Consider the following 57,671-nt stretch of genomic DNA (forward strand, 5'->3'; position numbering starts at 1 on the left):
GCCGGTGTTGCCGCCCGGGAAGCACACCATCCTGCGGGTGACAGTCCGGGTCACCGGCGCGGCACATCGGACAGTGACGTTCGCGCTTGCCGAACTGGACCCCTCGTTCGGCAATCATCCGGCGGTGTTCCGCGACGGACGACGCGGAGTCGACCTGACCGTGCCGGGCGATCGCGACGGATCACGGACGGTTCGCGACGTCCGCGCGGTCTCCGTCGCGGTTTCCGCCGCGCGACCGGCCGCACAGCCGGTCCAGGTCACCACGCACGGCCGATCAGTGACGTTGCCGCCCGCGTTGCTGGCGAAACTGCCGCGGCGAACGGTGACCGCGCGATTCGCCTCCGACGCCGGAACGCAGACGCATCAGGAATCCGGACCGCCCCTCGCGCTCGTGCTCGCGCTGGCCGGAGTGCTGCCGAAACCGGACACCTCGGTGGTCGCGGTGGGGGCGGACGGCTACGGCGCGGCGGTGACGCTCGCCGAAGCGTGGACGGGCGGGCGGCCCCTGCTGCTGTCCGTCATGGAGGATGGCAAGCCCCTCGCGGAGCCGCGGCTGGTGCCGCTGGGCGACGTGAAGGGCGGACGATACGTCTCCGGAGTCACCGCGCTGGCGGTCGGCTGACCGGGAAATCAAATGTGGTGCACGGATTCCACGGTGTACAGGTGCGGGTCGCACTCGGCCAGGGCCAGGGCGGCGGACATGTGCTCGCGGCATTCCGGGTCGGCCGTCATGGCGTGGAAAGCGTCGGCGCTCGCCCACTGGGAGTAGTTCACCACGCGCGTGCCGTCGGTGCTCGCATGGATGTTCGCGGACACATAGCCCGCCTGGTGGCTCATGGCTTCCTCGGTGGCCGTGGTCAGGACTTTGATCAGGGCCTGCTGTTTCTCCGGGGCGACGGTGAAGACGTTCACCAGGGTGACTACGTCGGCGTCGGTGCTGATGGTCGTCATGGCTTCTCCTCGGGAATGCTCGTGACCGGCAACCGCCATTATGTGTAAGGTTCCTGTCATGGGTCAAGAGACCACGCGACGGCCGGGGCATCTCGTGAAACGGGTACAGCAGGCGTTCCGGCAGGCCTCCGACGAGCTCTTGCGGCCGATCGGGCTGTCGATGGCGCAGTACGCGGTGCTGGCGGCACTGGCGGAGAACCCGGGGGCGTCCTCGGCCGAGCTGGCGCGGCGTTGTTTCGTGACGCGGCAGTCGTTGCGGGACGTCCTGACCGGACTGAAGACGGCCGGGTTGGTCGCGGTTGCCGAGGAAGCGTCGGCCGGGCGGGCGCGGCCGGTGCGGCTCACGACGTCCGGCGAGGCCCGGCTGAAGGAGGCGCATCGGGTGGTCGACGAGGTCGAGGAGCGGATGCTCGCCGGGATGCCGGAGGACGAGCGGCACCGGCTGGCCGAGCTGCTGAGCATCTGCTCGGACAACCTCACGGACCGATGAGTTTTCGGCACCCTGCCGGTCTGCCTCGTATCGGAGCACACGAGGAGGATCCATGGGCAAGGTGCTGTGGCACGTCGCGATGTCGCTGGACGGGTTCGTCGCCGCGGACGGGCATGCGATGGATTGGATGTCGGGCGCGCGCGTCACGCCGGGGGCGCACGAGGAATCCATCGCGCGGGTCGGGGCGATTCTGGGTGGACGGCGCGGCTTTGACGCGCTAGCCGCCCGGGTGCCCGGGGAGGTCGCCAAGCAGCCGTACGGCGGAGCGTGGAGCGGGCCGGTTTTCGTGCTCACGCATCATCCGGAGGACGCCCCGGCCGAGGACGGGGTCACTGTTCTCGACTGCGACGTCCGGGAAGCGGTCGAGATCGGGCTCGCGGCGGCGAGGGGGAAAGATCTTGAGCTGCACAGCCAGGATATCGCGCGGCAATGCGTTGAGCTGGGGATTGTCGAGGAGTTCCGGGTGCATCTCCTGCCGGTGATGCTGGGGTCCGGGGTGCGGCTGTTCGACAATCCGGGCGGGAAACCGGTTCGGTGGGATCGAGTGCACGACGGGGATCCCGCGCTCGCGGCCGACCTGCGGTATCGGCTCGCCGCGGGACACTGAATCCCGGTCAGCGGGACGGATCGGCATCCTAATGGCGTATGGCCACCACGGGATTATTGGTCTATACCATTTGGACAGGGGTTTACCGCCCCTCGGTCCTCACCGTGGAGGTTCCACCTATGCGTCTCCCCTCCCCCCGGAAACTGGCGGCCGCGCTCGGCGGGTTGCTGGCCGTAGCCGGACTCGCGGTCCCGCAGAGCACCGCGGCTGCGGCGAGCGACTCGTCGATCGCGCTCGCGCCCTATGTGGACATGGGCGCGTGGCCGTCGCCTGTGCTGTCTTCGATGGCCGAGCAGAGCGGCATCAAGAGTTTCACCCTCGGCTTCGTCACCGGAGCCGCCTGCAAGGCCAGCTGGTTCGCCGCCTACGACCCTCGCCAGGGATGGCAGTCCGACGAAATCGCGAAGCTCCGCGCGGCCGGCGGGGACGTCAAGGTCTCCTTCGGCGGCGCGTCCGGCGTCGAACTCGCGCAGGCGTGCGGCGACGTCACTTCGCTGGTCGGCGAGTACGAAGCGGTGATCAAAGCCTACGACCTCAAGTACATCGACGTCGACATCGAGGGTGCGGCGGTCGCCGACCCCGGTTCGATCAAACTGCGTTCGCAGGCACTGAAAAAGGTGCAGGACGACAATCCCGGGCTCAAGATTTCCCTGACACTGCCGGTGCTTCCGACCGGGCTCACCTCGGACGGGCTGAACGTCGTGACCTCGGCCCGGGACGCGGGCGTCAATCTCGACCTGGTGAACGTCATGGCGATGGACTACTACCAGGGTCCCGGCGACCAAGGGGCCAAGGCGATCCAGGCGGCGCGATCCACACAGGCGCAACTGAAATCGGCGCTCGGGCTGTCCGATGCCGACGCTTGGCAGAAGGTGGGCCTCACGCCGATGCTGGGCGCCAACGATTCGCAGAACGAGATCTTCTACCAGAAGGACGCCAGCGCGGTCGTGAGCTTCGCGCAGAGTGTCCACATGGGAATGCTGTCGTTCTGGGAACTCGGCCGGGACGCGAACGCGTGCAGCGGCCCGCTGTACCGGTGCACGAACATTTCCCAGCAGCCGTACGAATTCTCGAAGATCTTCGCCGGGTATTCCGGCTGACGATGCCGAGCAGCCCGGGCCCGGCGCGGGACCCGGGCTGACTCCGGCACGAGATCAGGGCAGGTAGTACATCGGGTTCGGCAGCTTCACCGGGTGGTCCGCGTAGCCGCCTTCGAGGTCGCTGAACTGGTCGCCGACGTTGAGCACGATGTGCGCGCCGGTCGACTGGATGTGCGCTCGGGTGCCCGACTTGTACTGCACGGTGTCGCAGTTCAGCCCGCACGGCAGATAGTCCGGCGGGGTGGTCTTCGGCTTGAAGTACGCGCCGGCCGGCGTCGGGTAGCCCTCGTTGGCGAGGTTCTTGAGCGACTGCGGGCCCTGCTGGTCGTTGCGGCCGGTCAGGAAGTAGACCCGCACGCCGCGGTCGGCGGCCCACTTCGTCAGCTCCAGCACCGGCTTGTTGGCCTCGAAAGTACCGTCGTCGATGGCTTTCTGCTGCTTCACCGGGTCGAAGCCGAAGTCGTTGTCGGCCTCCCAGCCGTAGGTGACCTCGGACGTGTCGTCCACGTCGAGCACGATCGCCGGGTTCTTCACCTTCCCCAGCTTCTGCTGCAGGTACCGCTTCGCGTCGGCGACCACGCGCTTCGTGTCGGTGACGAACCGGCTGGTCTCGGAGTAGTGGTGCTTGCCGGACGCGTCGAGCCAGTCGCCGTAGTACGCCTTGACGTCGTTCTTCACCTGGCCGATGTTGGCCGGTTCGCGGCCGTGCGCCGCGGTGACGGCGTCCGACCCGGCGAGCGCGGTCGCGCCGCCTGCGACGGTGGCGCCGACGGCCGCGGCGGCGGCCAATTTGACGAGAGCGGGAAAACGAGACACAGCGACCCTCCAGTGATGATTCGTCAACCCGCAGAACTTACGCCGCGTTCCCCGGCTTGAAAACCCTCCGTTGGGATGCGTTCGGCCCGGCATACGAACGCCACCGGCGACCGGCCGATCCGGGTCAGCACCACAGTGGACTCTTCGCGACCGCGCGGTTTCAGCTTGCGACGCAGGGCGTCCGGATCCACATCGAGACCGCGGACCAGGATTTCCAGCCGTCCGACGTCGAGCTTCTTCAACGCCTGCCCGAGCGTCTTTTCGCGGTACGGCAATTGCTCCAGCACCCGGAAGGCGCGCACGCCGGGTGGCGGCGTGTCGCCGGTGAGGTAGGCGATGCGTTCGTCCAGCTGCCACAAGCCGTGCCGCGCCGCGTAATGACGCACGAGTCCGGCCCGCACGACCGCGCCGTCCGGGTCGATGAGCCACTCCCCCGCCGCCCGCACGGGAATGTCGTCCGGTTCCGCGTCGGTGAGAGTCCACTGTGCACCGTCCGAACGCAGCACTGTCGCTCGGCGGGCGACACCGGACGAGAGCCCTCGCCACAGGCAGGCTTCGCGGACTTGGCCGTCGAGCGACACGAGTTCCACCTCGTCCGCCCACGCTGCGATGGAGAAATCCATGCCGGGCGCGCATTTCACCGACAGGACCCGGCCGGGACAGGCGGCCACGAGCTCGTCGAGCGGCGGCAGGAAGTCAGCCGGACGCCACACCCGGCGGCCAGCGGAGTCGCGGCGAGCCGGATCGGCGACCACGGCGGTGTCACGGGAAACCGGGCGCAAGGCGTCGGCCCGCGCGACGAGCGGCGAGACTCCGGCGACGGAAGCGTTGTGCTGAGCCATTTCCAGTCGCACCGGGTCCACATCGGACCCGATTGCCACCGAAGCGACCTGAGACAGTTCAACCAGGTCCGCGCCTACCGAGCACGTAACGTCATGCACGGCGAGGCCCGCCAGCCGCGAAGCCCGATGCCGGGCCACTGGCGTAGCGCTCGCCTGCTGCAAGGCGTCGCCAGTGAAAAGCCATTCTTCGGAAGAAGCCAGTTTCAGCACCGATTTACGCCGCAACGCAACGGTTTCCAGCACCGGGGAAGCGTGCTCCCCGGCGAGACGACGAGCCGTCGTGACGTCCGCGATCCGCGAGCCGTCCAATGTGGAGCACTCGGCGAGCGCCGCCCGTCCCGCGGCGGAACGCAGGAAGGCGACGTCGTCGAGCGTGAAACTGTAGGGCAATTCAGGACGGCCGCTTGGTCCCGGTGATCATCACGTTGTAGAACAGCTCGCGCGGCAGCACCTTCGACAGCAGCTTCTTGTCCAAAGCGGACAGTCGCAGCCACAGGTGGTAGGCGAACAGCCGCCAACGCACGGTGAGCTTCTCCTGCGGCACCGCGGCCTCGAAGGTGCGGATCGGCCAGCCGGCCAGCGCCGCCGAGAACTCCTCGGTGACCGCGCGGACGTCCTGCGCGCCGGCGCCGCGCGCCATCGTTTCCAGCTCCGACGGGTCGAAGGTGTGGATGTCGACCACCGCCTCCAGCGCCGCCGCGCGCGAGGATTCGTCCAATTCCGACTGCGGACGCCGCCAGCCGCTCAGCGCGGGCAGCTTGGTGATGTTCGTGGTGAGGTACCAGGTGAACTGGCCGAGCCGGCGCGCGTAGCGGTCGCCGATTTTCGTCGGCTCGCCGGCGAACACGAACCGCCCGCCCGGCTTGAGCACGCGCAGCACCTCGCCGAACGCCTGGCGCACGTCCGGGATGTGGTGCAGCACCGCGTGCCCGACCACGAGGTCGAACGTGTTGTCGTCGTACGGGATCCGCTCCGCGTCGGCGACCCGGCCGTCGACGTCCAGACCGAGGCCTTCGGCGTTGCGCAGCGCGACCTGCACCATGCCCGGCGACAGGTCGGTGACCGAACCCTTCTTCGCGACGCCGCCCTGCATCAGGTTCAGCAGGAAGAACCCGGTGCCGCTGCCCAGTTCCATCGCGTGCTGGTACGGCTGGCCGTCGTCGCCCGCCACCGCGTTGAACACGTCAGTGGCGTAGGAGATGCAGCGCTCGTCGTAGGAAATGGACCACTTCTCGTCGTACGTCCCGGCTTCCCAGTCGTGGTAGAGGACGTTCGCGAGCTTCGGGTCGGCGTAGGCCGCCTTGACCTCGTCTTCGGTGGCGTGCGGGTTCGGCGCCGGGTCGGACACGGCAGTCACTTCCCCTCGAAACTGGCTTTGCCGGGGCCGTTGTCGATGAACGACTGCATGCCGTTGCGCTGGTCCTCGGTCGCCCACAGCGCGGTGAACAGCTGCGTTTCGATCTTCAGGCCGGTGGCCAGGTCGACGTCGAGGCCGGAGTCGATGGCGGCCTTGGCCGCGCGCAGCGCCACCGCCGGGCCGTTCGCGAACTGCGAGGCCCACTTGCGCGCCGCCGCGTACACGTCGTCCGGGGCCACGACCTCGTCGACGATGCCCAGCTTGAGCGCCTCCTCGGCCTTCACGAACCGGCCGGTGAAGATCAGGTCCTTGGCCTTGCTCGGGCCGATCAGCCGGGTCAGCCGCTGCGTGCCGCCCGCGCCGGGGATGATGCCGAGCTGGATCTCCGGCTGGCCGACCTTGACGTTGTCGCCGGCGATCCGCCAGTCCGCGGTCAGCGCCAGTTCGAGGCCGCCGCCGAGGGCGTAGCCGGTGATCGCGCAGACGACCGGCTTCGGGATGTTCGCGACCCGGGCGAGCGACGCGGTCAGCTCGGCGCCGAACTTCGCGATCTCCGGGTAGGTGCGGGAGGCCATCTCCTTGATGTCCGCACCGCCGGCGAAGGTCTTCTCGCCGCCGTAGAGGATCACCGCGCGCACGTCGTCGCGGTCGGACGCCTCGCGCGCGGCCTCGGCGAGCTCGGCCTGCACCTGGTTGTTCAGCGCGTTGACCGGCGGCCGGTCCAGCCGGATCGTGCCGACCCCGCCCTCGACCTCCAGGGTTACGAACTCTCCCACGGGATTCCTCCTCGTTGACGATCTGACAGCAGGCTACCGGCCGGTAAGGACAACTTACCGGCGGCGGGCGAAGAACCGCTCGCCCGAACGCTGCAGCACCAGGTCCTGGTCGAACGTCTTGGACAGGTTCTCGCTGGTGATCACCTCGTCCACCAGCCCGGACACCACCGCGCGGCCCTCCCGCAGCAGCAGCGCGTGGGTGAACCCGGGCGGGATCTCCTCGACGTGGTGGGTGACCAGCACCATCGCCGGCGCGTCCGGGTCCATCGCGAGCACCGACAGCCGGGCCACGAGGTCCTCGCGGCCGCCGAGGTCGAGACCGGCGGCGGGCTCGTCGAGCAGCAGCAGCTCCGGGTCGGTCATCAGCGAGCGGGCGATCAGCACGCGCTTGCGCTCGCCCTCGCTCAGCGTGCCGAACGTGCGCTCGGCCAGGTGCGCGATGCCGAGCGTGCCGAGCAGTTCGGTCGCCCGGTCGAGGTCCATCCGGTCGTACTGCTCGCGCCAGCGGCCCATCACCGCGTACCCGGCGCTGACCACCACGTCGCCGACGAGCTCGTCGCCGGGCACGCGCTGGGCGATCGCGGCGGAGGTGAACCCGATGCGCGGGCGCAGGTCGAAGATGTTCACCTTGCCGATGCGGTCGCCGAGCAGGTCGACGGTGCCGGAGGTGGGGTGCAGTTCGGCGGCGGCCAGGCGCAGCAGGGTGGTCTTGCCCGCGCCGTTCGGGCCGAGCACCACCCATCGCTCGTCCAGCTCGACCGCCCAGTCGAGGGCCGCGAGGAGGTCGTTTCCGGTACGGCGGACGCCGACACCGGACATCCGCACGACGAGATCGTCAGGATCGCTGGGCAGGATCGGCTCGCTCACGAGCCCATTGTGGCGGTCGCCCGGGCGCGGGCGCGCACCCGCCCGGGGCTAACGGCGCGCCGGGTGTCCAGCCGCTGGGACGAGCGGCCGTGAGCGCGGCGCTGTGGCAGCATCCCCGGCATGTTCAGGTCCGCGCGCCCCGTGTTGTGGCGCCGTCGCGCGATCGACCTGCTCCTAGTCGCTTCCAGCGGATGTAGCCGGGCGCGGCACGCACGCTGATCCTTCGTCGGCGTGCCGCGCTGCCTCGCGTCCCGGCACCGACTCATTCCAGGAGCACTCGCGTTGACCACGTCCATCGTCCGTCCGGAAGTCGAAATCCACCCCCAGCTGACCGATCCGCTGCTGCCCGAACTGCTGCACCCGTCGCGGCTGCTGTGGACGCCGCGCGAGCTGGCCGACCTGACCCGCACAGTCACCACCGAACTGACCACCAGCCTGCGCGAGGTCCTGCGCTTCGACGAGGACCAGCGCTGGTGGGCGCGCCTCGCGCTGACCGACGGCGTCGAACTGTGGCTGCTGTCGTGGCTGCCCGGCCAGCACACGAAACCGCACGACCACGGCGGCGCGTCGGGCTCGTTCACCGTGCTGCAAGGCGAACTCGGCGAGGAGTACCGCTATCCCGGCGGCCCGGTGCGCCGCCGCACGCACGCCGCCGGGCAGGGCATCGGCTTCGGCGCCGGGCGCGCGCATCNCGCATCAGGTGCTCGGCGTCGGCAGCGAACCGGCGGCCAGCGTGCACGCCTACTCGCCGCCGCTGGTGCCGACGCGCGAGTACACGAGCCTTGCCGACGTGCCTAACGAGATCCCGCCGCTTCCTGCCATTGTGCGGTCATGACCGCACTTGACGGTTTTCTCGCCGACGCCCGGTCCACCTTGGACCGGGCGAACCCGGCGCGCGCCGCCGGCTTGCAGGCCGAGGGCGCGCTGATCGTCGACATCCGGCCGTACGCCAACCGGCTCGCCGAAGGCGAGATTCCCGGGTCGGTGGTGGTCGAGCGGATCCATCTGGAGTGGCGGCTGGCCCCGGAAAGCGAGTGGCGGCTGCCGGGGGTTACGGCGGAGACGGTCGCGGTGGTGGTGTGCAACGAGGGGTACGCCTCCAGCCTGGCGGCGGCGGATCTGCAGCGGCTGGGGCTGGTCNGTCAAGGCGACAGATCTCGCGGGCGGGTTCCGGGCTTGGGCGGCGGCTGGGCTGCCGGTGCGCGAAGGCGGGTCGCCCGCGGTCCCATGAGTGCCTCCATGCCTCGTTGGGTGCATCTGAGGCACCCAACGAGGCATTGTCAGCAGCTGTGGTGTGCGGCTTCGCAACGGCGATGCGCAGAACCGGCGGGCCGCGCCCGGCCGGGGGGGACAACCTCACTCTGCCGTTGGGGTGCTCAGGCGAGCACGACTCGGGCCAGCTCCGCCGGGCTGGCCAGCAGCGGGTGTTTCGGCAGCACCCGCACCGTGTAGCCGACCGAACCCGCTCGCGGGAGGCGCAGGGTCGCGGCGAACGCGCCGATTCCGTCCGGCGGCATCGGGACCTGCACCGCGTCCGCGAGTTCGTCCCCGTCGCCGACCTGGCCCACCACGGCTTGGATGTCCACTTCGGACGGTTCGAGTCCGGCCAGGTCGATCCGGGCGCGGATGGTGACCTCGGTGCCCACCACGAGGCGTTCGGTGTGGTCGTACTGGAGTTCGGCGTCGAAGATCCGCACGCGCGGCCACGCGACGTCCAGTTTGGTCCGGTAGTCGGCCAGCGAAAGCGCGCCCTGGTGGCCGTTGCCGGTGGCGGCGGCGACCATCCTCGACGCGGGCAGGTAGCCGGAATCCACGTACTCGCGGACCATTCGCGACGCCTGCACGCGCGGGCCCAGCGTTTCGAGCGTGTGCCAGACCATCGCGAGCCAGCCGGTCGGCACTCCGTCCTCGCCGGTGTCGTAGTAGAGCGGCGCGATCTGCTGGCCGAGCAGGTCATACAGTGCCGCGGCTTCGAGGTCGTCGCGGCGGAGCGGGTCGGTGACGCCGTCCGCGGTGGGGATGGCCCAGCCGTTGGAGCCGTCGTAGCACTCGTCCCACCAGCCGTCCTTGATGGACAGGTTCAGGCCGCCGTTGAGCGCCGACTTCATGCCCGACGTGCCGCACGCCTCCAGCGTCCGCACGGGGTTGTTCAGCCACACGTCGCAGCCGCGGTAGAGGTAGCGGGCCATCGACATGTCGTAGTCCGGCAGGAACACGATGCGGTGGCGCACCTCGGGATCGTCGACGAACCGCACGATCTGCTGGATCAGCTGCTTGCCGTTCTCGTCGGCGGGATGCGATTTGCCGCCGATCACGATCTGGATCGGCCGCTTCTCGTCCAGCAGCAGCGCGCGCAGCCGGTCCGGGTCGCGCAGCATCAGCGTGAGCCGCTTGTACGTCGGCACGCGGCGGGCGAAGCCGACGGTCAGCACGTCCGGGTCGAAAACGCGGTCGGTCCAGCCCAGTTCCAGCGCTGACGCGCCGCGCTGCATCCACGCCGTCCGCACCCGCCGCCGGACCTCGCCGACCAGCTTCTCCCGCAGTTCCCGGCGCAGTTCCCACAGCTGCTGGTCGCTGACGCCGTCGCGCAGCGAACTGTCCGGCGTGCGGCCTTCGTGGCCGAACTCCTCGTGGTTGCCGCCGAGCAGCGCGCTCAGCTCGCGCGCCACCCAGGTCGGCCCGTGCACGCCGTTGGTGATGGACGCGATCGGCACCTCGGCGTCGTCGAAACCGGGCCACAGGCGGGAAAACATCCGGCGCGTGACGCGGCCGTGCAGCTCGGAGACGCCGTTTGCACGTTGTGCCAGACGCAGTCCCATGTGCGCCATGTTGAACAAGCCGGGGTTGTCCTCCGCGCCGAGTTGCAGCACGCGGCGGACATCGACGTCCGGGACGAGCCTGCCGTCGGAGAAATAGCGCTGCACGAGATCGACCGGGAAACGGTCGATGCCCGCGCTGACCGGCGTGTGCGTGGTGAACACGGTGCCGGCGCGGACCGCGGGTAATGCCTCGTCGAAGGCGAGGCCGTCGGACTGGATGATCTCGCGGGCGCGCTCCAGCCCGAGGAATCCGGCGTGGCCCTCGTTGGTGTGGAACACCTTCGGCTGCGGATGCCCGGTCAGCTCGCAGAACTTCCGCACCGCGCGGAATCCGCCGATGCCGGCCAGGATCTCCTGCCGGATGCGGTGGTCGGCGTCGCCGCCGTACAGCCGGTCGGTGACCGAGCGGAGGTCCTCGTCGTTGGCCTCGATGTCGGTGTCGAGCAGCAGCAGCGGGATCCGGCCGACGCGCGCCCGCCACATCTGCGCGCGCAGGTCGCGCCCGCCGGGCATGGCGACCTCGACCAGCACCGGGCGGCCGCCCTCGGTGACCAGCTCCAGCGGGAAGGCGTTCGGGTCGATCACCGGGTAGTGCTCGACCTGCCAGCCGTCCAGCGACAGGCCCTGGCGGAAGTAGCCGGACCGGTACAGCAGGCCGACGCCGACCATCGGGACGCCGAGGTCCGAGGCCGCCTTCAGGTGGTCGCCGGCGAGCACGCCGAGGCCGCCGGAGTAGTTGGGCAGCGCCTCGGTGACCCCGAATTCCATCGAGAAGTACGCGACCGCTCGCGGCAGGCCGTCGTCGGTGCGCCGCTGGTACCAGCGCGGTTCGGTCAGGTAGCGCTCCAGCCCGGCCGCCGCCTCGCGGGTGCGGCTCAGGAAGTCCTCGTCCTTCGCCAGTTCCTCGAGCCGCTCCGGCGGCAGCGCGGTGAGCATGCGCAGCGGGTCGCGGATCTTGTTGAACAGTTCGGCGTCCATCGAGGCGAACAGGTCGCGCGTCGGCGGATGCCAGGTCCAGCGAAGGTTGGTCGCGAGCGCCCCGAGCCCGGCGAGCGGCTCGGGCAGGCTGGCGCGGACGGTGAACCGGCGGACTGCACGCATGGTCAGCGACGATATCCGGCCCGCTTCGCGCGCGCTCGCACCCCGCTTCGGGGATTGTCCGCGCGTTCCGCCATCCGGGTCAGTAATGTCCGGGTTCGTTGTCGGACGCGGATGGGGAACGAGGGAACATGAGCCGAGGGGGACGCCGGTACGCGCTGGTCGCGCTGGTCGCGGCGACCGTGCTGGGGACAGCCGGGTGCGGGGACAAGGCTCCTCCGGCGACGCCGGGCGCCGGGAACGTCGCCGGGCTGCCGGTCACGCACTTCGAGAGCGGGCTGCGGTCCGGCGCGCCGCGGCCGGACTTGCGGGTGCGCAACGCCAGCGGCGGCGAGGACGACCAGCTCGCCACCGCCGCGATCGCGGACGTGCAGGCGTACTGGACCGAGGCGCTGCCCGCGGAGTTCGGCGGCAAGCGGTTCGAGCCGGTCAAATCGCTGCTGTCGTACGACTCGAAGCGCGACACCGAGGACACCGCGTGCGGCAGCGTCAAGCAGCTGGTGAACGCGTTCTACTGCGCGGGTGACGATTCGGTGGCGTGGGACCGCGGCGTGCTGCTGCCGATGCTGCGCAAGCGGTTCGGGCCGATGTCGGTGGTGACCGTGCTGGCGCACGAGTTCGGCCACGCGATCCAGTACCGGCTCGGGGCCGCGGCGGGGATTTCGAAGTCGACGCCGACCGTGGTGAAGGAGCAGCAGGCGGACTGTTTCGCCGGCGGGTACTTCCGGTGGGTCGCCGAGGACAAGAGCAAGTTCTACCGGGTGTCGACCGCGGAGGGGCTGGACCAGATCCTGGCCGCGATGTTCTTCATCCGCGACCAAGCCGGGACCAGCGCGACAGACCGGCAGGCGCACGGCACGGCGTTCGACCGGACGTATGCGTTCCAGGCCGGGTTCGAGAAGGGGCCGAAGGAATGCGCGGGGATGAACGCGCAGAACGTGCAGAAGCGGTTGACTGAGCGGCCGTTCGACCGCGACGACAAGGGCAAGGGCGACGCCCGGTTCGACGAGCAGCGGGTGGCGGATCTGAAGGCCAGCCTCGACGAGGCGTTCAAGGGGGCTGGGGTGCAGGGGCCGCAGTTCCGGGCCGGGGCGGGCAGCTGTCCCGGCGGGCCCAGCACCCCGCCCGCGTCTTATTGCCCGAACGACAACACGGTGACTTTCGATCAGCGGGCGCTGGAGAAGCTGGCCGAGCCGGTGGACCAGGAAGCCGAGATGGCTGGCCGGGCCGGGGGCGGGCTGGGCGACTTCGCCGCTTTCGCCGAGCTGGCGTCGCGGTATGCGGTGGGGGTTCAGAAGGGCGTGGGGGCGTCGATCGACACGCCCAACGCCGGGTTGCGGACGGCTTGCCTCGTGGGGGCTTGGGCGGCGTTCTCGAACAACCCGGCCGGGAAGGTGAAGCTGCGGCTGTCGTCCGGGGACCTGGACGAGGCGATCGCGGATCTGCTCCGGCCGGACGGGCTGGTGTCGGCGAACGTGAACGGGGAGCGGCCGGACAGCGGGTTCGACCGGGTCGAGGCGCTGCGCCGCGGCTACCTCGAAGGGTCGTCTTCCTGCTCGAAGCTGTACGCCTGAGCCAGACAGCGAAAAGGGCCGCACCGGAACTGTCCGGTGCGGCCCTTCTTGTCAGCTCAGAACAGCGCGCTCGCCAGGTCGCGGCGGGCCTTCGCGACGCGCTCGTCCGCGGGGTCGAAGAGTTCGAACAGCGCGACCAGGTGTTCGCGGACGCGGTTGCGGTCGTCCCCGGCGGTGCGGCGGACGACGTCGACCAGGCGGCGGAACGCGCCTTCCACGTCCTGGTCCGCGATGTCCAGGTCGGCGGCCGCGAGCTGGGCGCCGATGTCCTTCGGGTCGGCTTCGGCCTTCTCGCGGGCGCTCGGGTCGGCGGCTTCGGCGCGAGCGGTGAACTTGACCTGGGCCAGCGCGTTCTTCGCCAGTTCGTTGGCCGGTTCGGCGTCCAGGATGCGCTCGTACGCGGCCTGCGCGGCGGCGTAGTCGCCCTGCTCGAAGGCTTCCTCGGCCTCGGTGAAGCGCGGGTCTTCCGGTTCTTCGACCGGGCCGCGGGCTTCTTCGGCCGCGCGGATGCCGGGCAGGCGGTCGCGCAGGGCGTCGAGCAGCGAGCCCAGCCACTTGCGGATCTCCGGCTCCGGCAGCGCGCCGGAGAAGGCGTCCACGGGCTGGCCGCCCGCGATCGCGACCACGGTCGGGACCGATTGCGCGCCGAACGCCTGCGCGATGCGCGGGTTCGCCTCCACGTCGACCTTCGCGAGCACCCAGGCGCCGCCGCTCTCGCCCGCCAGCCGCTCCAGCACCTCGGTCAGCTGCTGGCACTGTTCGGAGAACCCGGCCCACAGGTCGACGACCACGAGCTGGTTGAGGGAGAGTTCGACGACGGACTGGAAGGTCGCCTCGGTGACCTCGAGCACCGTGTCCGACGGAGGGGCGGACGCGCCGCCCGGCTGTCCTGCCCCCGAAGGCGGCTGGTTCCGGGACGCCTCCGCCCTGGCTTTGAGCGCGGACAGGTCGACCGCGCCGGACAACGCGGCGGACATGGCCGCTGAGTTCGCTGCAGATCCGCGTGGGTGTGTCACGCCCTCCATCCTGGCACGCCTCGCCACGACAGTTCAGCGGCAGCCCCGAGGTTCGCTTTTGGCATGAGCACTTCACTGAGGCATGCTCTGCGCGAGGACAACGAGGAGGCCGCAGGATGCTCAGCCGGCGCAACGTCACGGTGGCCGTCGCCGTCGTGGTCGCGGTGGCGTGGATCGCCAGCATCACGGTGACCGTCGCGCACCAGGACCCGCCCGGCGCGGCGTCCCCGCCGGAGCTGCGCACGGAGCTGAGCGCCGCGCTGAGCGGGCGGGACGCGGACGCGCTCGCCGGGCTCTTCGACGTCCCCGGCTCCGGCGGCGACGACCTCGCCAAGGACTACGTCAGCGTCCTCAAGGACGGCAACGCACGCGACATCTCCGTGCAGCTCGCGCCGGACGAGCATGCTCCCACCACCGCCATCGTGCACGGGAAAACCGGGGCAGGCGAGCAGTTCAGCTACCGGCTCGCGGTGACCAGCGCCAAGGGACGCTGGACCGTCGCGTTCACGCCGCCGATTCCGTAGCTCAGTCCTCGCGCAGGTGCGCTTCCACGCGCTCGACCTTGGCGGTGAGCTGGCCGGTGTCGTAGCCGGGGCGGAGGTCGGCCTTCAGCACCAGCCCGACGCGCGCCGAGCCCTCGCCCGCGGCCTCCACCGCCTTCTTCACCACGGCCATGACTTCGTCCCACTCGCCCTCGATCTCGGTGAACATCGAGCTGGTCGAGTTCGGCAGCCCCGATTCGCGCACCACCTTCACCGCGCGCGAGACGGCCTCGCTCACTCCGCCGTCCGGTTCCCCCGCCGAGGGGCTCACGCTGAACGCGACGATCATGCCGGCTTCCTTTCCCTGTTCTCGCAGGGCGACCCCCACGACCGGGGTACCCGCTGGTAGCTTCGGTTGCCATGAACCGTCCGCTGCCGTTCGATCCGATCGCCCGTGCCGCGCAGCTGTGGGAAGACCGGATCGGCCCGGCCGGAACCATGGCCGCGGTCACCGGTGTGATGCGGGTGCAGCAGATCATCCAGTCCGCGGTCGACGGCGCTCTCAAGCCGCACGGCCTCACCTTCGCCCGCTACGAGGCGCTAGTGCTGCTCACCTTCTCCCGCAACGCGCGGCTGCCGATGCGGGTGATGGGCGAACGGCTGCAGCTGCATCCCACCAGCGTCACCAACATAGTGGACCGGCTTGAGCGCGACGGGCTCGTGAAGCGCGTGCCGCACCCCACCGACCGGCGCACCACGCTCGTCGAGATCACCGAGGAGGGCCGCGCGCTGCGGGAAACCGCCACCGCCGCGGTCACCGGCATCGATTTCGGGCTCACCGGGCTCACCGGGCGGCAGGTGGAGCAGCTGACCGAACTGCTCACCAAGGTCCGCAAGTCCGCGGGCGATTTCACCTCGTAACGCACTCGCGCCTCGTGAGTGGCAATCCCGGTTCTCACCGGGACCAGCACTCACGAGGCGCGAGGGATAACGGAAGGTCAGGCGCTGACCGGCTCCGCGGCGCGCACGAACAGGCCGACGCCGCCGTGGGTCAGCCGCTGCGGGCCGTCGAGCTTGCCGTTGCGCAGGGCCCACTTCTCGAACAGCCAGGTGAACAGCGGCGGAATGCTCGCGAGCAGCGCCAGCACCAGGGTCTTGCCCCGCCAGCCCAGCGGCTTCGCCACGGACAGGGAGACGATCACGTACAGGGCGAAGACGACGCCGTGCACCATGCCGAGGACGGGCACGCCGCCCTCGTTAGACGCGTCGACGACGTACTTGAGAAACATCCCGATCAGCAAGCCGAGCCAGGACAGGGCCTCGGCGACTGCGGCCACGCGGAACACGAGAGCGGCCTTGCTGGACACGACATCCTCCTGTGCGTCACCCGGTGCGTGCTGACTGCACACACAAAAAACTCGTCCGACGCGACTGTCCAAGGCGGACGGAAACCGCCTGGCGTCAACAGCACTGTCGAACGGGTATGAGACCAGTGTGAGGCGTGACCGGCCTCACCGGAACACCGGGGCCCGTGACTCTGGTCACGAGCGATCGCGGCAAAGGTCTGCACCAATTTCGGGCAGGGGCGGAAAACGGGCGGGAAATGCCCGGTTAACGGGGAAGACCGCCTCCCGATCCCAGGATCCGGGAGGCGGTCTTCACCGACTGTCCTACAGCGATCACTAACCGGCACAAGGAGAAGGCGGTGCGGAGGAGCGTGACGTTCCCCACGTGGCCTTCGGCGCGTCGGCCGTCAGGGTGAAGTCCAGAGTGGACCCGCGGCGCAGTTGTTCGAGGCTGACGAACGTTTTGTCCGACGCCGTGCCGTTGACGCGCAGCCCGGAGACGTACTGCAATTGCGCCCCGTTCGCGCCGCGCGCGTTGATGGTGAAGTCGCGGCCGTTGGACAGGTGCAGCACGGACTTGGCGAACCGCGGTGCGTTCAGCACGAAGTTGCCGGTGCCCGGGACGGCCGGGTAGAGGCCGAGCGCGCTGAAGACGTACCAGGCGGACATCGTGCCGAGGTCGTCGTTGCCGGTGACGCCGTTGGGGGCGTTCGTGAACAGCGTGTGCGCGGCCCGCACCACCGCGGAGGTCTTCCACGGCTGTCCGGTGAGCGTGTACATCCACGGCGAGTGCAGATCGGGCTCGTTGTTGGGGTTGTAGCGGAACTGCTTGTAATAGTCGTACGGGCCGACGACCCACTCCTCGTGCGCGGTCTTCGCCGGGTCCTTCACGAGGTCGTCGTAGGCGAAGAAGTCGTCGAGCCGTTTGCCCGCGTTGGCCGCGCCGCCCATCTTCGCGACCAGGCCGGGCACGTCCTGCTGCACCAGCCACTGGTACTGCCACGCCGTGCCCTCGTGGAAGCCGTCCTGGCCTTGCGGGCTGTACGGGCCGTCGGCTGGGGTGTACCAGCTGCCGCCGGTGACCTTCGGACGGAAGTAGCCGGTGAAGCCGCGGTCGGTCACGGACGGATCCCACAGCGTCGAGTACGTCCGGCCCTTGGCAGCCAGTTGCTTCGCGTCTTGCTTGCGGCCGAGCGCGGAGGCCATCACCGAGAGGGAGCAGTCGGCGAGGGCGTATTCGAGGGTCGCGGACGCGCCGTGTGCCGGGTCGGTGTCCTGGCCCTTCTTCGGGAAGTCCGGGTCGTACTGGACGAATCCGCCGGCCTGGTAGCTCGCGTTGCCGGAGCGGCCTTGGAACGGCGACGACGCGGGCGGGATCTCGCGGGAGTTCTGCAACAGCGCTTGGTAGGCGTGCATTTCGTCGCCGCTCAGCGCGCCGAACCGCCACAGGTCGACCAGGAACGGCGTGACCGGATCGCCCGTCATGGTGTTCGTTTCCTGGCTCGCGTACGCCCAGCGCGGGAGCCAGCCACCTTGGTCGTGGATGGCGAGGAGGCTCTTCGCGATGTCCCTTGCCCGGTCCGGTTTCAGCAGGGCCAGCAGCTGGTTCTGCGAGCGGTAGGTGTCCCAGAGGGAGAAGAAGTCGTAGTACGTCCAGCCGATCGCGCGGTGGATCTTCTTGTCGAAACCGTAGTACCGGCCGTCGGCGTCGTTCGCGGTCAGTGGTTGCAGGAAGGCGTGGTAGAGCGAGGTGTAGAAGACCGTCCGGTCGTCCGGGTTGCCGCCCGTGATGTCCACACTGGACAGTTCGCGTCGCCAGGCGCGCTGCACGTCGTTCTTCACGGCCTCGAACGGGCGGACGCGCGAGGCGGCGAGGTTCGTGTCCGCGCCGCGAGCGTCCACTTGGGAAATCGACGTGGTGGCTGTGACTTGGCCGCCCTTCGGGAAGGTCAGCCACGCGCCGCGCAGGCCCGCACCGCCTTGTGTCGAGCGGCTTCCGGGTGTGCCGCCGTCCGGCGACCAGGTGCCGTAGGAGGAGAACGGCTGGTCGAATTTCGTGGTGAAGTAAGTGGTGTAGGGCTTGCCGCCGCAGAAGGCCTGCGATTCGACAGTACCCGCGATGGTGTGGTCGTCGACGATCCGGACGCTGCTGCCGCTGACCGGTTCCTTCGCGTTGGCTTGTCCGACGTTCACGAAAACGTTCGCCGGACCGGATTTGCCGAAGGAATACCGTTCAACGCCGCTGCGGGTGCTGGCCGTCGTTTCGACGTCGATGCCGCCGTAGCCAGTGAGATGCACCTTGTAGTAGCCGGGTTTGCCGACCTCGCCTTCGTGCGTGTACGGCGCGGCGTACTTGGCTTGGTCGAAGGTCGCTGGTTTGCTGGTGTCGAACGCCGCGCCCGGGCCGATGTCGCCGGTGGTGGGCAACATGGACACCAGGCCGCCCTGTTCCCAGCAGCCCGCGCCGGACAGGAAGAAATGGCCGAAGCCGCGGATCGCGGTGTCGGTGTAGAGATATCCGGCGTAATGCGTGGTGATCGGGCTGGATTGCACCATGCCGAACGGCGCGGACGCTCCCGGGAAGGTGTTGCCCTCGTCCTGCGTGCCGATGAACGTGTTCACCGCGTCCAGCGGATCGGCCGGTCGCGCTTGTGCCGCGACGGGCGTGAGCGCCGCCGCGGTGACAGCGAGCGCCATCGCACCCGCCAAAACCCTGCTCCTCATGGAACTCCTCTGGGAAAAGTCCGTGAGGGGAACCCTGAGGGAATCTGATTCCCTCAGGGTTCCCCTCACGGAAGGTCAGCCCGCGGCGATGGCGAACACGTGCATCGAGCCGCCGGTGACGCCGCTCGGCAGTGTCACGCTCGCGACGGTTTTGCCCGCGTCCAGCGTGATCGGCGCGGTGGCGAACACCATCGTGCGGATCTGCTGCGGGTCGCCGCCCGCGGAGTTGCGGTACGGGGTGGACAGGACGATCCGGTTGCCGAACGCCGGCTGCGCTCCGCCGCCGCCAAGGGTCCAGTCGGAGAACCCGACGGTGGCGGTGGACTTGCTGCCGTCGGTGTAGGTGACGGTGAGCGTGCCTTGGGCGTTGCCGTTGCTGGCGGAGCCGAGCAGCGCGAGCCGTCCCGAACCGGTCAGGTTGACCGTCTGGCCCGCGGCCACGACGTTGTCCGGATCGCCTGCCGGGAACGACGGCCAGGTGAAGTTCAGCCCGTCGCTCGACACTGTGCCGCCTGGCTTGGCACCGGCCTTGGCCAGCGCGTCCGTCGAATAGCTCCAGCCGCCGCCGTCGAAGTTCCCGGCCGCCGAGTTCGCGTCCGGCGACAGGCCCGTGTTGTTCACCGTGGCCAGCCAGCTGTTCGGCTTCGCCACCAGGACGGTCAGCACCGCCTGGACGTCCGCCAGGCCCGGAGAGGAGAAGGTGACCGGGATCCGGCGCGGACCGTCGGAGGTGCCCGCCGGAACGCTCACCGTCACCTCAGCGTGGCCCTTGCCCGCCGCCGGGACCTGGACGGAACCGGTCGCGGGCGTGAGCGTGATGCCGTCCGCGCTGCCCGTGGAGTAGGTCCAGGTCTTCGCCGTGCCGGACAGATCCTGCACGCCCACCGAGGCGGTCGAGGTCGTGCCAGCGGGCACCACCGCGCGTGCCGGGTCCACAAAGGACAGGCTCGGCTTCTCCTGTTCGCGGAACGACGGCGGTGCGTCAGCCGGAGCGGAACCCCACGCGGTCGCGGACGTCGAGCGAGTGAAGTCCAGCTTGCCGCCCTGCGAGAGCAGCCCCTCCGACAGCCACGCCTTGCTGGCCGCACCGCCGTTCACCTTCAGGCTGCTGGTGTACTCACCGGTGCCGGGAGCGTTGACGGTGATCTTCTTGCCCGCTCCGGTGGTCACCTCGGCGTGCGCGAATCGCGGCGTGGTCAGCACGGTTTCGGCGCGGCCCGGGATCTCCGGGTAAACGCCGAGCGCGGACCAGACGTACCAGGACGACATCTGCCCGAGGTCGTCGTTGCCGATCAGGCCTTCCGGACGCGGGTTGTACAGCTCGTCCATCGCCCGGCGCACGATGTTCTGCGTCTTCGCCGGAGCACCGGCGAACGAGTACACGTACGGCGCGTTCGAGTTCGGCTCGTTGCCCAGGAACGCGTACGGCTCATGGGTTCCGGCGTTCAGCTTCGTGAAGAAGGTGTCCAAACGCGACTGCGTGGCGGTGGTGCCGCCGAACGCGGTCACGAGACCGGCGAGGTCGTACGGGACCATCCAGTCGTACTGCGCGCCGTTGCCCTCGACCCAGCCCTGCGAGCTGGCCGGGTCGTAGTTCCCGGAGAACGAACCGTCCGCGTTGCGCGGCTGCAGATGTCCGCTGCCCGGGTTGTAGAGGTTCTGCCAGTTCTGCGCGCGCTTCATGAACGTCGTGTACGTGGTGCTGTCGCCGAGCCGCTTCGCGAACTGGGCGATGGCGAAGTCCGCGCTCGTGTACTCCAAGGTGTCCGCCGCCGCGCCGGGCACGTAGCCGAGCCGCTGGTAGTCCTGCAGACCCGGCCGCTCGGTGTAGCCCTGCGTCGGCTGCGTCGCGCCCTTGATCATGAGCAGCAACGCTTTCTGCGCGTCGAAGTCACGCGCGCCGAACGCGTAGGCGCTGGAAACGATGATGTGGTACGGGTCCCCGTTCATCACGCCGGTGTAGTCGTTCGCCACCGTCCAGCGGTCCCACGAACCGCCTTGTTCGGCGAAGGCCATCATCGAGCGCACGAGGTCCGAGGTCTGCTTCGGCGCGATCGTGGCCAGCAGCGGGACCTCGGAACGGTAGATGTCCCAGCCGGAGATGTTGGTGTACACCGCGTGGCCGCGTTCGGCCTGGTGGATCCGCCCGTCGAAGCCCGGGTAGCGACCGTCCACATCGGAAAACACGTTCGGCTGGACCAGCGAGTGGTACAGCGAGGTGTAGAACGTCGTGGTGTCGGCGTCGCTGCCGCCGCTGACCTGGATCTTGCCGAGCTGGTCGTTCCACGCCTTCCGCGCGGACGCGGCCACCTGGTCGAACGAATTCTTGCCGTTGTTCTCCGCCTTCAGGTTCGCCTTCGCCCCGTCGACGGACACAAAGGACAGTCCTACCTGGACGTTGACCTGCGCGCCGTTGAGGTTCGGGAAGGTCACGTACCCGCCGCTGCCCGGCCCGCTCACCGTCGTGTCCTGCGGCTTGGCTTTCGCTGGGCGCGCCATTGTGGAGCCGATGCCGTTGGGCTGCGCGACCTTCGCCTTGGCCCCGCCGGTCTCCGCGGTCTTGCCCGGCGTCACCGCTCCGTTCTTCCACGTCCCGCTCGCCTCGAACGGGGTGTCGAACTTCGCCGAGAAGTAGACCCGGTAGGAATTCTTCGCGCCGCAGAACCGGCCGCTGGTCGCCCAGCCGCTGATGGTGTCCTTGCCGATGCTGATCGACGCGTCGTCGGTGCCGTTGATCGAGCCGGAAGTGTTGACCAGCAACGTCGACGCCGCGCCCGCCGGGTAGGTGAAGCGGCCGGAGCCGGTGCGCTGGGTCGCGCTCAGTTCGACCTTCGCGCCGTTGTCGAGGGCGACGTCGTACGCGCCGGCGGTCGCGTGCTCGTTCTTGTGGTCGAAGGTCGAGGTGTAGCGGCCCGGATCGGTCGCGGGCGACGTGCTGATCTCGCCGACGTAGGGCATGAACGGCAGGTCCTGGTATGTGGTGCAGCCCGCGCCGGAAAGGTGCGTGAGGCTGAACCCGGTGATCGTGTTGTCGTCGTAGAAATAGCCGCCCGGCTGGGATTTCTTCGTGTCCGGGCTCCACTGCACCATGCCGAACGGCGCGACCGCGCCGGGGAAGGTGTTGCCCGCGCCGCCGCCGGTCCCGTGGTCCGCGCCGCCGGGCCGGGTGCCGACGAACGGGTTCACCCACTTCGCCAGGTCCGCGGTCTTCGCGGAGCCCGCCGCGGGATCGGCCAGTGCGGGGGCGGCGGGGGCCACCGCCGCCACGACCGCCGAGGTCAGGAAGATCAGTCCGGCTCTCCAGCGCGCTCGCGCCATCGCCATCGCCTCTCCAGTTGTCCGGCGCGAACCCGCCGTCACCGACCTCGATGCATCGATGACAACCTTGTCGCGCACCGTCGATGCGGGCTACCTTCGGCAATGTCTCACCGGATCGTCAAGACCGCGGTGAGAGCCTGTCCGATTCGAGACAACGATGTCCACCATCCGCACCAGCGCCTTCGTCGGCTGGGGCAAGGACAACCGGCGGCCATTGACACAGAGCGGGCGGATGGTGTCCAATCCCCCGCATTATGACAACGTTGTCTCACTCGGGCCGGGACGCGGACGGGCTTCCCCGCCCCGCCAGCAGGCGGGCCACGATGAGCGATGTGGCCCGGCTGGCCGGCGTCAGCATCAAAACGGTGTCGCGGGTCGTCAACGACGAGCCCGCGGTGCATCCGGACACCGCCGAACGCGTGGTGGCCGCGATCGAACAGCTGGGGTTCCGCCGGAACCTCGGCGCCCGCAACCTGCGCCGCGGCTCGACCACCGGCACCATCGGCCTGGTCGTCGAGGACGTCGGCAACCCCTTCTACTCCGAGCTGAACCGCGCGGTGGAACGGATCGCGACGTCGTTCGGCAGACACGTGCTGACCGGGTCGTCCGGCGAGAATTCCGACCGCGAACGCGAACTGTCGCTGGAGTTCTGCGCGCGGCGGGTGGACGGGCTGCTGATCGTGCCCGCCGGGCTGCAGCACGGCTATCTCGTGCCGGAAATGCGCGCGGGCACGCCGGTGGTGTTCCTCGACCGGCCGGCCGGCGACATCGTGGCCGACACCGTGCTCGTGGACAACCTCGGCGGCACCATCGAGGCGGTCGGCCACCTCGTGCGGCACGGCCACCGCCGGATCGCGTTCCTCGGCGACAGCCCGGACATCTTCACCGCCGCCGAACGGCTCCGCGGGTTCCGGGAAGGCTGTGTGCGCAACGGGATCTCCTACGACGAGAGCCTCGTGGCGATGCAGACGCCGACACCGGAAACCGTCGGCCAGGCCGTGCGCAAGCTGATCGGCGGGCCGAATCCGGCCACCGCCGTGATCGCGGGCAACAACCGGGTCGCGGTGCACCTGCTGCGCGCGCTCGCGCACGCCGAGCACCGGCCCGCGCTGGTGAGCTTCGACGATTTCGAACTGGCGGACCTGCTCGACCCGCCGGTCACCGTGATCGCCCACGACGTCAGCGCCCTCGGGCACGCAGCGGCCGAGCTGCTGTTCGCCCGCATCCAGGGCGATCAGTCCGCCCCGAGAAAGGTAGTTCTGCCCGTGCACCTAGTCGCCCGCGGTTCCGGTGAGGCCGCCCTGTGACCAAGCATCTCGAACCGGTCGCGCTCCCGGCCAACCAGCCGCCGCAGTTCTATCGGGGCGGCGACGCCATCGCCGCCCTGCGCGGCGCGACCGGCACCGACTCGAAATTCGGGCCGGAGGACTGGGTCGGTTCCGTCACCACCATGTTCGGCCAGGAGACCAACGGTCTCACCAAGCTGCCCAGCGGGATCTGGCTGCGCGACGCGGTCAGCGCGGACGCGGACGCGTGGCTCGGCGCCGCGCACGTCGCCAAGCTCGGCGACTCGACCGGCCTGCTGGTCAAGCTGCTCGACGCCGGACAGCGGCTTCCGGTGCACTTCCACCCGTCGGATTCCTTCGCCCGCAAGCACTTCGACTCGCACTTCGGCAAGACCGAGGCGTGGATCGTGGTCGGCACCTACGGCGACGACCCGCGCGTGTACCCAGGTTTCCGGGAGACGCTGAGCAAGGAAACCGTCGCCGAGTGGACCCGCGAACAGGACGCGCCGAGCATGCTGGGCGCGCTCAACAGCATTCCGGTGCGGGCGGGCGACACGGTCTACATCCCGGCCGGGCTGCCGCACGCGATCGGCGAGGGCGTGTTCGTGGTCGAGCTCCAGCAGCCGACGGACTTCTCGCTGACTCTGGAGTGGCGTGATTTCCTTGCCTCGCCGGAAAAGGGCCACCTCGGAATCGGCTTCGACACCGCGATCGAAACGCTCGACACCTCCGGCTGGGACGACGACCGGCTCAAGACGATCGTGAAGCACACCTCCGGCGACGAAGCGACCACAGTGGACTTGCTCGCGCCGGACTCGGCGGAGTTCTTCCGCGCGGACCGCATTCAGTTGTCCGGCGACGTGTTCTCCCTCGACCCGTCGTTCAGCGTGCTCGTCGCGCTCGACGGCGAGGGCACCTTGCGCACCGAGCACGGCGGCGAGTTCCCGGTGGCCAAGGGCGACACCTACGCGGTGCCGTTCTCCGCGGGCCAGACCGAACTGTCCGGCTCGCTCACCGTCGTCCGCTGCCGCCCGCCCGCCCCGGAAAGGAGTTAGCGCCGATGAGCGAGATCCTGCTCGACGCGGTGGACCTGACCAAGCACTACGGATCGGTGGAAGCCTTGCGCGGTGCGTCTTTCCAGGCGCGCGCGGGCGAGGTGACCGCGCTGATCGGCGACAACGGCGCGGGCAAGTCCACGCTGGTGAAGTGCCTGTCCGGAGCCGAACAGCCGACGTCGGGCCGGATCTTGCTCGACGGCAAGGAAGTCCGCCTCGATTCGCCAGTGGCCGCGCGCCGGGCGGGCATCGAGACCGTGTACCAGGATCTCGCCGTCGCGCCGGAGCTGGACCCGGCGGCGAATCTTTTCCTGGGCAGGGAAATCCCGCGCAAGGGCATCCTCGGCAAACTCGGCATGCTCGACAAGGCGGAGATGCGCCGCCAGGCGGTCACCGAGTTCGAGAAGCTCGGCGTCAAGCTGCAGAGCAGCGAAGTGTCGATCGGCTCGTTGTCCGGCGGGCAGCGGCAAAGCGTCGCGGTGGCGCGGTCGGTGGCGTGGGCGTCGAAGGTCGTGTTCATGGACGAACCGACCGCGGCGCTGGGCGTGCGGCAGCGCGAACGCGTACTGGACGTGATCAGGAAGGTCAGGGACAAGGGCATCGCAGTGGTGCTGATCAGTCACAACATGCCTGAGGTGCTGTCGGTTTCGGACCGGATCGAGGTGCTGTTGCAGGGCAAGCGCGTCGCCCGGTTCACCGGTGCGGACACGAAACTCGAAGACCTCGTCGCGGCCATGACCGGTGCGCTGGTCCAGGAGGAGGCGGCATGAGCGCTCCCACGAAGGACATCCAGACCACTGTGGACGGCGAATTCGTCAAGCCGCCGCTGGGGAAACGGCTCGTCGGAGCCAACACATTCTGGATCGCGCTGGTGCTGATCGCGCTGATCGCGGTCTTCACCGCCATCGCCCCGGCCGAGTTCGCGACGGTGTTCACCTTCCAGACGCTGCTGATCGAAACGTCCGTGCTGCTGGTGCTTTCGGTCGGCATGACCTTCGTGATCATCACCTCCGGCATCGATCTGTCCGTCGGGTCGGTGCTGATCTTCGCCGGCATGGTCGCGGGAAAGACCATGGAAGCGCTCAGCGGCGGCGACGCCTCGAACGCCGGATGGGGCGTGATCCTCGCCGGATTGGTCGCCGCGGTGCTCGCGGGGGCGGTCTGGGGCCTGATCAACGGATTCCTCATCGCGGTGGCGGGCATCCCGCCGCTGATCGTCACGCTCGGCACCATGGGCGCCGCACTCGGCGTGTCGCTCCTGCTCAACAACGGGTCGGACGTGCGCACCGTGCCCGCCCAGCTGACCAAGACCCTCGGCTACGGCACGCTGTTCGGCGGGATCCCGAACCTCGTTCTGGTGGCCGTGGTGATCACGCTGATCGGCGCGTGGCTGCTGCACACCACGCGGTTCGGCCGCTACACGTACGCGGTCGGCTCGAACGCCGAGGCGGCGCGGCGGTCGGGCATCGGCGTGACCGCGCACCTGCTGAAGGTGTACCTGCTCACCGGTTTCCTCGCCGGAATCGCGGGTTTCATGTCGCTCGCCTATTACGCGTCGACCACGGTCTCGGCGCACGCCACCGACAACCTCAACTCCATCTCCGCGACGGTGATGGGCGGCACGAGTCTCTTCGGCGGCATCGGCTCCATGCTGGGCACGGTGATCGGGGTGTTCATCCCGGCGGTGCTGCGGAAGGGCTTCAACATCACGCACGTGCAGGATTACTGGCAGCAGATCGCGGTCGGCGCGGTCCTGATCGCGGCGGTGTGGTTCGACCAGCGCCATCGCCGCAAGCGCAACTCCCGCTGAATCGATCCCCGAGTACAAAGAGGTGCTTACGATGAAGTTCAGCAAAACCGTTCTCGCCGCGGGAACGCTCGCATCCGCGGCGATGCTGGTGGCCGCGTGCGGCGCCGGGCAGGTGGGACAGAGCGGGTCCGGGGACCAGCCCGGCGGCAACTCGGCGAACAGCAAGAAGCTGGCACTGGTGCCGGGTGTGCAGGCGGAGCCGTTCTACATCTCAATGCAGTGCGGCGCGCAGGAGGAAGCGAAAAAACTCGGCTACGAGCTGACCACGCAGGCCCCGCAGAAGTTCGACGCGGCCATGCAGACCTCGATCGTCAACGCGATGGGTTCCAATCCGCCCGCCGCGCTGCTCATCGCGCCGACCGACGACCAGGCGATGCTCGCCCCGATCCAGCAGGTGCGCAACCGCGGCGCGAAGATCGTCGAGGTCGACACTTCGCTCAAGGACAAGAGCGTCGCGGTGTCGTCGGTTTCCTCGGACAACGCCGAGGGCGGCAAGCTCGCCGCGCAGACCATGGCGAAGCTGGTCGGCGACAAGCCGGGATCGGTGCTGATCCTCGACACCATCGCGGGCACCTCCACCACCGCCGCCCGCGCGAAGGGCTTCGAGGACGAGCTCAAGAACCACCCGAACCTCAAGTCGACGGGCATCCAGTTCACCCAGAACGAACCGGAGCAAGCCGCGGCGAAGGTGACCGCGGCGCTGGTCTCGACGCCGGACCTGGCCGGGATCTTCGCCACCAACCTCAACACCGGCGAGGGCGCGGCGACCGGCCTGCGCAACGCGGGCAAGATCGGCAAGGTGAACCTGGTCGGCTTCGACGCCAGCCCGTCCGAAGTGGACGGTCTGAAGAAGGGCGAGTACCAGGCGCTCATCGCGCAGGACCCGGCGCAGATCGGCACCAAGGGAGTCGACCAGGCGGTGGCCGCGCTCGAGGGCAAGCCGACCGAGCGGGACCTGACCGCGCAGCTGCACTCGATCACCAAGGACGATCTGGACGCCAGTTCGAAGTACTTCTACAAGCAGAAGTGCTAGCTTAAGGTCCGGCCGAAGGGGACTTTCCGCACGGAAAGTCCCCTTCGCCGTGTTCGGCGCTACTATCTACTCCCCCAGGTACCCGAGGGGAGGCCGTCGATGACCGAGAGTGCCCGGCTGCCGTGGCGCTCCCGCCCGGACGCCGTCGGCGTGCTCGGCGCGGCGCGGAAAGTCGCCGACGACCTCAAGGACGGCCTGTCCGGAGTCCGTGCCCGACGCGCCGCACACGGTCTGCGACGGCTTTTCGACGTCGCCGGGCTGGGGCTCGCGGATTTGTCCGGCGCCTTGATGTGGTCCGGCCGCCCCGGCGCCGACGAAGCGGTGTCCCAAATCCTGGACGACGTGCTGCATCAGGAAGAGCCGATCACCTCGCGTGGCGTGACGGCAGTTCCGTTGCACGTCCACGACGAGCTGACGGGCGCGTTGCTGCTGGTCGGCGAGGTGCCCGGCGCGGTGACGCGGCAGGCGGCGGACCTGGTCGTGCAGTCTTTGGAGCGGGGTCGGCTCGAAGCTTCGGCGGACCAGGCCGCGCAAGCCGAACTCCGGGCCCTGCGGGCGGAGATGTCGCCGCATTTCGTCTACAACGCGCTCACCGTGATCGCCTCGTTCGTCCGGTCGGAACCGGATCGCGCCCGCGATCTGATGCTCGATTTCGCCGACTACACCCGCTACAGCCTCTCCAGGCACGGCGAGTACACCGTCGTCGCGGAGGAGTTCCGCGCGGTGGAAACGTATCTCGCGCTGCAGCGGGCGGTGCTGGGCGAAAGACTGAAGGTGCAGGTGCGGGTCGCGCCGGAAGTGCTTGCGGTGGCGGTGCCGTACCTGGTACTCGAACCCCTCGTGGAAAACGCGATCCGGCACGGCATCGAGCCGCGGTCGGGCACCGGGCTCGTCCAGGTGCACGGACAGGCGGAAGGGAACGACTGCGTGATCAGCGTCGAGGACGACGGGGTCGGCATGGAGCCCGAGCGCGCCGCGGCCATCCTCGCGGGCAGCGGCGACGGCACCGGACTCGGACTGGCCAATGTGGACAGACGATTGCGCACCGTGTACGGGGCCTGGTACGGGCTGACCGTGGAAACGGCGGCCGGCGAAGGCACCCGGGTCGTGCTGCGCGTGCCGCGGTTCCAGCCGGGGGTGCTGCCGTGAGCGGGCTGCGGGTGCTGGCGGTCGACGATCTCGCGCCGGCCTTGGACGAACTGTGCCGGATGCTGCGCGAGGCGCCGGAGGTCGGCGAGGTCGTCGGCGCGAGTGATGCGCTGAAGGCACTGAAACTGTTGCAGGCAGACCATTTCGACGCGGTCTTCCTCGACATTTCGATGCCCGGCTTGGACGGGCTCGAACTCGCGTCGCTGCTGGCGAAACTGTCCGAACCGCCGGTGATCGTGTTCGTCACCGCGCACGACGGGCACGCAGTGACCGCGTACGGCATCGGCGCGGTCGACTATCTCCTCAAGCCGGTGCGCACGGAACGGCTTTCCGCCGCACTCGCGAAGGTGACGCGGCTGGTGCCGAGCGGCCGTCGACAGTCCGCTCCGGACGCGATGGCCGCGCTGCCGGTCGATTCCGGCGGCCGCACGCGGTACGTCCGGCGCGACGACGTGCTGTTCGCCGAAGCCAACGGCGACTACGTCCGGCTCCACACGCGCGACGGCGTGCACCCGGTGCGGATGCCGATCTCGCGGCTCGAAGAATATTGGGAAGGCACTGGGTTTACCCGGGTGCACCGCGGATTCCTGCTCGCGGTCAGTGCGGTGCTGGAACTGCGGAGCGACACGACAGGCGGGTTGCTGGCGCACACCGAGGCCGGGGACGTGCCGGTGAGCCGACGGCATGCGCGGGATCTCCGGGACCGGTTGCTGGAAGCGGCGCAGCGCGGGCAGCTCGGGAGTGCCCGGTGAGCCGCCCGCGCCGCACCGCTCGTGAGTGGCAATCGCGGTTAGAACCGGTGCCAGCACTCACGACGCCAGCCGTCCACCTGCCCACACCTCGTGAGCGGCAATCGCGGTTAGGACCGGGATTGCCGCTCACGAGGGTTGCGCGGGGTGTCCGGTGAGCCGCACCAAACGCGTCGCCGTCACCAGCCCGCAGACGAGGCTCGCCCGGTCGCGGCGGCTCGAACGCGGCCGGTGGCGGATGCCGCGCCTGCGCGCGCCGGAAGCGGAACGCGCGGCGGTGCTGTACCGGATCCAGCGCAGGCGCGGGATCCCCGCGCTGGTGGCGATGTTCGTGCTGGTGCTGGGTCTGCCGGTGCTGTTCTCGCTCGCCCCGTCGCTCGACAGCGTGCGACTGTGGGGAATTCCGCTGTCCTGGCTGCTGATCGCGGTCCTGCCGTATCCGGTGCTGGCCGGGCTCTCGTGGTGGCAGCTGCGCCGCGCGGAAAAGATCGAGGACGATCGGTGAGCCCAGTGCCCGCAGCGCTCCGATGTGGCATTGGGTGCGTCGGCCCGGCGTGGCGCGTGTTCCGCCGCCCGGCGTGGCGGAACACGGAGGCGACGAACCGGACACGGTTTGCCCCCTTCGGCGGTACCCGTTGCGTTCGCGGCAGTAATGTCCGGCGCGACCTGGAGATTCGCACTGATTCGAGGAGTCGTGGATGACGCTGGCCGAGACCCGGGACAGCAAGCGGGAACGGTGGGGCTGGTACTTCTACGACTGGGCCAACTCGCCGTTCTATTCGTCGGTCACGACGGTGTTCGGGGCGCTGTACATGAGCACCGTCGCAGCGGCGGACGCGAAGCAGAACATCACCCTTAACGGGGACAGGGCTTGTCTCAACGCGTCCGGAGCGGACGACAAGCTCAACCACTGCGACGTGTCGCTGTTCGGGCTCCACTTCCCCGCCGGTTCGCTGTGGGGCTACCTGCTGTCGGTGGCGACGATCGTGCAGGTTCTGGTGCTGCCGATCGCGGGCGCGGTGGCCGACCGCAGCCGCAACAAGCGCAAGATCCTCGGCGGGTTCGCCGTGCTCGGCGCGGTGGCCTCGGCGCTGATGTTCTTCATGGCCGGTTCGGACTGGCAGCTGGGCGCGGGGCTGTTCATCCTCGCGAACATCGGCTACGGCGGTTCGCTGGTCGTCTACTACTCGTTCCTGGTGGACATCGCGACGCCGGACGAGCGCGACGACGTTTCGGCCAAGGGCTGGGCGTTCGGCTATCTCGGCGGCGGGCTCGCGCTCGCGCTGCAGCTCGCCTTCTACCTCAGCCGCGAGTCCCTCGGCATCGACACCGGCCTCGCGGTGCGGATCTGCTTCCTGACCTCGGGGATCTGGTGGGCCGTTTTCACCATCCCGACACTGCGCCGTCTCCCCCGCAGCCACGTGCCGACCGCGACCGCGCGCGGCGTCTCGGTGCTGCGGGCCGGTTTCCGCGAGTTGCGCCAGACGCTCGGCGAAGCGAAGGCGTATCCGCTCACGCTCGCCTTCCTCGGCAGCTACCTGCTCTTCGCGGACGGGATCAACACCGTCGTCACGGTCTCGGCGCAGTACGGGAAGGACGAGCTGCGGTTCTCCGACGAGGTGTTGATCATCACGGTGCTGGTGATCCAGTTCCTCGCCTACGCGGGCGGCGTTCTGCACGGCCTGCTCGCGCGACGCCTCGGCGCGAAGCGGACGATCCTGGTCAGCCTCGTGCTGTGGGTCGTGGTCCTCGGCGGGGCGTACTTCGTGCAGCCGAGGCAGCCGTTGCAGTTCTTCGCCGTGGCGATCGGCATCGGGCTCGTGCTGGGCGGGACGAACGCGCTGGCCAGGTCGCTGTTCAGCCAGATGATCCCGGCCGGGAAGGACGCGCAGTACTACTCGCTTTACGTCGTGGGCGAGAAGGGCACGTCGTGGCTCGGGCCGCTGGTGTTCGCCGGCGTCGGGCAGGCGACCGGGTCGTTCCGGCTGGCGATCATCGCGCTCGTGGTGTTCTTCGTGCTCGGGTTCGTGTTCGTCGCGCTGGTGCCGGTGCGGCGCGCGATCGCGGCCGCCGGCAACCGTCCGCCGGAGGTGCTGTGAGGCCCAGATAGGGTCGGTCGTCGTGACCGCCGCAGACGACGTTGTGCTCGACGACCCCACCGACGCGCTTTCCGCGGCCCCGCCTGCCGGGGCCCGGCGCAACGGTCCGGCCCGGGGACGGCTGAAGTTCTGCTACGGCCCGATGGACTGCGGGAAGTCGACGCTCGCCCTGCAGATCGACCACAACCACGCGCGCCAGGGCCGGCGCGGTCTCGTGCTGGTCCGCCACGACCGGTCCGGTGCGCCGCAGATCACCAGCCGGATCGGCATCGCGCGGCGGGCGACCGAGGTCGCGACCGGCACCGACCTGCGGGATCTGGTGCGCGAGCAGTGGGCGCGCGGGCAGCACGTGGACTACGTGATCGTGGACGAGGCGCAGTTCCTCTCCTCCGTCCAGGTCGACCAGCTCGCCGAACTCGCCGACGAGGCCGGCATCGACGTGTACTGCTTCGGGATCGCGACGGATTTCCGCAGCAGGCTGTTTCCCGGGGCCGCCCGGCTGTTCGAGATCGCCGACGAGCTCCAGCCGGTCCAGGTCGAGGTGCTCTGCTGGTGCGGGCTGCCCGGCCGGTTCAACGCGCGGGTCCGCGACGACGTGATTCTGCGTGACGGAGACACCGTTGTGGTGGCAGATACCGAACACTCCGTAGTTGAATCTTCAGCTTCAGCACGGTCTGATGCCGAAATGGTCACGGTCCGTTATCAGGTACTGTGCCGTCGCCACTTCCGCTCAGGGGATCTGGGACCCGCTGCCGCCCAGCACGGTCAGTTACGGTTGTCCTAGAGCTAACCTAACTAGCCCGACTGGGGGATATCCGCACTAAGAAGGCGGTATCCGCGTCACGTCAGAGGGCGAAAGGACTCCCTCTGGAGGAAGCTGAAGACCACGGGTGACGCAGCTCATCGTGAGCAGCGACATGGTGTGCCGGGAATCCCTCGGATGCCTCGTTCGTTGCATAGGGTGAGCATCACCCTGGCTCCACCCGGAGCTGACTGAAAGGAATCCCACTATGGCCGACCGTGTTCTCCGTGGAAGCCGGCTGGGAGCGGTCAGCTACGAGACCGACCGCAATCACGACCTCGCTCCGCGCCGTACCGTGCGCTACTCCTGCCCCAAGAACCACGAGTTCGAGGTGCCGTTCTCCGACGACGCCGAGATCCCGACGGTGTGGGAGTGCCGCCTGCACGGCAGTGAATCCGAGATCGTCGACGGCGGGCAGCCCGAGCAAAAAAAGGTCAAGCCCCCCAGGACCCACTGGGACATGCTGCTGGAGCGCCGCTCCATCCCCGAGCTCGAGGACCTGCTGAACGAACGTCTCGCCGAGCTCAAGGGACGCCGGACCAGCCGGTCCGCTTGAGCCTCGGCCAGTAGCTGGCTCCCACCACCGAACAGGAACGGCCCCCGCGACCTCCCCACGCGGGGGCCGTTTCGCGTCCCCTGCGCAGGGGGGCCGGTTCACTGTGCTCTGGTGCGCGTCCGCCGCCGGGCAGTGGCCCACACCGCGAACGCGCACCCGGCGAACGCCGCGCCCAGCACGGCGGAGCCGGCCCAGCCCGCCCCGGCGAACGCGGCGGTCGTCGCGGCCGCGCCCAGCGCGGAGCCGAGCGAGTAGAAGATCATGTACCCGCCGATGACGCTGCTGGTGCGGTCCGGATGCGCCGCGGTGAGCAGGTGCTGATTGCTGACATGCACCGCCTGCACGGCGAAATCGAGCACCAGCACGCCCAGTCCGAGCAACCACAGCGACGGCTGCCCGATCGCCAGCCAGGACACCGCCAGCAGGACCAGCGCCCCGCCGGTGACGAGGCTCGCGCGTCCCCGGTCGGCCCAGTGTCCGGCACGGGCGGCGCCCAGTGCACCCGCGAGGCCGACCAGTCCGAACAGGCCGATCTGCGCGGTGCCCAAGTTCCACGGCTCCTCGGCGAGCGGCAGCGACAGGCCGCTCCACAGCGCGCCGAACGACGCGAACAGGAAGAACGCGATCAGCCCCCGCGAGAGGAACAGCGGCTTGCGGAACAGCCCGCCGAGCGAGTTCAGCCCCTGCCGGTACGTCGTGCCCTCGGGACGCGGATCCGGCGGCATCGTCTTCAGCACGAGACCGGCGAGCGTCACCAGCAGCACCGCGAGCGCGACGTAGACGCTGCGCCACCCCCGCAGTTCGGCCAGCGCCCCGGCGGCCACGCGGGCGCCGAGGATGCCGATGACCACTCCGGACGTCACGACGCCGAGGGTGCGGCCGCGTTCCTCCGGAGTGGACAGCGCGGCGGCGTAGGCGACTGTCGTCTGCACGACCACTGCGAACAGGCCCGCGAGCACGAGTCCGGTCAGCAGCAGCCAGGTTTGGGTCGCGACTGCGGCCAAGGCGGCCCCGACGGCGGTCAGCAGCAGGTGCACAGCGATGAGTTTGCGCCGGTCGACGAGGTCGCCCAGCGGGACGAGCGCGGCGAGACCGGCGAGGTAGCCGAGCTGTCCGGCGGCGACGATCCAGCCCAGTCCGGCGCCCGGCACGCCCAGGTCCGTGCCGATCTCGGCCAGAACCGGCTGAGCGGCGTAAATGCTCGCGACGGCCACCGCGCACACCGCGGCGAACACCGTCCGGCGGCCCGTGGTGCGGCCCATGACTCCCCCAATGAGTAGCGAATTGCAACTAATCGCACCGTACGGCAGAATGGTTTCAAAGAGCAACTCATCGAGGAGGCGCGCGAGCGTGGACGGCACCCCGGCCTGGACCGACCCGTCGTGTCCGGTGGCCCGCACCCTTGACCTCGTCGGCGACCGGTGGAGCCTGCTGATCGTCCGCGACGCGATGGACGGCGCGCGCTCGTTCACCGACTTCCAGCAGCGCACCGGCATCGCGCGCAACATCCTCACCGACCGGCTCCGCCGTCTCGTCGAGCGCGGCGTCCTCGACCGGCAGACCGCGGAATCGGGCAAACGGCAGGTCTACTCGCTCACGCCGGCCGGACGCGACCTGTTCACCGTCGTCGTCGCGCTTCGGCAGTGGGGCGAGCGGCATGCCTTCTCCCCCGGCGAAGACCACTCCGTGCTGGTCGACGCGACCGGTCAGCCGATCCCGCCGCTCAAACCGGTCGCGGCGAACGGCGCGGCAGCCGACGTCGAGACGACCTCGGTGCGCAAGCACTGAATCCCGCTGCGCCTCTTGCCCGGACGACGCGGCGGGCATATAGTCAACGAACTGATTGATAAAGAGATCGGTTGATAAAGATGTCCGTTGACAACGTCGAGGACCGGCTGGACCGGGCCTTCACCGCGCTGGGCGACCCGATCCGGCGAGCGCTGATCGCCCGGCTGTCGCGCGGCGAAGCAACGGTGAACGAGCTGGCCGAGCCGTTCCCGGTGACGAAACAAGCCGTGTCGCGGCACGTCCAGGTGCTGGAGGCGGCCGGGCTCATCACGCGCAGCCGGGACGGACAGCGCCGCCCGTGTCATCTGAACGCCGCCGCTCTCGAAGAGCTGACCAGCTGGATCGACGCCTACCGGCTGACCCGCGAACGCGAGTTCCGCCGCCTCGACGCCGTCCTCGAAGAAACCAAGGAGCAGGACCGATGAACCCGACCACCATCACCGCCCAGCCCGGCAGCCCGTTCATCGAGATCGTCCGCGATTTCGACGCGTCGCCCGGGCAGCTCTTCCGCGCCTGCACCGACCCCGATCTGCTGACCCGCTGGCTCGGTCCGCGCGACGTCGAGATGCGGATCCACGAGTTCGCCGCGCACTCCGGCGGGGCGTACCGCTACGCGCACGTCGACACCGACGGCAGCGAGCACGTTTTCCGCGGCGTGTTCCACGCCGTCGAGAGAAACGAGCGAATCGTCCAGACCTTCGAGTACGAGGGCGCGTCGGGCAGCGTCAGCCTGGAAACCCTGACTTTCGAAGACGTCGACGGCCGGACGCGGCTGCGGACCCGGTCGGTGTTCCCGAGTGTCGAGGCCCGCGACGCGATGGTCGCGAGCGGGATGGAACGCGGGATCCGCGATTCGATGGACCGGCTCGACGAACTCGCGCGCGACGCGGAGCGGCCGGGCGCGAGCCGGGTCGTCGTGGACATCTCGATGTCGCTGGACGGCTATGTCACCGGACCGGGCGCCGATCCCGAGCACGGGCTCGGCGCCGGCGGCGAACCGCTGCACGCGTGGGTGTCCGACCCGACGCCGCGCGATGCGGAGATCCTGCACCGCTCGTTCATCGAGACCGGCGCGGTCGTCATGGGCCGCACCATGTTCGACGTCGTGGACGGCCCGAACGGCTGGGCCGACGAGGACGGGTACGGCGAGGGCGAGGACCGCATCCCCGCGCCGCCGGTGTTCGTCGTCACGCACGCCGGTCCGGAGAAGATCCGGCTGGGCGAGCGGTTCCGGTTCGCCACCGGCGGCATCGAGAACGCGCTCGCCCAGGCTCGCGCGGCCGCGGGCGGCAAGGACGTCATGGTGATCGGCGGCGGGTCGATCGCTTCGCAGGTCCTGCACGCCGGGCTGGCGGACGTGCTGCGGATCCACCTCGCCCCGATCGTCCTCGGCGGCGGAACCCCGCTGTTCCCCGAGGGAAATCCCGCAACGGTGCGGCTGGAACCGCTCGGTGCGGTGTCGACGCCGGGCGCCGAACACCTCACCTACCGCGTGCTCAAGTAGCGGTCAGCCTCGGCCCAGCAGCTTCTTCAGCTGGGCCAGGCGGCGCTGCACGCCCCACTCCGCGACCCGGAAGAACGCCTCGGACATGATGCCGCCGCTCATCTTCGACACGCCGATCTCCCGGTCGGTGAAGGTGATCGGCACCTCGACGATGTCGAACCCGGCGTCCGCGGTGCGGCGCGTGAGGTCGATCTGGAAGCAGTAGCCGTGCGAGGCGACCTCGTTCAGCGCCAGCTTCTCCAGCACCGGACGGCGGTACGCGCGGAACCCGGCGGTCATGTCCGCGACCTTGATCCCCAGCGCGATCCGCGAGTACAGGTTCGCCCCGCGCGAGAGCAGCGTCCGGCGCAGCGGCCAGTTCACCGTGCTGCCGCCGGGCACGTACCGCGACCCGATCGACAGGTCCGCGTCGCCGACCGCGTCCAGCAGCCGGGGCAGGTCCTCCGGGGCGTGCGAGCCGTCGGCGTCCATCTCCACGAACGTCGCGTAGCCGCGCTCCATCCCCCAATGGAACCCGGCGATGTAGGCCTTGCCGAGGCCTTCCTTCGCGGTGCGGTGCAGCACGTGCACCCGCTTGTCCGCGGCCGCGCGCTCGTCGGCCAGCTCGCCGGTGCCGTCCGGGCTGCCGTCGTCGACGACGAGCACGTCGACGTCCGGGAGTGCCTTGTGGAGCCGGTCCAGCACCGGGCCGAGGTTGTCCCGCTCGTTGTAGGTCGGGATCACCACCAGCACCGGTTCGATCGTTTCGGCCCCCCGCGGCGCCTGCGCCATCCGTGTCCTCCGCATCCGGCGGATCAGTCCGCCGCTTCCCCTGCTGTGGTCCCCGTTGCCGAGGCCGGCACTGTCGTGCCGGTACCGCGCCGGGTGCGAAAACGGAGCACGAACCCGCCGGCGACACCCGCGATCGCCAACGCCAGCAGTCCGTACTCCGTCCACGCACCGATTCGATCCGACAGCGTAGTCTGCGTGCGCAGCGGCACGCGCCCGACCAGGGCATCCGCCGTGAAAAGCCGGGTGGAGCTGGTGATCGTCCCGTCCGGGGCGACGAACGCGCTCACCCCGGACACCGCCGACACCACCACCGCGCGCCCGTGCTCGACCGCGCGCAGCCGCGCCATCGCCAGCTGCTGGTAGCTCATCTCCCCCGGCCCGTACCAAGCGTTGTTGGTCGGCACGACGAGCAGTTCGCCGCCCGCGTTGGTCGCGTCGCGGGCCGGGGCGTCGAACGCCGACTCGTAGCAGATGAACACGCCGATCTTCGTGCCCGCGACCGACAGCGCGGCGTTGGAGCCGTCGCCGGGACGCATGTCGCGGGTGTCGTCGATGAACGGCGTCACCAGCCGCGCGACGGCGCGCGCGGGCACGTATTCGCCGAAGGGCACCAGATCCTGTTTGACGTAACGCTGGCCCGGGCCGGTGTCGGGGTCCCAGACGACCGCGGAGTTCTCCGCCGCCCCGTCCGGGGTGCGCACGAGCGCGCCGATGACCGCGGGAGCGCCGAAGGCCGACACCATCTGGTCGACGGCCGGGTCGTCGCCGTCGAGCGGGGTCGAGGTTTCCGGCCACAGCAGCAGGTCCGGCTTCGGAGCCTGTCCTGATTGGACTTTCCGCAGCAGGCGGGCGCTCTCGGCGAGGGCGTTCGCGCGCAGCACCCCGCGTTGTCCTTGCAGAGCCAGGCCGATGTCCGGCGCGTTGCCCTGCACGGAGCCGACGGTGAGCGAACCGTTCTGCGCCTCGGTGCCGATCGTCGGCCACACCGCGAGCCCGGCCGCGGCGGGAAGCACGGTGAACACGGCGGGCCACACCAGCGCGCGGTGCCAGGCTTCGCGCGTGCGCCAGAGCCTGCTGATGACCGCGGCGAGGCCGAAACCGGTGAGCACCACGGCGAAACCGACCAGCGGCGCGCCGCCGACCGACGCGAGCGACAGGAACGCGCCTTCGGGCTGGCTGAACGCGACCCGGCCCCACGGGAACCCGCCGAGCGGGAACCACGTGCGCGGCGTCTCCAGCGCGATGAACACCAGCGCGCCCCAGAGCGGCGCCAGCGGCAGCCGCGCCACGACCCGGATCAGCCATCCGGCGAGTCCGAAGTAGAGCGACAGCGCGAACGACAGCGCCAGCCACGGCAGCGGCCCGAAGTCGCGGCCGAGGAAGTCCTGCAGCCACACCAGCAGCGGCACGAAGAACGCCATGCCGAACACGAAGCCGTACCCGAACGCGCCGCGGAACGACCGCCCGCGAAGGACCAGGGCGAACGCGGCGAACGCGATCGGGGCCAGCCACCACAGCGGGCGCGGCGCGAAGCTGAGGTAATAGCCGCAGCCCGTCGCCGCAGTCGCCGCGACGCGCGCGAGCCAGGGCTTCCACTCCCGCTTTCGCTTGGTCTTGTGCGGAACGCCCGAATCGGCGTCCGCCACGTTCACTGCCACACCCGGAACTCTAAGCCGACGGTGTGAACTCGTCGTAGATGACCGTGCCGCCGCGGACGGTGCGCAGGCAGCGCGGCAGCGGCGTGCCCGGCTCCAGCCTCGGCAGCGGCGGCACGCCTGAGCGCGGATCGGTGGACCAGCGTTGCACGCGGCTGTCGGCCGTGGCCACGACGAGGTCGGCCGCGTCCCAGATCGCGTAGTGCGCGGGCGCGCCGGGGACGAGGCTGCCGGTGACGCCGTCGTTGACGCCCGCCGCGCGGTGTCCGGCGCGCGTGTGCGCGGTGAACGCGGCGCGGGCGGAGAGGCGTGCTTCGGGAGTGTGGTGGTGCACAGCCGCGCGGACCGCCGCCCACGGGTCGACCGCGCACACCGGGGCGTCGCTGCCGAAGGCGAGCACGACCCCCTCGGCGGCGAGCTGGGCGAAGGGGTTCAGCGCTGCCGCCCGGTCGCCGAGCCGTTCCGAGTACATGCCGGAGCCGCCGCCCCAGGCCTCGTCGAACAGCGGCTGCACGGACGCGACGACGCCCCATCCGGCGAGTGCGCGCGCCTGGTCCGCGGTGACCATCTCCAGGTGCTCCAGCCGGTGGTGCCGCGCGGCGAGGGGACGCTGGCCGACCTGCTTCTCGGCGAGCCGGAACCCTTCGATCACCTCGCCGACGGCGGCGTCTCCGATGACGTGGAAGCCCGCCTGCAGCCCGGCTTCGGTGCAGGCCACGAGATGGTCGGCGATGACTCCGGCGCCAGCGTAGAGGGAGCCGGAGGTGCCGGGCTCGTCGGAGTACGGCGCGGTGAGCGCCGCGGTGCGGGAGCCGAGCGCGCCGTCCACGAAAAGGTCTCCGGCGACGCCGTGCGCGCCGAGGCGGCGGGCGGTGCCGAGGGCGTTCAGCTCGCCCCAGAAGCCGACGACCTCGGGCAGCGCCGGGTCGGCCAGCGCCAGGAGGTCGGCGAAGTCCTCCTCGCCGGAGATGTCCGGACCAGCGCATTCGTGCACCGACACGATCCCGCGCGCGGCGGCCGTCGCGAGGAACGCGCGCTGGGCTGCCTGGCGCTGCGCTCGGGTGACCGCGTCCCGCGCCGCGCCGCGGACCAGGTGGTGGGCGGTGCGGGTGACCGGGCCGTCTGCGGACCATCCGGCGGCGGACTCGACGCCGGGCGCGAGTTTGGCGAGCGCGCTCGACACCAGAGCGGAGTGGACGTCGACGCGGCTCAAGTAGACGGGCGTGTCCCCGGCGGCGTCGTCCAGCTCGGCGCGGCTCGGCAGCCGCTGCTCGGTCCAGGACGATTCGTCCCAGCCGTGCGCGAGCAGGACCTGCCCGGGAACGACGGCGTCGCGCACCGCGGCGAGCAGTTCGGCGGAGCTGCGGACGGCGGTCAGGTCGAGACCGGTCAGGTGCAGCCCCGTCGAGGTGGCGTGCACGTGCGCGTCCACGAACGCCGGCGCGACGAACGCCCCGCCCAGGTCGACGACCTCGGCGTCCGGGTGCAGCGCGCGGGCCGGGGCGTCCTGGCCGACCCACACCACGGTGCCGCCGGAAACCGCCATCGCGGTCGCGTCGGGAGAGGACGGGGTGTAGACGCGGCCGCCGAGCAGGAGCGTGGTGCTGTCGTTCACTCTCCGAGTCTCCCGCCTGGTCTTCCGGGCCGAGCCGACCGGGTCACCGTGCAGAAATATTTACGGTCGACTAACGTTATGGCAGGATATTTTCACGCGTTCCCGACGACTAGGAGTACAGATGACTGCGATCCAGGAACCTGTGCCGACTGCCGCCGCCTTCGACCAGCCGTACGAGTACGTCCGCGCCGAGTTGGCCGAGCCCGACTGGCGCCGCTTTCCCGGCTGGCACGACGTGACCGACGCGGAGTGGCGGGACGCCCAGTGGCAGCGCGTGCACTGCGTGCGCAACGTCAAACAGCTGCGCGCCCTGATGGGCGACCTGCTGGAGGACCGGTTCTACGAGGACCTGCTCGCCGACCAGCGCGAGATGGCCACCATGTCGATGCTGCTGCCGCCGCAGATGATCAACACGATGGCCCCGCACGCGGGGACCGACCCGGCGAAGGTCACCGAGGCGTTCTACGCCGACCCGATCCGCCGCTACATGCTTCCCGTGCGCAGCGACCGGGACCCGGTGTGGCCCAGCCACCCGCACGCCGAACGCGACTCGCTGCACGAGGCCGAGATGTGGGTGGTCGAGGGGCTCACCCACCGCTATCCGACGAAGGTGCTGGCCGAGATGATCTCGACCTGCCCGCAGTACTGCGGGCACTGCACCCGGATGGACCTCGTCGGCAACTCGACCGACCAGGTGGAGAAGCACAAGCTCGCGCTCAAGCCGGTGGACCGCCAGGACGCCATGATCGACTACCTCAAGCGCACCCCCGGCGTCCGCGACGTAGTCGTCTCCGGCGGCGACGTGGCCAACGTGCCGTGGCCGCAGCTGGAGTCGTTCCTGATGCGCCTGATGGACATCGAGACGGTGCGCGACATCCGCCTCGCCACGAAGGCCCTCGCGGCGCTCCCGCAGCACTGGCTCCAGCCGAAGGTGACCGAGGGCCTGCAGCGGGTCGCTTTGACGGCGCAGGCGCGCGGGGTGAACCTGGCCATCCACACGCACGTGAACCACGCGCAGTCGGTGACGCCATTGGTGGCGGAGGCGGCCCGGACGGCGTTGCAGGTCGGGGTGCGGGACGTGCGGAATCAGGGCGTGCTGATGCGCGGGGTCAATGCCACTCCGGCCGCGCTTCTGGATCTTTGCTTTGCTTTGCAGGGCGAGGCCAATATCCTGCCTTACTATTTTTACATGTGCGACATGATTCCGAATGCGGAGCATTGGCGGGTTTCCGTGCATGAAGCGCAGGAATTGCAGCACTCGATCATGGGGTATCTGCCGGGGTACGCGACGCCGCGGATCGTGTGCGATGTGCCCTACGTCGGGAAGCGGTGGGTGCACCAGCTGGCTGAGTACGACCGGGATCTCGGGATTTCCTACTGGACCAAGAACTACCGGACCGGAATCGAGCACGAGGACCCCGAGGCGTTGCAGCGGAAGTACCCGTACTACGACCCGATCCAGACCCTGCCCGAAGCCGGGCAGCAGTGGTGGGCCGACCAGAAGACCTGCTAATCCCGAGCGCTTGCCCACAGCTGGGCGACAGACCTGCAAGGCACGGCTAACCGTCACGGGATCCGCGCCCTGCCGTAGGCGAACCGCGCAGGGGAAGAAAACCTCAAAGTGGTGCCTGGCCGGCGGATATACCGTCGGCCAGGCACCTGCCAAAGTACCGCGACGTCGCCGTCGGCGCAGTGAAACAGTCCGACCTGCCGACCGTGCGAGCCCGGACTCGGCTGCGAGAGCACACCCAGGACGTCCGCGATTCTGATCGGCGGATGGCCCAGAAACGGCCCAGATAATCCACAATGGACACTCGCGCACAGCTATTTCAGATGCCCGAACGAGTGAAGCCGGCACAGGAATCGGGTAAGGCCGCACACCGCTGGAGGAAAGCGCGGGCTTCGGAGTTCCGGTGGAATGGCCGAAGGCGCTTTCTCAGATCACGCATCGCGATGGTCACTCGGCCGGAGCACAGACTCGAGCAGGCATCGAGGAAACGGTCCGCGGTGGCGCAGGCGCGAGTGAGCAGGCCAAGGTCGAGTTGTCGTTCGGCGAGCTGGGCAAGTGTCAAAGCGCGCGAGCGGCGCTCGGCGGGCGGGTAATGGCGCAGCGCGGAACGCAGCGACTCCGCCGCCCCGGAGATATCGCCGTCGAACACCCGGATCGATGCGGCATGGTAGTTCAGCTCGCCCCGGTGATAGGAACCGAAGGTCGGTGCCGGCCCGGTGGCCCGGCTGAGGCTCTCGTGAGCACGCCGGTGCGACGCGAGCGCCGCCTGCCCGCGCCCGAGCGCGGCGTAGCTCAGTGACACCTGGGCATGCAGGAAGGCACTGGTGTGCGGCTGGGCGTGGGGGTCCCCCGCGGAGAGCGCGGCGAGAGCCAAGCCCAGGGCAGGCCTCCCGTGCCCGAGATGAGACGCCTGCAGGCTGAGCGCACGCAGCACGATGGCGTACCGGAGCGGGTCGCGGTTGAGGACCGCGAGGTCGAGCGCGATGCGATAGTAGCGCTGGGCCAGCCCGTGCTCGTTGCTGTCGAAGCACGCGAACCCGATCAACAGCACGAGGTCGAGAGCCGAACCCAGCAGGCGCCGATGCGCGGTACCGGTTTCCAGGCGAGCGAGGTGCGGGAGGACGTCATCGGCGAGGTAGGCGGTCAGCGCGCTCCTGCCGCGACCGCCGCCGAACCGGTGATTGGCGGAGACGAATGCCTGAATCAGGTGGTGGTCCAAGCTCGACCGCGCCGAGTCCCGGTCGGGCTCGCGTTGCCAGCGGTCCTCCCATCCCCCCTCCGGCCACGCGGGCGCCACAAGCACATCCAGCCGGTACACCGAGCGAGCGAGGCGGCGACGGCCGACGAGATCCAGGTCGGTCCGGACCAGCTCAGTCAGCGCCGCGATCCCGCTGCCGGCGCTTCCGGCGGGCTGCTCGGCCGTGGCCAGGTCCATGCCGAGGTCGGCGAGTGCGACCGGGCGGCCGAGCCTTCGGGTCAGCACTTCGGCGATCAGTGCGGGAACCGGGCCGCGAGGGCGGGTCCCGGTCAGCCAGTGCGCGACAGCTGTCCGGTCGTAGCGCAACGACAACCCGGCCTCGGAGCCCGCCTTGTTCACCGCGCGCGCCAGACAGTCGAAACTCCATCCGCCGGCGTCCAGCAGGTCCCGAAGCCGGTCGTTGCGCGCGCTGCCCGACATAGTGCCTCCACCTGGTCCGGAGAGGAGATGCTCGGCCGTTCAACATGTTCAACATTTAGATTGCTCAGCACGGCTGCGTTGCCGCAAGGCCCGACGGTGTACTGAGAGTCCCACTCCGACGACTGGAGGCAGTCAGTGCTCGATGTCACGGGCAAACGGGCCGAGATCGCCGACATGGTCCGATCCCGCTGGGGAACGCTGCTCGACAAGGTCGGCGAGACCGTGGTCGAACGAGACGAGGCACGGCTTCCGCCTCCGGCGGACCTGATGGGCGCGCTCGCGGCCGCCGGGTACCACCGGCTTTCCCTGCCCCCGGACATCGGCGGCACCGGGGCCGATGTCCTGACCTGGGGCATGGTGCTCGAACAGGTCGGCTACCGCTGCCTGGATTCCGCACTCCCGATGATCGTCAACCACGCTATCGACATCGCGCGGTTCATCCACGAGTCGGGGCGGCCCGGCTTGATCGAGAAGTACGCCGAACCGATCGGCCGAGGGGCCGTCTGCGCGGGCGTCGCCTATACGGAAGACGCGGACGCCTGGTCCTTCCGCACCGTGCTCCGGCGCAAGGGCGGCGACTTTGTCCTGTCCGGCCACAAGTCCTACGTGACGGCCGGCGTCATGAGCGATGTCTTCCTCGTCTACCCGCTCGATGAAACCGGGGACATGGTGGCCTGCCTGGTGGAACGGAGCGACCCCGGCGTGACGGTGACGCCGGCGGAACCTGTCGGCATGCGGACCGCGGGAGCCGCGTCCCTGACCTTCCAGGACGTTCCGCTGACCGCGGAACGCATCCTCGAACCGAGCGACGGGCTCACCCACGCGCAACGATTCCTGAGCGATCAACGGCTGTGGATCACCTGCGCTCCGCTCGGACGGGCGCAGCGGGTCCTCGAAGACTGCGTCGCGTGGCTGTCGGGCAGTGTCCGTTACGGCGAACCGGTCGCCGGGCTGAAGAACGTGGAATCGACGCTCGGGCGGATGTACGTGGCGATCGAATCCTCTCGGGCCATGCTGTATCACGCTCTTTCCCATGTCGAAGCGGGCCGCGCCGAGCCGGTGTTCGATCCCACGCTCTCCGCGGCCAAGTGTTTCGCGGCGGACCAGATCCGGTTCGTGCTCGAATCAGCGCTTCGCGTGATGGGCGGCCAGGGCTTCTACGGGACACCGCATCTGGGCCGTTTCCTGCGCGACTTCACCGGTCTCCCGATCGTCGCGGGAACCAACGACATCCTGGAAGTCAACCTCGGGGCAGGCGTGGTGGCACGATCGGGCCGCCACAAGGAGAACGGAGACCGCGCATGAACATCCAGTTCACGGGAATCCTCCTGCGCGCCGCGAACAACAACCACAGGGTCGCGATCGACGCGACCACACTCGCCGGCGCACTCGCCGAACTCACCGCGAAATTCCCGTCGATGGACCGGGTCCTTCTCGACAACACCGGAAACCTCCGCACAGCACACCGCGTCTTCCTCAACGGCGAACTGATTCCGCACCCCGACAGGGCCATGCCGCTGGGCGACGACGATCGGATCGAGTTCTTCACCGCGGTCGCGGGTGGCTGAGAACAAGCCGGGGACGGCGGCGCCAGGCGGGAAACACTGGAACGCCAACGCGCGCGACTGGGCCGAGATCCAGGAACGCACCGCCCGCCCCGCGTGGCTCGCCGTCCTGAACGAGCTGACGCCCTCTCCGGGACGGCAGTTGCTGGACCTGGGCTGTGGCGCCGGCGGGTTCGCCAGGCTGGCCGCCGGGCGGGGCATCAGGGTCAGCGGGCTGGACACGTCGGCCGCCCTGGTCGCCATCGCACGCACCCGGACCTCCGCGGGAACCTTCCGGATCGGCGACATGGAACAGATTCCCTTCCCTGACGACGAGTTCTCAGCGGTGACGGCGTTCAACAGCCTCCACTTCGCACGCGATCCCGCCAAGGTCATCGCCGAGGCGATTCGCGTCACCCGGCCCGGAGGGCACATCGCCATCGCCGCGTGGGACCCGCTCACCGACTGCGACGCGCTGGCGTACCTCCTCGATCTCGGCGGGCTGATGCCGGCGACACCGCGCCGAGCGCAACCGTCGCCGGACCTGACCGATCCCGCATCCGTCCGCCGCCTGCTGTCACACGCGGGCCTGACCCTCTCCCCCGACCGGACCGTCGAATGCCCCTGGGAGTATCCCGATCAGGAGACCGCCCTTCGCGGGCTCCTTTCCACCGGCCCCGCGGCGGCCGCGATCGGCCACGCCGGCCTGGCGCGGGCGACGGAGACCATCACCGAGTCCATCTCGCCCTACCGACGCCCCGACGGCTCATACCTGCTGCGCAACACCTGCTTCACCATCACCGCCACCGTCACCTGACCCACGCACCCGGACAACGGGAGAGTCCGCCAAGATCGTCGCGTTCGCCAACGAGCGTCCCCGCACCGCACGCGCACGCCGGCGGCAGGTCCTCGCCGGCGTGCGCGAAGAAGATCCGCGAACGAGAACTCCGCGCCGAGTACAGGAATCCGCCGCTCCCGCCCGATCTCTCTTCCGGCAAGGCCATCTCTTCGGTCCGCCCGAGGATCGGCGAGCGGGCCGCCGCAGGCGTTCTCGCGGAAGCATTCTTCGATCGTGCGGTGGACGAGGACAGACGGTGGTCGCGGTGGTCCCAGAGTTGCGTCTGGACGAATCTGGCGATCGCTGAGACCGGCTTCGCCGCGGCGCACGGCCAGCTGCGGCAGAACGCGGCTTGGCCCACGCCGCTGGACAGCGGTCGCGATGGGCGGTGGCAAGGTGGTACCGGTCCGGGATCCGGAGCCAGTACCGGCGGCGGGGCGGGAGCCGGTGCGGCGGTTCGGGTCGCACCGCGGGCAGCGTCACCGGCCGGGCCCGCAGGTGTTGGTCAGAACCGGTCGTCACCATGCGCGTCGCGGGCCGAGGCGGTGCTGCTGCAGATGCTGGACTTCGCCGGCGGGGCGACCGAAGTGCTGTCGCAGCCGATCCGGCTGCGTTTCGAGGCCCAGGACGGGCTGCGGGAGCACATCTCCGGCTTTTCGCCGACACGAGCGCGGGCCGGTGGCTGATCGACGCCCGGCCCCGCGGTCGAATCGAGCCGCCTGACGAGGTCGCGTTCGCCGCGACCGGGGAGGTGGGGCTGGTGCTGGGCTGGGGTTACCTCGTGGTGACCGGGCGGATGCCGCACGTCGCGGACACGGTGGACCAGTTCTCCGCGCAGCGGCGTCCGTTGACCGACCGGCTGGGCATCAAGGAATCGCTGCTGGCATGTCTGGCAGAAAGGCCGGAGCTGTCCGGGGAACTCACCGCAACCACGATCGCCCCGCCGATCGCTCGCGCTGGTCTGCCGCACCTGCTCTGGCCTCGCGAGGTCGGCATGAACCTGGCCTCGCCGCTGAGCGACCGCACCCTGATCGCCTCGGCCAGGTCGACCGGGCGGGGTGAGACGGGTGCTGGATCCGGAGCCGGGCGATTCCGTGCACCGACGGGTCGGCCGACAACCCGCCGATCCGTGCGATCAATTCGTCAGTCGTGGTGCAGTCGGGAAGTTCGATACTGCGTGGGTCAATGCCGACCCGCCGACACCTATTGCGCTTCATCTTCACCTAGGCATGCGAGGCGGAATCATTCCCCACAAGTACCGTCGCCAAGACCGTCTTACGGCCGGTCCGATCTACGAAACGCTGAGCGCCCGCCGTGGGGTTCGGCCAGCAGTGACTGGGCCGGCCGGGTGCCATCCATGATCTTCGCAGGCACGAAAACCTCCCACTCCGCAACGAGTGAGGGGCACCCAGGCAGGCGATGCCGTCTCTCCGGTGGTCAACCACCCTGACGCCAGTCGTACCTGATCAGGGCTACCCGATCAATCAGTGCGGCAAGAGGACACGCCGCAAGCCCAGCGTCGCCGACAGCGTCGCGGGCATTTCAGGAACTCTTATTCGCAGGTCGGACACACGCAGTTGTCGGGCTTTGCCGGAAGAAGTCTCTATCCTGCGACCGCAACGTCGGCACCGCCCGCAAGGGCGTCTCCGAGCGGTGTGCGGGAATAGAGCACCGTCCGGCCGGAGCGGGCTTTGTCGACGAGACCGGCGTGACGCAGCACGGACAAGTGGTCGCCGACGGCACCGGTGGAGATCTTCAGGCTGTGGCCCAGTTGTGTTGTGCTCGCCGGTAGTTCGAGGGCAAGGAGTACCCGGGATCGGTTTCGTCCGAGGAGCCGGTCGAGATCGGCAGTGTCCGGGTCCGCTGCGGCCGACCAGAAGGCATCACTGCCCCGGGCGGTGTAGACGATGGTCCTGGGCCATGCGGGTTCGGAGAAAATCCCCACCCGGGGACACAGCATGACCGAGGGCACGAGTAGCAGGCCGCGGCCGTCGCTGGTCACATGTTTGCTGGGTCGGTGCCGCGGAACGGTCAGTGCGCCGCCCGCCCAGCGGATACGGGCGTTGAGGCTGCCCAGAGTAGTGAGCCAGCCGTGCCGGCCGAGCTGGCCGAGCCGGTAGACGATGTCCCGTTCCGCGATCGCCCGGAGTCTGGGCCATTCGGGTTCGAGTAGTTCGTGCCAGGCGGCGTGGAGGGCATCGCCGATCCGCGACACGACATCTGTCGCGGCGAGCACGCACATCACCGCCTTGTTGCGGCAGGGACGGACACCGAGACAGAAGTCGATCTCTGCGCGGGCGGCAGCGAGTGAAGTGCCCCGCACAGCGACAATGTCCTCCTCGAAGGTCTGTCTCGGTCCGACGGGCGGCGGCGCGGTGAAGCACGGTTCGTAGTGCCTGCTCTTCAGCGCCAGCACCGCGTTCAGGGCCGTCCGGCGACGCAGGTCTTCGAACGCGGGCCGCAGGGTCGCGGCCCAGTGCTCCGGGAGCGGGTCCGGCGACAGGCCGGCAAGCTTGCGCAGCAGGGAGTCGAGCTCGGCGATCGGCGACAGCGCGAAGCGGGTGCGAAGGAGGTCGTCAGCATCGAGTTCCCAGGTCAGCATCGCCTGATGTTACGCTGTGAGACGTAACATTGGACGCTGACAGTGACCCTCGCGAGCATCGGAGCATGCAAGAAGCCCCGGGGGAAAAGGCGACGTACGGCCAGGTTTTCGCTGACCACCGGTTTCGGGTCCTGTTCGCCGCCCGCGCGCTGGGCGTCACCGCCGACGCGTTGCGGTCAGTCGCCCTGTCGATCCTGGTGTTCAACCGGACCGACTCGCCGTTGCTGGCCGCGGTGGCGTTCAGCATCGGTTTCCTGCCGCAGGCGATCGGCGGAACCTTTCTCGGGGCGCTGGTCGACAGATTCCCGCCACGCGAGCTCATCGCGACCGGCTACCTCGCCCAGTGCCTGACCGGGATGGCTCTGGCGTATGCGCACCTGCCGGTCACGGTCGGCCTGATACTGGTCGGCGCGGTCGCGTGTGCAACGCCGGTCTTCACCGGGGCGTCGAGCCTGTTCGTCGCCGAAGCACTGCACGGGGACGCATACGTGCTCGGGCGGTCCCTGTTCTACCTCGTCGCGGTCGGTGCTCAGCTGGCCGGGCTGGCCGGCGGCGGCGTGGTCACGGCCGTGCTGGGTGCTGAGCACACCATGGCCGCGACAGCGGTGCTTCATCTCGCAGCTGCGCTGACCACGCGGCTGTGCTTGCCGCGGCAAGCTCGGCCGGAACGAAACAAACCAGAAGCGGTCGTACGGGCGAGCTGGCAGCGCAACAGGCAGCTCCTCGGCATCCCTGCCGTGCGAAAGCTGCTGCTTGTCCAGTGCATCCCGTCGGGCTTCGCCGCGGCGGCGGAGAGCCTGCTGATCCCCTACTGTGCGGAACGTCAGTTCACCTCGACCCAGGCCGGCTTCCTGCTGGCCTGCCTGCCTGCGGGTATGCTTGTGGGAGATCTCGCCGTCGGGCGGCTGCTGGAGCCCGCTGCGAGGGAGCGTCTGGTGCTCGCGTTGCTGCTGACCCTCGCGCTGCCATCTGTTCTGCTGACCCTGCCCGTGCCCTACCCGGTTGTTGTCGTGGTCTTCATTGTCACGGGCAGCGGATTCGCCTACCTTCTCGGGATCCAGCGGGCCTTCCTGGCCGCAGTGCCCGAGCAGCTACGCGGGCAAAGTTTCGCACTCCTCAACACCGGGACGATGACGACGCAGGGAGCGGCGCCGGCCCTGTTCGGCGGGATCGCGGAGTTTCTGCCAGTCGCTGTCGCCGTCTCCCTGACCGGCGTTGCCAGCCTGGCAACCACCCTGTCCCTGCGCAGGACAGTGACGCACGACTGGGGAAAGCCTACGAAATCCGTGACCGAAACTTCGTGACACCCGGCAAAGCGACGGATCTGGCGCTCATTGACGCTCATCTCGCCAGTTGGACGGCAATTATCATTTCCTAGTCAAATCTATTTCGGCCAGATGGCAGGCGTCGAAGCGCTGGCCCAACCAGTCAATTCCGGTGATCGACCTTCCCCCCGATCGTCGTATGGACACCGCCCTTGAGGCGTGGATACGGTGGAGACGGTCGCGTGGATCAACTCTCGCCAGAGTGCGACGCCGTTGGGCCGCGGCGAAGCGGGAACAGAGATTCTGCCGTAAACCCGGACTGCCGATCTGATGGCGTTGACGTCGAATTAGGCGAGATTCGAAAGATATGCGCGGTCGCGTTTTTGCGGCCGTGCTGATTGTTGTGGGCACAAAACGCGGTAAACCTTTTCTCGTGCGCGCACTTTGGAACATGAGTATGCGCGTCGAGAATTTTGAAGGGGGAAATGACGACGTGTCGCCAACTGCACTGAAGCGCGGCCTGAGGGCGACCTCAGTGGGGCAAGACGATCCGCAGCTGTCGCGCCTCCTGGAACAGGAGGCGCGGTACCAATCGGCGGTCCTGCCCCTCGTGGCCCACGCGAGCCTCGCTCATCCCTCAGTTCTCGCCGCGGCTGGCTCGGTGCTGTCGCATTGCACTGCCGAGGGATACCCGGGACGCCGCTTCCATGCCGGCGCGAGGTGGTTCGATCAGGTCGAAGAACTCGCTGTCGCACGAACGAAGGCCGCGTTCCGCGCGCAGTATGCGAACGTGCAACCACACTCGGGTTCGGCAGCGAACTTCGCAGTACTCGTGAGCTTGCTGGACCCCGGAGACACTTTGTTAGGCCTCGCCCTGGACGCCGGCGGTCACCTCACACACGGCGCGCCGGCGTCGGTCACCGGCAAGCTCTTTCGGTCCGTGACGTACGGCGTCGGTGCCGGCGGCCTGATCGACTACGACCAGGTCGCCGAGCTCGCACGGAGGCACCAGCCACGCCTGATCGTCGCCGGGGCGAGTGCCTATCCGCGGCGGCTGGACTACGTGCGGTTCCGTGAAATCGCCGACGAGGTCGGCGCGTACCTGCTCGCCGACATCTCGCACGTTTCGGGATTGGTGGCCGCCGGCGTGCTGCCCAGCCCAGTCGATGTCGCGCACGTGACAACGACCAGCACCTACAAGCAGCTCGGTGGCCCCAGGGGAGGCCTGATCCTGCTCGGCGCCGACCACCGGGCCAGCGGACCGGACGGCCGGACCCCGCTTTCGGCGGTGCTCGACCGCGGCGTCTTCCCGATGACGCAAGGGACCCCGAACGCCGCCGCCATCGCGGCAAAGGCACGGGCCCTCGATCTGGTGTGCGGAGACGGGTTCAAAGAGGTCGTGCGTCAGATCGCGGCCGACGCCGTCGCACTGGCCAAGGCACTGGGCCACGGATTCGACCTGCTCACCGACGGGACAGACACCCATCTGATCGTGCTCGACCTGGCTCGCACCGGACTGACCGGCGTCATCGCGGAACGTGCGCTCGAGGAATGCGGAATCCTCGCCAACCGCAATCGGGTCCCGGGTGACAGCAGGCCACCGCAGATCGCCGGCGGCTTGCGCCTGGGCACCAACATCGTCGCCCAGCGTGGCCTGACTCCGGCAGACATGGCGGGATGCGCTCGTCTCGTCGCCGAAGTGCTGTCGGCGGTCGAACCGCTCGGTACCACCGAGTACCGGCTCGCCGCCGGCGTCAGGAACGCCGTGGCGGACGAAGTGGCCGAACTGTCCCTGCGTTTCCCCGTTCCCGGCGCAGGGGTGACATGCGCATGACCGCCACCGGCCTCCTGCCGACCGACCACCTCCGGAAGCCGGGGCGGACACCATTCCATCGGTCCGCGAGTCGGGCGATTGACGCCGAACTGCTCGGGCGGGTGCACGAGCTCGCTGGGGAATGCCGGACCGACGCGGCTCACGTCCTGCTCGCGACTCTTGCCGCGATATTGAACCGCTACTCCGAAACCGAATCCGTGACCGTGGGTATCGACAAGAATTCGGTGCTCACCATCGAGGTGCCGGCGGATCCGACGTTCGCCGAGTTCATCAGCGTGGTCGCCGGGACCCCGATCCGGCAGCGCAGCTCGGATCCGGCTGCTGTCGTCTTCCGGAACACGGCGTGGGACGAGCCGGTGGCCACGCACGACGTCGTGCTCACGGCCAGGCTTGACGCACCGGAACCCGAGCTCCGGGTCACCTACGACGCCGGCCTGTTCGAACTGCCGACGATCGCCCGCCTGCTGACACACTTCACGACCCTCCTGGCCGCCGGTGTGGCCGATCCTCAGATCAGGCTTCGCTCGCAGGCACCGCTCCTGACGGCGGACGAGCTGCAGCTGATGCTGATCGACTGGAACCGAACCGAACAGGAACTCGGTGAGGATCGGTGCCTGCACGACGAATTCGCCCAGCGCGTCGACGCGGCGCCCGGAGGTATCGCCCTGATCCATGACGGCGGCACCTGGACCGCGGACGAGATCGACAAAGCCGCCAACCGGCTGGCGCATCACCTGCAGGACATAGGTGTCGAACGCGGCTCCCGGGTCGGTCTCTGCGTCGAGCGCGGGGCCAACCTGCTCATCGGTGTCCTGGGCGTGCTGAAAGCCGGAGCTGCCTATGTTCCCCTGGACGCCGGATATCCCGCCGAGCGGTTGGAGTTCATGCAACGTGACTCCGGATGCCGGTTCCTGATCACCGAGTCCCCGCAGCTGCCCCTGCTGCCCCGGCCGGATGGATGCCGGGTCGTTCTACTCGACCGCGACGCCGAGGCGATAGGCCGCCGCCCGGGCAGCCGGCCCGCCGGGCGCGCGGACGCCGGCGATCTCTGCTACGTCATCTACACCTCAGGCTCGACCGGCAGGCCCAAGGGCATCGCGCTGCGTCATCGCGGTGTGCTCAACAACCTGCGCGACCTCAACAGCCGGTTCGCCGTCGGAAACGAAGACCGCGTGCTGGCGCTCTCGTCGCCCAGTTTCGACATGTCCGTCTACGAGTTCCTCGGTGTCACGCTCGCCGGCGGTGCGGTCGTGGTCCCCGTTACGGACCGGCTCAAGGACCCGGCTCACTGGCACGAGCTGATCAACACCCATCACGTCACCGTGTGGAACTCGGCTCCACCCCTCGCGGAAATCTATCTTGAGCACACGCGCACGCTTATGCCGCAACCGCACACCGGTCTGCGGNGTCTGCGGCTCGCCCTGCTCGGTGGCGACTGGGTCCTGCCCACGCTTCCGGAGCGACTGGACTCGGTGGCACCCGGGATCCGGGTGATCGTCATGGGCGGAGCCACCGAGTGTTCCATCCACTCCACCCTTTTCGAAGCCGGGCGGCCGCTGCCCGGCTGGCACAGCATCCCGTACGGCCGTCCAATGGCCAACCAGCGGACCTACATCCTGGACACGGCCGGCCGGCCGTGTCCTATCGGTGTGCCCGGTGAACTCCACCTCGCCGGAAAAGGGCTCGCCGCAGGCTACGTCGGAGCCCCGGCGCTGACCAGCGAACGGTTCTTCGACTGGTCGTACGGCCCGGTCGAGGCGGAGCGGCTCTACCGCACCGGCGACCTCGCCCGCTTCCGCTCCGACGGCCTGATCGAGCTGCTCGGCCGGGTCGACGATCAAGTGAAGATCCATGGTCACCGGATCGAGCCCGGGGAGATCGAAGCAGTCCTCCGGGCGGACCCGACGGTCGCGGGCGCCGTTGTAGTGGCCAAAGAAGACGATCGTGGCGAGCGTGTCCTCGCAGCCTACGTGGTGCCGTCGGGAACGGGAGTGGCCGATCCCGCTGAACTCCGGGATCGGCTTCGCGAGAGGCTCCCGGCCCACCTGGTGCCTTCGGCAGTGGTCGTTCTGGACGCCTTCCCGCTCAGCCCCAACGGGAAGGTCGACCGGCTCGCGCTGCCCGCACCGGAGGTCCGCGACGGCGGCCAGGGCCGCGCACCCGGTAACGCGACAGAGGAAACGCTGTGCCTGCTCGGCGCCGAAGTGCTCGGGGTCGAGCGGCTTTCCGTCGACGACGACTTCTTCGAACGCGGCGGTCACTCGCTGCTCGCCACCCGGTTCACCAGCCGCCTCCGTACCACCCTCGGCATCGGATTGACCGTTCGGGATCTCTTCGCCTCACCCACAATGGCGGCTCTGGCGCGTCAGCTCGTGCATGCGAAACCCCGCGACCGAGCGGCGTTGAAACGGGCAGCCCGGCCTGATGAACTGCCGCTTTCTCCGGTGCAACGGCGCATGTGGTTCCTGGACCAGCTCGGCGGCCCGGCGTCGGCACACAACGTCCCGTTCGTATTCCGGCTGTCCGGCACTCTCGATCCGGACGCACTGTCCGCGGCACTTCGCGACCTCATCGATCGCCACGAAGCGCTGCGCACGATCATCACCGCGTCCGACGGGGTCCCCGCGCAGGTCGTGCTCGAAGCACCGCAGGTCTCCGCGGTCATGAGCCGGATGCAGGTCACCGCGAGCGGGCTGGAAGCCGCCCTCGAAGAAGCAGGCCGGCACGTATTCGACCTGTCTCGTGAGCTTCCCGTGCGCTGCCACCTATTCGAGACAGGCCCGACCAGCCACGTTCTCCTCGTGCTGATCCACCACATCGCAGCCGACGGCTGGTCGCTGGAACCGATGGCTCGGGACCTTCAGAACGCCTACCTCGCTCGGCAATCGAACCAGGAGCCCGGCTGGACACCCCCCGAAGCGCAGTACGCCGACTACGCCCTCTGGCACCGCGCTCTGATCGGCAACTCCTCCGACCCGGCCAGCCTCGCGGCGCGACAGCTCGACTACTGGGCCGCCCAGCTCGCCGGTCTGCCCGATGTCACAACCCTGCCCACCGACTACCCGCGTCCCCGCGCCGCCTCGCCGGCGAGCCGCGCCGCGCGCTTCACGATCCCGGCGCCGGTGCACCGGCAACTCACCGACCTCGCGCGGCGCACGAGCAGCACTCTGTTCATGGTCCTCAATGCGGGGCTCGCCGCGCTGCTGACGAAGCTCGGAGCCGGAACAGACGTGGCGGTGGGCACGCCGATCGCCGGGCGCACCGACGACGCCTTGGACGGACTTGTCGGGTTCTTCGTCAACACTCTCGTGCTCCGCACGGACACGTCGGGCAACCCCGGCTTCGCCGAGCTCCTCAGCCGCGTCCGGGAAACCGCGCTCGCTGGGTACGAAAACCAGGACGTGCCCTTCGATCAGGTCGTCGAACGGGTCGATCCACCCCGATCTGCCGCACACCACCCGCTGTTCCAAGTCAGCTTGGCGGTCCAGAACACCCGCGAACCACGGTTTGTCGTACCCGGACTCCGGGTCACGGTGGACCGGCCGCCCGCGCTCAGGTCCCAGGCCGACATCCACATCGATGTGATCGAGCACACCGCCGACGACGGAAGTCCGACGGGTCTCAGCTGCACGGTCGACTACGCGGCGGAGCTTTTCGAACCTGGCGGGGTCGACACTGTCTTCAGCCGTTGGCTCAGCCTGCTGGAGCAAGCCACGACGGACCCGCAGCGTCCGCTCGGCGAGATCTCACTCCTGAGTGAACAGGAGCACGCCCGGATCGCGGCCAGGAACGAGACGGCCACCTCCGTCGGCGATCTCTCCTTTCCCGAGCTGTTCCGACGGCAGGCCCGGGCCGTGCCCGACGCCCCGGCGGTCCTCTCCAGTGAGGAAACCTGGTCCTACCGGCAGCTCGAGGAGCAGTCGGCCCGGATCGCGGCCTGGATCGCCACCCGCGGCGCCGGACCGGACAGCCTCGTCGCCGTCGCTCTTCCCCGATCCGCGGCTTTCATCGCCACAGTCGTCGGGATCCTCCGGGCCGGAGCCACGTTCCTTCCGGTCGACCCAAGCTACCCGGCCGAGCGCATCGCCTACCTGACCGCCGATTCCGCCCCGGCCCTAGCCATCACCTCAGCCGAACTCCAGACCGGCGCGCTGGCGGGCTACACCGCCATCGACTCGCCCGCTATCAGCGCCGAGATCGCCGCCTGCCCGGCCACAGATCCCGAACCCTCGGACCGTCCACACCTGGACAACGCCGCATACGCGATCTACACCTCGGGTTCGACCGGCCGCCCCAAAGCGGTGATCGTCACCCACCGCGGGCTCAGCAACTACCTGGCCTGGTGCCGTCGCCGGCATCCGGGGCTCTCCGGCCACCCGGTACTGCACTCGTCGATCTCGTTCGACCTGACAATCACCACCCTTCTGGGCACCCTCGTGCAAGGTGGCGCACTATCGGTCGTCGCCCAGGACGAGACCCTGCCGGACGGGCTACGCGACCTGCCCGAGGGCAGTTTCCTGAAAGCCACACCGACTCACCTGGAACTGCTGCCGGCTGCCGCTGACGGGTTTTCCGGCGCCGCGGACCTCGTCATCGGCGGAGAGCAGCTGACCTGGGAGGCTCTGGGGCCATGGCGGGCCAGCCACAGCACCTCCTCGGTCGTCAACGAGTACGGGCCCACCGAGTTCACGGTCGGCTGCGTCGAGTACCGGATCAACCCCGGTGACGCGGCATCCACCGGCCCCGTCCCGATCGGCCGCCCGATTGCGAACACAGCGGTTCACGTACTCGACGATCGGCTGCGGCCGGTGCCCGACGGGGTGGCCGGCGAACTGTACCTGGCCGGAGCCGGATTGGCGCGCGGCTATCTGGGACGCGGCGCGCTGACGGCCGGCCGCTTCGTGGCCGACCCGTACGGCCCAGCGGGATCGCGAATGTATCGCACGGGGGACCTGGTTCGGTGGACCGGCAGCGAACAGCTCGAATTCGTCGGCCGACGGGATGACCAGGTAAAGATCCGCGGACATCGGGTCGAACTGGGCGAGGTCGAGGCAGCCTTGCGGGCAGAGGAGTCGGTGGCGGCGGCCGTGGTGGTGACCCGTGAGGACACCCCCGGCGATCGCCGGCTCGTGGGCTACGTGGTACCGCGGCGGCCCGGCACGACGAACCCCGCCGCACTGCGGCAGGCTTTGCGGTCAGGGCTGCCGGAACACCTGGTGCCGTCCGCGCTCGTCGAACTCGGCACAGTTCCGGTGACGGCCAACGGCAAGCTCGACCGGCGGGCTCTGCCTGCGCCGGACTACTCGGCCGGCGAGTCCGGCCGAGCGCCACGCAACGAACGCGAGGACCTCCTGTGCGGTCTGTTCGCCGAGGTGCTCGGCACTGCACGGGTGTCCATCGACGACAACTTCTTCGACCTGGGCGGCCACTCGCTGCTCGCGACGAAGCTCGTCAGCCGGATCCGCGCCGTCCTCACTGCCGAACTGCCCATCCGCACGCTGTTCGAAACACCCACGGTGGCCGGCATCATCTCCCGGCTGCACTCCCCGGAACCGGACCGTCGCCGTCTCGAGCCACAACCCCGTCCCGACCGCATACCACTCTCATTCGCCCAGCAACGGCTGTGGTTCCAGGATCGCCTGCAAGGGCCTTCGGCAACCTACAACATGCCGCTGTCGTTCCGGTTGACCGGACCACTCGACACCTCAGCGCTGGAGGCCGCCCTCGCCGACGTCGCAGGTCGGCATGAGTCGCTGCGTACGACGTTCCCCGATCTGGACGGAGCCGCAGAGCAGGTCGTCGTTCCGGCGGCGGAAGCGTTGCCGGAGCTACGCCGCGTCCGTGCCGTACCGGCGCGGCTCGACCACCTGGTGCGGTCGGCAGTCCGGTACGAATTCGACCTGAGGCACGAGATCCCTCTCCGCGGATGGCTGTTCGAACTCGGTGAGGACGAACACCTCCTGCTCATCCTGATCCACCACATCTCCGGCGACGGCTGGTCGATGGCGCCGTTGGCCAGAGATCTGGTCACCGCCTACCGGGCACGGCGCTCCGGGCGCGCACCGGCGTGGGAACCCCTCCCGGTCCAGTACGCGGACTACACACTGTGGCAACGGGACCTGCTCGGGGACACCGCATCGACCGACAGCCTGCTGGCAAGGCAGGTCGGTCACTGGGCCCGGCAGCTAGCCGGCCTACCCGATGTCGTGACGTTCCCGACGGACCGGCCACGGCCGACGGTGGCCTCCTACGATGGAGCATCGGCCCGTTTCGCTCTCACCGCCGAGCTACACGAGCGCCTCGTGAAATTCGCCCGGCAGTCGGGCTCCACACTCTTCATGGTCG

48 protein-coding genes and 2 pseudogenes (2 of these 50 only partly in view) are annotated in these 57,671 nt (G+C 69.3%); 31 read left to right on the forward strand and 19 right to left on the reverse strand.

Features of this window, described 5'->3' with window-relative positions; all coding sequences use genetic code 11:
- Nucleotides 1–622: the 3' portion of a hypothetical protein gene (locus tag A4R44_RS21175; RefSeq protein WP_067583352.1), read on the forward strand. It extends 170 nt beyond the left edge of the window; 622 of the gene's 792 nt are visible here — the last part of the coding sequence; its start codon lies beyond the left edge, outside the window; its stop codon occupies nt 620–622.
- 8 nt (nt 623–630) lie between these two features.
- Here A4R44_RS21175 and A4R44_RS21180 read toward each other — a convergent pair whose 3' ends face one another.
- On the reverse strand, nt 631–951 hold the full coding sequence (locus A4R44_RS21180; protein ID WP_067583353.1) for an antibiotic biosynthesis monooxygenase: 321 nt from the start codon (nt 949–951) through the stop codon (nt 631–633).
- A gap of 58 nt (nt 952–1,009) precedes the next feature.
- Between A4R44_RS21180 and A4R44_RS21185 the strand changes: the two genes are divergently transcribed.
- The 3 genes from A4R44_RS21185 (at nt 1,010) to A4R44_RS21195 (ending at nt 3,148) form a co-directional block, all read left to right on the forward strand.
- Nucleotides 1,010–1,441, forward strand: a complete 432-nt coding sequence (locus A4R44_RS21185; RefSeq protein WP_067583355.1) for a MarR family winged helix-turn-helix transcriptional regulator — start codon at nt 1,010–1,012, stop codon at nt 1,439–1,441.
- A gap of 52 nt (nt 1,442–1,493) precedes the next feature.
- Nucleotides 1,494–2,048, forward strand: coding sequence for a dihydrofolate reductase family protein (locus A4R44_RS21190; protein WP_067583359.1), 555 nt, complete (start codon nt 1,494–1,496; stop codon nt 2,046–2,048).
- 119 nt (nt 2,049–2,167) lie between these two features.
- Complete coding sequence (locus tag A4R44_RS21195; RefSeq protein WP_067583361.1) at nt 2,168–3,148, forward strand: chitinase; 981 nt, start codon at nt 2,168–2,170, stop codon at nt 3,146–3,148.
- A gap of 54 nt (nt 3,149–3,202) precedes the next feature.
- Here the strand turns inward: A4R44_RS21195 and A4R44_RS21200 are convergent, their stop codons facing one another.
- The 5 genes from A4R44_RS21200 to A4R44_RS21220 are packed head-to-tail and all read right to left on the reverse strand — an operon-like array spanning nt 3,203 to nt 7,806.
- Complete coding sequence (locus A4R44_RS21200; protein WP_067583367.1) at nt 3,203–3,964, reverse strand: HAD family acid phosphatase; 762 nt, start codon at nt 3,962–3,964, stop codon at nt 3,203–3,205.
- 23 nt (nt 3,965–3,987) lie between these two features.
- Complete coding sequence (locus A4R44_RS21205) at nt 3,988–5,196, reverse strand: SAM-dependent methyltransferase (RefSeq protein WP_067583369.1); 1,209 nt, start codon at nt 5,194–5,196, stop codon at nt 3,988–3,990.
- Nucleotide 5,197: 1 nt separating this feature from the next.
- On the reverse strand, nt 5,198–6,163 hold the full coding sequence (locus tag A4R44_RS21210; protein WP_067583371.1) for a class I SAM-dependent methyltransferase: 966 nt from the start codon (nt 6,161–6,163) through the stop codon (nt 5,198–5,200).
- Nucleotides 6,160–6,939 carry an enoyl-CoA hydratase/isomerase family protein gene (locus tag A4R44_RS21215; protein ID WP_067583373.1) on the reverse strand — a complete coding sequence of 260 codons (780 nt, stop codon included), beginning with the start codon at nt 6,937–6,939 and terminating at the stop codon, nt 6,160–6,162. Before A4R44_RS21215 ends, A4R44_RS21210 begins: the two co-directional genes overlap by 4 nt.
- A 54-nt stretch (nt 6,940–6,993) precedes the next feature.
- Nucleotides 6,994–7,806: an ABC transporter ATP-binding protein gene (locus A4R44_RS21220; protein ID WP_067583375.1), complete on the reverse strand. Its 813-nt coding sequence runs from the start codon at nt 7,804–7,806 to the stop codon at nt 6,994–6,996.
- Between the two features lie 282 nt (nt 7,807–8,088).
- Between A4R44_RS21220 and A4R44_RS21225 the strand changes: the two are divergent.
- Together A4R44_RS21225 and A4R44_RS45970 are read left to right on the forward strand one after the other, a co-directional pair.
- Nucleotides 8,089–8,641: pseudogene (locus tag A4R44_RS21225) on the forward strand (cysteine dioxygenase family protein).
- A pseudogene (locus A4R44_RS45970) lies at nt 8,638–9,037 on the forward strand (rhodanese-like domain-containing protein). Before A4R44_RS21225 ends, A4R44_RS45970 begins: the two co-directional pseudogenes overlap by 4 nt.
- A gap of 145 nt (nt 9,038–9,182) precedes the next feature.
- On the opposite strand, the gene glgP reads toward A4R44_RS45970, so the two are convergent.
- On the reverse strand, nt 9,183–11,726 hold the full coding sequence (gene glgP, locus A4R44_RS21235; protein ID WP_067583383.1) for an alpha-glucan family phosphorylase: 2,544 nt from the start codon (nt 11,724–11,726) through the stop codon (nt 9,183–9,185).
- Nucleotides 11,727–11,854: 128 nt separating this feature from the next.
- On the opposite strand from glgP, the gene A4R44_RS21240 reads away from it, so the two are divergent.
- Nucleotides 11,855–13,297 (forward strand): neutral zinc metallopeptidase, encoded by a 1,443-nt coding sequence (locus tag A4R44_RS21240; RefSeq protein WP_067583385.1) that lies wholly within the window; start codon nt 11,855–11,857, stop codon nt 13,295–13,297.
- 56 nt (nt 13,298–13,353) lie between these two features.
- Here the strand turns inward: A4R44_RS21240 and A4R44_RS21245 are convergent, their stop codons facing one another.
- Nucleotides 13,354–14,274: a tetratricopeptide repeat protein gene (locus tag A4R44_RS21245; RefSeq protein WP_198545383.1), complete on the reverse strand. Its 921-nt coding sequence runs from the start codon at nt 14,272–14,274 to the stop codon at nt 13,354–13,356.
- A 155-nt stretch (nt 14,275–14,429) separates the two neighbouring features.
- Here A4R44_RS21245 and A4R44_RS21250 point away from each other — a divergent pair, with 155 nt between their 5' ends.
- Nucleotides 14,430–14,837, forward strand: a complete 408-nt coding sequence (locus tag A4R44_RS21250; RefSeq protein WP_067583389.1) for a hypothetical protein — start codon at nt 14,430–14,432, stop codon at nt 14,835–14,837.
- Between the two features lies 1 nt (nt 14,838).
- Here A4R44_RS21250 and A4R44_RS21255 read toward each other — a convergent pair whose 3' ends face one another.
- Nucleotides 14,839–15,144, reverse strand: a complete 306-nt coding sequence (locus tag A4R44_RS21255; RefSeq protein WP_067583392.1) for a thiamine-binding protein — start codon at nt 15,142–15,144, stop codon at nt 14,839–14,841.
- A 71-nt stretch (nt 15,145–15,215) separates the two neighbouring features.
- Between A4R44_RS21255 and A4R44_RS21260 the strand changes: the two genes are divergently transcribed.
- On the forward strand, nt 15,216–15,716 hold the full coding sequence (locus A4R44_RS21260; protein WP_067583395.1) for a MarR family winged helix-turn-helix transcriptional regulator: 501 nt from the start codon (nt 15,216–15,218) through the stop codon (nt 15,714–15,716).
- A gap of 77 nt (nt 15,717–15,793) precedes the next feature.
- Here the strand turns inward: A4R44_RS21260 and A4R44_RS21265 are convergent, their stop codons facing one another.
- The 3 genes from A4R44_RS21265 to A4R44_RS21275 form a co-directional block, all read right to left on the reverse strand.
- On the reverse strand, nt 15,794–16,162 hold the full coding sequence (locus A4R44_RS21265) for a DUF3817 domain-containing protein (RefSeq protein ID WP_067583398.1): 369 nt from the start codon (nt 16,160–16,162) through the stop codon (nt 15,794–15,796).
- A 315-nt stretch (nt 16,163–16,477) separates the two neighbouring features.
- Nucleotides 16,478–18,865, reverse strand: a complete 2,388-nt coding sequence (locus A4R44_RS21270; protein WP_067583401.1) for a GH92 family glycosyl hydrolase — start codon at nt 18,863–18,865, stop codon at nt 16,478–16,480.
- A gap of 75 nt (nt 18,866–18,940) precedes the next feature.
- A complete protein-coding gene (locus A4R44_RS21275) occupies nt 18,941–22,189 on the reverse strand; it encodes a GH92 family glycosyl hydrolase (RefSeq protein ID WP_095213495.1) in 3,249 nt (1,082 codons plus the stop codon).
- Between the two features lie 317 nt (nt 22,190–22,506).
- On the opposite strand from A4R44_RS21275, the gene A4R44_RS21280 reads away from it, so the two are divergent.
- From A4R44_RS21280 to A4R44_RS21330, 11 genes are all read left to right on the forward strand, one after another.
- The gene (locus A4R44_RS21280) at nt 22,507–23,490 is read left to right on the forward strand and encodes a LacI family DNA-binding transcriptional regulator (protein WP_067583404.1); all 984 of its coding nucleotides are present in this window, start codon (nt 22,507–22,509) and stop codon (nt 23,488–23,490) included.
- Nucleotides 23,487–24,524, forward strand: coding sequence for a class I mannose-6-phosphate isomerase (locus A4R44_RS21285; RefSeq protein WP_067583407.1), 1,038 nt, complete (start codon nt 23,487–23,489; stop codon nt 24,522–24,524). The genes A4R44_RS21280 and A4R44_RS21285 overlap by 4 nt, the downstream gene beginning before the upstream one ends.
- Nucleotides 24,525–24,529: 5 nt before the next feature.
- Nucleotides 24,530–25,294: an ATP-binding cassette domain-containing protein gene (locus A4R44_RS21290; protein WP_067583410.1), complete on the forward strand. Its 765-nt coding sequence runs from the start codon at nt 24,530–24,532 to the stop codon at nt 25,292–25,294.
- A complete protein-coding gene (locus A4R44_RS21295; RefSeq protein ID WP_067583413.1) occupies nt 25,291–26,334 on the forward strand; it encodes an ABC transporter permease in 1,044 nt (347 codons plus the stop codon). The genes A4R44_RS21290 and A4R44_RS21295 overlap by 4 nt, the downstream gene beginning before the upstream one ends.
- A gap of 31 nt (nt 26,335–26,365) precedes the next feature.
- Nucleotides 26,366–27,367 (forward strand): ABC transporter substrate-binding protein, encoded by a 1,002-nt coding sequence (locus A4R44_RS21300; RefSeq protein ID WP_067583416.1) that lies wholly within the window; start codon nt 26,366–26,368, stop codon nt 27,365–27,367.
- A 99-nt stretch (nt 27,368–27,466) separates the two neighbouring features.
- The gene (locus A4R44_RS21305; protein WP_067583419.1) at nt 27,467–28,516 is read left to right on the forward strand and encodes a sensor histidine kinase; all 1,050 of its coding nucleotides are present in this window, start codon (nt 27,467–27,469) and stop codon (nt 28,514–28,516) included.
- Nucleotides 28,513–29,268: a LytTR family DNA-binding domain-containing protein gene (locus A4R44_RS21310; protein ID WP_067583422.1), complete on the forward strand. Its 756-nt coding sequence runs from the start codon at nt 28,513–28,515 to the stop codon at nt 29,266–29,268. Before A4R44_RS21305 ends, A4R44_RS21310 begins: the two co-directional genes overlap by 4 nt.
- Before the next feature lie 151 nt (nt 29,269–29,419).
- On the forward strand, nt 29,420–29,770 hold the full coding sequence (locus A4R44_RS21315; protein ID WP_067583425.1) for a hypothetical protein: 351 nt from the start codon (nt 29,420–29,422) through the stop codon (nt 29,768–29,770).
- A gap of 193 nt (nt 29,771–29,963) precedes the next feature.
- The gene (locus A4R44_RS21320) at nt 29,964–31,364 is read left to right on the forward strand and encodes an MFS transporter (RefSeq protein ID WP_067583428.1); all 1,401 of its coding nucleotides are present in this window, start codon (nt 29,964–29,966) and stop codon (nt 31,362–31,364) included.
- Between the two features lie 22 nt (nt 31,365–31,386).
- On the forward strand, nt 31,387–32,148 hold the full coding sequence (locus A4R44_RS21325) for a thymidine kinase (protein ID WP_067583431.1): 762 nt from the start codon (nt 31,387–31,389) through the stop codon (nt 32,146–32,148).
- Between the two features lie 226 nt (nt 32,149–32,374).
- Nucleotides 32,375–32,722: an RNA polymerase-binding protein RbpA gene (locus tag A4R44_RS21330; RefSeq protein WP_009078445.1), complete on the forward strand. Its 348-nt coding sequence runs from the start codon at nt 32,375–32,377 to the stop codon at nt 32,720–32,722.
- A gap of 98 nt (nt 32,723–32,820) precedes the next feature.
- Here the strand turns inward: A4R44_RS21330 and A4R44_RS21335 are convergent, their stop codons facing one another.
- The gene (locus A4R44_RS21335; RefSeq protein ID WP_067583434.1) at nt 32,821–33,984 is read right to left on the reverse strand and encodes an MFS transporter; all 1,164 of its coding nucleotides are present in this window, start codon (nt 33,982–33,984) and stop codon (nt 32,821–32,823) included.
- 49 nt (nt 33,985–34,033) lie between these two features.
- On the opposite strand from A4R44_RS21335, the gene A4R44_RS21340 reads away from it, so the two are divergent.
- The 3 genes from A4R44_RS21340 to A4R44_RS52470 all read left to right on the forward strand — a co-directional run bounded on the left by A4R44_RS21340 (nt 34,034) and on the right by A4R44_RS52470 (nt 36,014).
- Nucleotides 34,034–34,510, forward strand: a complete 477-nt coding sequence (locus A4R44_RS21340; protein ID WP_067583437.1) for a helix-turn-helix domain-containing protein — start codon at nt 34,034–34,036, stop codon at nt 34,508–34,510.
- Between the two features lie 80 nt (nt 34,511–34,590).
- The gene (locus tag A4R44_RS21345; protein WP_067583439.1) at nt 34,591–34,935 is read left to right on the forward strand and encodes a helix-turn-helix transcriptional regulator; all 345 of its coding nucleotides are present in this window, start codon (nt 34,591–34,593) and stop codon (nt 34,933–34,935) included.
- Nucleotides 34,932–36,014: an SRPBCC domain-containing protein gene (locus A4R44_RS52470; RefSeq protein ID WP_093574938.1), complete on the forward strand. Its 1,083-nt coding sequence runs from the start codon at nt 34,932–34,934 to the stop codon at nt 36,012–36,014. Before A4R44_RS21345 ends, A4R44_RS52470 begins: the two co-directional genes overlap by 4 nt.
- Before the next feature lie 3 nt (nt 36,015–36,017).
- Here A4R44_RS52470 and A4R44_RS21355 read toward each other — a convergent pair whose 3' ends face one another.
- Genes A4R44_RS21355 through A4R44_RS21365 form a run of 3 tightly spaced genes read right to left on the reverse strand, consistent with a single transcriptional unit; the run spans nt 36,018 to nt 40,055 of the window.
- The gene (locus tag A4R44_RS21355) at nt 36,018–36,785 is read right to left on the reverse strand and encodes a polyprenol monophosphomannose synthase (protein WP_037806192.1); all 768 of its coding nucleotides are present in this window, start codon (nt 36,783–36,785) and stop codon (nt 36,018–36,020) included.
- Nucleotides 36,786–36,808: 23 nt separating this feature from the next.
- A complete protein-coding gene (gene lnt / locus A4R44_RS21360) occupies nt 36,809–38,443 on the reverse strand; it encodes an apolipoprotein N-acyltransferase (RefSeq protein WP_067583441.1) in 1,635 nt (544 codons plus the stop codon).
- 10 nt (nt 38,444–38,453) lie between these two features.
- Nucleotides 38,454–40,055, reverse strand: a complete 1,602-nt coding sequence (locus tag A4R44_RS21365) for an amidohydrolase (protein WP_067583447.1) — start codon at nt 40,053–40,055, stop codon at nt 38,454–38,456.
- Between the two features lie 121 nt (nt 40,056–40,176).
- Here A4R44_RS21365 and A4R44_RS21370 point away from each other — a divergent pair, with 121 nt between their 5' ends.
- The gene (locus A4R44_RS21370; RefSeq protein WP_067583450.1) at nt 40,177–41,568 is read left to right on the forward strand and encodes a KamA family radical SAM protein; all 1,392 of its coding nucleotides are present in this window, start codon (nt 40,177–40,179) and stop codon (nt 41,566–41,568) included.
- A gap of 316 nt (nt 41,569–41,884) precedes the next feature.
- Here A4R44_RS21370 and A4R44_RS21375 read toward each other — a convergent pair whose 3' ends face one another.
- Nucleotides 41,885–43,243, reverse strand: a complete 1,359-nt coding sequence (locus A4R44_RS21375) for a hypothetical protein (protein WP_067583453.1) — start codon at nt 43,241–43,243, stop codon at nt 41,885–41,887.
- 135 nt (nt 43,244–43,378) lie between these two features.
- Between A4R44_RS21375 and A4R44_RS21380 the strand changes: the two genes are divergently transcribed.
- From A4R44_RS21380 to A4R44_RS48135, 4 genes are all read left to right on the forward strand, one after another.
- Nucleotides 43,379–44,548 (forward strand): acyl-CoA dehydrogenase family protein, encoded by a 1,170-nt coding sequence (locus A4R44_RS21380; RefSeq protein WP_067583456.1) that lies wholly within the window; start codon nt 43,379–43,381, stop codon nt 44,546–44,548.
- Complete coding sequence (locus A4R44_RS21385) at nt 44,545–44,811, forward strand: MoaD/ThiS family protein (protein WP_067583459.1); 267 nt, start codon at nt 44,545–44,547, stop codon at nt 44,809–44,811. The genes A4R44_RS21380 and A4R44_RS21385 overlap by 4 nt, the downstream gene beginning before the upstream one ends.
- Nucleotides 44,804–45,604 (forward strand): methyltransferase domain-containing protein, encoded by an 801-nt coding sequence (locus A4R44_RS21390; protein WP_067583462.1) that lies wholly within the window; start codon nt 44,804–44,806, stop codon nt 45,602–45,604. Before A4R44_RS21385 ends, A4R44_RS21390 begins: the two co-directional genes overlap by 8 nt.
- A gap of 566 nt (nt 45,605–46,170) precedes the next feature.
- Entirely contained in the window at nt 46,171–46,311 is a 141-nt protein-coding gene (locus A4R44_RS48135) for a hypothetical protein (protein WP_157904950.1), read from the forward strand.
- A 234-nt stretch (nt 46,312–46,545) separates the two neighbouring features.
- On the opposite strand, the gene A4R44_RS52475 is transcribed toward A4R44_RS48135, so the two are convergent.
- Nucleotides 46,546–46,842, reverse strand: coding sequence for a hypothetical protein (locus A4R44_RS52475; RefSeq protein WP_369805922.1), 297 nt, complete (start codon nt 46,840–46,842; stop codon nt 46,546–46,548).
- Between the two features lie 386 nt (nt 46,843–47,228).
- Nucleotides 47,229–48,227, reverse strand: coding sequence for a winged helix-turn-helix domain-containing protein (locus A4R44_RS21395; protein ID WP_067583465.1), 999 nt, complete (start codon nt 48,225–48,227; stop codon nt 47,229–47,231).
- Nucleotides 48,228–48,292: 65 nt separating this feature from the next.
- On the opposite strand from A4R44_RS21395, the gene A4R44_RS21400 reads away from it, so the two are divergent.
- The 3 genes from A4R44_RS21400 to A4R44_RS21410 all read left to right on the forward strand — a co-directional run.
- Nucleotides 48,293–49,531: an MFS transporter gene (locus tag A4R44_RS21400; RefSeq protein ID WP_067583468.1), complete on the forward strand. Its 1,239-nt coding sequence runs from the start codon at nt 48,293–48,295 to the stop codon at nt 49,529–49,531.
- A gap of 352 nt (nt 49,532–49,883) precedes the next feature.
- On the forward strand, nt 49,884–51,326 hold the full coding sequence (gene glyA / locus A4R44_RS21405; protein WP_198545386.1) for a serine hydroxymethyltransferase: 1,443 nt from the start codon (nt 49,884–49,886) through the stop codon (nt 51,324–51,326).
- Nucleotides 51,323–57,671, forward strand: the 5' end (the start) of a protein-coding gene (locus A4R44_RS21410) for a non-ribosomal peptide synthetase (RefSeq protein WP_067583474.1). Its footprint extends 7,625 nt past the window's final position; the window shows 6,349 of its 13,974 coding nt (coding positions 1–6,349); it begins with the start codon at nt 51,323–51,325; the stop codon falls past the right edge of the window. The genes glyA and A4R44_RS21410 overlap by 4 nt, the downstream gene beginning before the upstream one ends.

This window comes from Amycolatopsis sp. M39, assembly GCF_001651785.1.
Taxonomy (GTDB): domain Bacteria; phylum Actinomycetota; class Actinomycetes; order Mycobacteriales; family Pseudonocardiaceae; genus Amycolatopsis; species Amycolatopsis rubida.

Coding starts and splice junctions, on each gene's coding strand:
- A4R44_RS21385 (WP_067583459.1), top strand. CDS start 44,545: ATGAACATCCAGTTCACGGGAATCCTCCTGCGCGCCGCGAACAACAAC.
- A4R44_RS21370 (WP_067583450.1), top strand. CDS start 40,177: ATGACTGCGATCCAGGAACCTGTGCCGACTGCCGCCGCCTTCGACCAG.
- A4R44_RS21280 (WP_067583404.1), top strand. CDS start 22,507: ATGAGCGATGTGGCCCGGCTGGCCGGCGTCAGCATCAAAACGGTGTCG.
- A4R44_RS21355 (WP_037806192.1), bottom strand. CDS start 36,785: ATGGCGCAGGCGCCGCGGGGGGCCGAAACGATCGAACCGGTGCTGGTG.
- A4R44_RS21335 (WP_067583434.1), bottom strand. CDS start 33,984: ATGGGCCGCACCACGGGCCGCCGGACGGTGTTCGCCGCGGTGTGCGCG.
- A4R44_RS21190 (WP_067583359.1), top strand. CDS start 1,494: ATGGGCAAGGTGCTGTGGCACGTCGCGATGTCGCTGGACGGGTTCGTC.
- A4R44_RS21245 (WP_198545383.1), bottom strand. CDS start 14,274: ATGTCCGCCGCGTTGTCCGGCGCGGTCGACCTGTCCGCGCTCAAAGCC.
- A4R44_RS21345 (WP_067583439.1), top strand. CDS start 34,591: ATGTCCGTTGACAACGTCGAGGACCGGCTGGACCGGGCCTTCACCGCG.
- A4R44_RS21290 (WP_067583410.1), top strand. CDS start 24,530: ATGAGCGAGATCCTGCTCGACGCGGTGGACCTGACCAAGCACTACGGA.
- A4R44_RS21195 (WP_067583361.1), top strand. CDS start 2,168: ATGCGTCTCCCCTCCCCCCGGAAACTGGCGGCCGCGCTCGGCGGGTTG.
- A4R44_RS21185 (WP_067583355.1), top strand. CDS start 1,010: ATGGGTCAAGAGACCACGCGACGGCCGGGGCATCTCGTGAAACGGGTA.
- A4R44_RS21330 (WP_009078445.1), top strand. CDS start 32,375: ATGGCCGACCGTGTTCTCCGTGGAAGCCGGCTGGGAGCGGTCAGCTAC.
- A4R44_RS21400 (WP_067583468.1), top strand. CDS start 48,293: ATGCAAGAAGCCCCGGGGGAAAAGGCGACGTACGGCCAGGTTTTCGCT.
- A4R44_RS21300 (WP_067583416.1), top strand. CDS start 26,366: ATGAAGTTCAGCAAAACCGTTCTCGCCGCGGGAACGCTCGCATCCGCG.
- A4R44_RS21260 (WP_067583395.1), top strand. CDS start 15,216: ATGAACCGTCCGCTGCCGTTCGATCCGATCGCCCGTGCCGCGCAGCTG.
- A4R44_RS21395 (WP_067583465.1), bottom strand. CDS start 48,227: ATGCTGACCTGGGAACTCGATGCTGACGACCTCCTTCGCACCCGCTTC.
- A4R44_RS52475 (WP_369805922.1), bottom strand. CDS start 46,842: ATGAAGCGCAATAGGTGTCGGCGGGTCGGCATTGACCCACGCAGTATC.
- A4R44_RS21340 (WP_067583437.1), top strand. CDS start 34,034: ATGGTTTCAAAGAGCAACTCATCGAGGAGGCGCGCGAGCGTGGACGGC.
- A4R44_RS21320 (WP_067583428.1), top strand. CDS start 29,964: ATGACGCTGGCCGAGACCCGGGACAGCAAGCGGGAACGGTGGGGCTGG.
- A4R44_RS21305 (WP_067583419.1), top strand. CDS start 27,467: ATGACCGAGAGTGCCCGGCTGCCGTGGCGCTCCCGCCCGGACGCCGTC.
- A4R44_RS21375 (WP_067583453.1), bottom strand. CDS start 43,243: ATGTCGGGCAGCGCGCGCAACGACCGGCTTCGGGACCTGCTGGACGCC.
- A4R44_RS21275 (WP_095213495.1), bottom strand. CDS start 22,189: ATGGCGATGGCGCGAGCGCGCTGGAGAGCCGGACTGATCTTCCTGACC.
- A4R44_RS21270 (WP_067583401.1), bottom strand. CDS start 18,865: ATGAGGAGCAGGGTTTTGGCGGGTGCGATGGCGCTCGCTGTCACCGCG.
- A4R44_RS21295 (WP_067583413.1), top strand. CDS start 25,291: ATGAGCGCTCCCACGAAGGACATCCAGACCACTGTGGACGGCGAATTC.
- A4R44_RS21255 (WP_067583392.1), bottom strand. CDS start 15,144: ATGATCGTCGCGTTCAGCGTGAGCCCCTCGGCGGGGGAACCGGACGGC.
- glgP (WP_067583383.1), bottom strand. CDS start 11,726: ATGCGTGCAGTCCGCCGGTTCACCGTCCGCGCCAGCCTGCCCGAGCCG.
- A4R44_RS52470 (WP_093574938.1), top strand. CDS start 34,932: ATGAACCCGACCACCATCACCGCCCAGCCCGGCAGCCCGTTCATCGAG.
- A4R44_RS21250 (WP_067583389.1), top strand. CDS start 14,430: ATGCTCAGCCGGCGCAACGTCACGGTGGCCGTCGCCGTCGTGGTCGCG.
- A4R44_RS21180 (WP_067583353.1), bottom strand. CDS start 951: ATGACGACCATCAGCACCGACGCCGACGTAGTCACCCTGGTGAACGTC.
- A4R44_RS21240 (WP_067583385.1), top strand. CDS start 11,855: ATGAGCCGAGGGGGACGCCGGTACGCGCTGGTCGCGCTGGTCGCGGCG.